We start from the raw sequence: 55973 nt of genomic DNA on the forward strand, positions 1-55973 counted from the left end.
ATTCCATGCCCTGGCATTTGCCGGGGGATTTCAAGTACTTCAAGGCCACCACCCTGGGCAAGCCGATCATCATGGGCCGCAAGACCTGGGACTCCCTGGGCCGACCGCTGCCGGGGCGTTTGAATATCGTGGTCAGCCGCCAACCGGGCCTGGAATTGGCGGGTGCCGAGGTTTTCGCCTCGCTGGAAGACGCGATTGTGCGCGCCGGGCAGTGGGCACGCGAGCAGGGCGTGGATGAGCTGATGCTGATCGGCGGCGCGCAGTTGTATGCACAGGCGCTGGAGAAAGGCTTGGTGAGCCGTATGTACCTGACTCGGGTGGAGCTTGAGCCGGAAGGTGATGCGTGGTTCCCCGAGTTCGACAAAGGGGAGTGGCAACTGGCGTCGAGTGAAGCGCAGGCAGAGGCGGACAAGCCTGCGTATCACTTCGAGGTGTGGAACAAGGTGTGATGATTCTGGGGCCGCATTAGCGGCCCCAGCCGTTTCAGGAGTGGCTCAACTCGGCGTGCTCATCGTCAGCCAGCACATCCTTGTCTGTCTCCTTGAGCAGTTGGCTGGTCACCACGCCTGCGGTCATCGAGCCATTGACGTTCAACGCCGTGCGGCCCATGTCGATCAGCGGCTCCACCGAAATCAGCAACGCCACCAGCTCCACCGGCAAGCCCATGGCTGGGAGCACGATCAGCGCGGCAAAGGTGGCCCCGCCACCCACGCCGGCAACCCCTGCAGAACTCAGCGTGACGATGGCCACCAGGGTAGCGATCCACAGCGGGTCGAAGGTATCGATGCCCACCGCCGGTGCCACCATCACCGCCAGCATGGCGGGATAGAGGCCAGCGCAGCCGTTCTGGCCAATGGTGGTGCCGAACGATGCGCTGAAGCTGGCAATCGACTGCGGCACACCCAGGCGGCGGGTTTGCGCTTCGATGTTCAGCGGAATGCTGGCGGCGCTGGAGCGGCTGGTGAAGGCGAAGGTCAGCACCGGCCACACCTTGCGGAAGAAGCGCAGCGGGCTCACACCGGTCGCCGCCAGGATGAGGGCATGCACCACGAACATCAGCCCCAGCCCCAGGTACGACACCACCACGAAGCTGCCCAGCTTGAGGATGTCTTCCATGTTCGAGCTGGCAACCACCTTGGTCATCAACGCCAGCACGCCATACGGGGTCAGTTTCATTACCACCCGCACCAGGCGCATCACCCAGGCTTGCAGGGTGTCGATGGCCGACAGGGCGCGCTCGCCTTTCTCGGCATCGTCCTTGATCAGCTGCAGCGCGGCCAGGCCGACGAACACGGCGAAGATCACCACGCTGATGATCGACGTCGGCTTGGCCCGCGCCAGGTCACCCACCGGGTTGCTGGGGATGAACGACAGCAGCAGCTGCGGGATGTTGAGGTCGGCGACCTTGCCGGCGTAGTCGCTGTGGATAACCTGCATGCGGGCGCTTTCCTGCACACCGGCCACCAGGCCTTCGGCACTCAGGCCGAACAGGTTGGTCAGCACGATGCCGATCAGCGCGGCAATGGCGGTGGTCAGCAGCAGGGTGCCGATGCTCAGCACGCTGATGCGGCCCAGCGACGAGGCATTGTGCAGGCGCGCCACGGCGCTGAGGATCGAGGCGAAGATCAGCGGCATGACGATCATCTGCAACAGGCCGACATAGCCGTTGCCGACCAGGTCAAGCCAGGCGATGGTGGCCTTGAGCACGGGGTGGCCAGCGCCGTAGATCGTGTGCAGGGCCAGGCCGAAGACGACGCCCAGCACCAGGCCCAGCAGTACCTTCTTGGCTAGGCTCCAGTCGGTGCGGCGGGTTTGTGCCAGGCCCAGCAACAGGGCCAGGAACGCCAGCAGGTTTAGGGACAGCGGCAGGTTCATTGAAGCTCCAGCAGAAAAAAGCAGAATTGGCATCGCCTCTGTGAGCGATTGCGAACGGAAATGCTAACAGCCTGAAAACAAACGATTTTATACCCAAATGGAATTTGCATAGTCGTTTATGGAATAACGAAGTGTCGCGTATTGCAATGAACACGGCGTTTACGGCTGTCTGGAGGTCGTTATCGAGGGTTGCCAGGGGTGATTGTTGCACTAGCGTTTCTGGGTCACTTTCAGGAGATTCGTACATGAAATCCGCTGTGAAAGCTGCCGCCATCGGCCTGTCCCTGCTGTTCAGTATCGAAACCTTCGCCACCGAGCTCCAACATTGGCCTGCCGAGGCGGCCAGGCAGCTCGACAGCATGATCGCCGCCAATGCCAATAAAGGTAACTACGCGGTGTTCGACATGGACAACACCAGTTACCGTTATGACCTGGAAGAAGCCTTGCTGCCCTTCATGGAAAACAAAGGCCTGCTGAGCCGCGACAAGCTCGACCCTTCGCTGAAACTGATGCCGTTCAAGGACACTGCCGAGCACAAGGAAAGCCTGTTCAGCTACTACTACCGGTTGTGCGAAGTCGACGATATGGTCTGCTACCCGTGGGTGGCCCAGGTGTTTTCCGGTTTTACCCTGAAGGAGTTGAAGGTGCAGGTGGATGAGCTGATGGCTTCGACCAAGCCCATCCCCAGCACTTATTACGAAGGTGACCAGGTCAAGGCCATCGAAGTACAGCCCCCCAAGGTCTTCAGGGGCCAGGCCGAGCTGTACAACAAACTGATGGAGAACGGCATCGAGGTCTATGTGATTTCTGCTGCCTCCGAGGAACTGGTGCGCATGGTCGCATCAGATCCCAAGTACGGCTACAACGTGAAGCCGCAGAACGTGATTGGCGTGAGTCTGCTGTTAAAGGACCGCAGCAATGGCCAACTGACCACGGCGCGCAAGCAGATCAGTGCCGGCCATTACGATGCCAAGGCCAATGAAGGGCTGGAGCTGACCCCGTATCTGTGGACCCCGGCTACCTGGATGGCGGGCAAGCAGGCGGCCATCCTGACCTACATCGATGAATGGAAGAAGCCGGTGCTGGTGGGCGGCGACACGCCGACCAGCGATGGCTACATGCAGTTCCACGGGGTGGATGTGGGCAAGGGCGGCATCCACCTGTGGATAAACCGCAAGGCCAAGTACATGGACCAGCTCAACGGCATGATTACCAGGAATGCGGCGGCGCAGGCCAAGGAAGGGTTGCCGGTGACGGCGGACAAGAACTGGGTGATCGTGACGCCGGAGCAAATCCAGTAGTTGTTGCGTTGTCTGTTCCGGCCTCTTCGCGGGCGTGCCCGCGAAGAGGCCGGAACAGGCATAAAAAAACCGGCACCCAGGGCGCCGGTTCTTCTTTCACGCTAGAAAAGCCTCAGAGCCCTTCGAGCATCGCCTTGTTGCGCACCGCACCTTTGTCGGCACTGGTCGCCAGCAGGGCGTAGGCCTTCAGCGCGGTGGTCACTTTGCGTGGGCGTACTTCAGCGGGTTTCCAGCCCTTCTTGTCCTGCTCGATGCGGCGCTCGGCCAGCGCTTCGTCGCTGACCAGCAGGTTGATCGAACGGTTAGGGATGTCGATCAATACCTTGTCGCCATCACGGACCAGGCCGATGGCGCCGCCAGCAGCAGCTTCTGGCGAGGCGTGGCCGATCGACAGGCCCGAGGTGCCGCCCGAGAAGCGGCCGTCGGTGAGCAGGGCGCAGGCCTTGCCCAGGCCTTTGGACTTCAGGTACGAGGTCGGGTACAGCATTTCCTGCATGCCCGGGCCGCCTTTCGGGCCTTCGTAGCGGATGATCACGATGTCGCCGGCCTTCACCTCGTCGGCGAGGATGCCGCGCACGGCGCTGTCCTGGCTCTCGAAGATCTTGGCGTTGCCCTCGAACACGTGGATCGACTCGTCGACACCGGCGGTTTTCACCACGCAACCGTCGACCGCGATGTTGCCGTACAGCACGGCCAGCCCGCCTTCTTGCGAGTAGGCGTGCTCGAAGCTGCGGATGCAGCCGTTTTCACGGTCGTCATCAAGGGTTTCCCAACGGGTCGACTGGCTGAATGCGGTCTGGGTCGGGATACCGGCAGGGCCGGCCTTGAAGAAGGTGTGCACGGCTTCGTCATCGGTCTGGGTGATGTCCCATTTGGCGATGGCTTCTTCCATGCTGCGGCTGTGCACGGTCGGCAGGTCGGTGTGCAGCAGGCCGCCACGGGCCAGCGAACCGAGGATGCTGAAGATGCCGCCGGCGCGGTGCACGTCTTCCATGTGGTACTTCTGGATGTTCGGCGCCACTTTGCACAACTGCGGCACTTTACGCGACAGGCGGTCGATGTCACGCAGGTCGAACGCGACTTCGCCTTCCTGGGCTGCGGCCAGCAGGTGCAGGATGGTGTTGGTCGAGCCGCCCATCGCGATGTCGAGCATCATGGCGTTTTCAAACGCCTTGAAGTTGGCGATGCTGCGGGGCAGCACCGACTCATCGTTCTCGCCGTAGTAGCGCTTGCACAGCTCGACGATGGTGCGGCCGGCAGTGAGGAACAGCTGCTCGCGGTCGGCGTGGGTGGCCAGGGTGGAGCCATTGCCCGGCAGGGCCAGGCCCAGGGCTTCGGTCAGGCAGTTCATCGAGTTGGCGGTGAACATGCCGGAGCACGAACCGCACGTCGGGCAGGCACTGCGCTCGTATTCGGCGACTTTTTCATCGGAGGCCGAGGCATCGGCGGCGATGACCATGGCGTCGACCAGGTCCAGGCCGTGGCTGGCCAGCTTGGTCTTGCCGGCTTCCATCGGGCCGCCGGAAACGAAGATCACCGGGATGTTCAGGCGCAGGGCGGCCATCAGCATGCCGGGGGTGATCTTGTCGCAGTTGGAGATGCACACGATGGCGTCGGCGCAGTGGGCGTTGACCATGTATTCCACGGCGTCGGCAATGATCTCGCGGCTTGGCAGCGAGTACAGCATGCCGTCGTGGCCCATGGCGATGCCGTCATCGACCGCGATGGTGTTGAATTCCTTGGCCACGCCACCGGCGCGCTCGATCTCGCGGGCGACCAACTGGCCCAGGTCCTTCAGGTGCACGTGGCCCGGGACGAACTGGGTGAACGAGTTGGCGATGGCGATGATCGGTTTCTTGAAGTCTTCGTCTTTCATCCCGGTGGCACGCCACAAGGCACGGGCGCCGGCCATGTTGCGGCCTTGGGTGGAAGTCTTGGAACGATAATCAGGCATGAAGCACTCCTGGCGGCTTAATCAGGTCACAAAAAGGGGAGTGAGCTTCTCTTTTCCTATGCGCCTTAGGCCGGTTGCCACTGGCACGGATGGGGCCGAAGACAGCACGGGATCGCCGCGTGCTCGACCAGAGCTCATAAACCCGCCGGGGATGACTGGCGATGAATAGCCCGATTCTACACCGCTGGCGCGGCGAGGGAATGGCGATGTGTCTGGGCGGTGGCATCGGGCGCGCGATGGGCGTTTTTGCAGGACCGTTCTGAAACCCGCCCCGTGGCGCTGACAAGCAGTGCACTCCAAGCCTTAAGCTGCCTTGAAAGGCCAGCTGCTATCGGCTTGCCACGAACCCATAGCTGCAGCTGAATGCGGTGTTAAGCGCTTTTTATAACGATTGAGCGCGTGTGAGATGAGCAGGTGGCTGCTGGGGTGCGTACCAGTGCCACTAGTTTAAAACTTGACATGTAATCAAGGTTGGGTTTTGAAAGCGTGTGCTCTACCGTTTCTGTGGGCTCACTTATTTTTTTGTGAGCAATTTCATTTTTACGCGAAGCACTGTTCAGGGCCAGTAAAAACACTTCATCGCCCGCTATCAGCTCGGCGCTCAATGCTGTGGTAAAAGCATATTTCCCTGGGCTGCTCTCAACAGCACTCATCTGGGCGGGGGAGTAGGCGTCCTCCGCGTACATGTGGGTCGGGTTCGGAGCCAATACCTGAGCTTCGCTCCAGAAGCTGACAGAGGGGGAAGTGCGTGCCTCGCCGTGACGGACGACTTGATAAATAATGTGCACTTCGCCGCCGTTGGTGGGGAACGTCAATTCTTTTCCAATGGCTATTTCGAGTGGTTGCCCCACGTCGCCGAATTGTTCTTCAAGTATTCCACTGGCGAGAGGGTGGGACCCTACAAAGAACAGCCGAATGGTATCGGATGGTGTGGCGCCAGGGTACACGGGTATCGTAACGCTGAACCCATTTTTTACAGCGTCCCAAGGCAGCACGCCTTCTACGATGTCTTTTGCAACAGGATGATAGAGCTCTGCACCGAAATCATACGTGGTGGTCGGTGATGTATTGCCAGTTCTAACGATTATGTAATTTAACGTGACGCGGCGCCCATGCTGCTCATTCAGCCGTTCGCCGGATATGAAATGTTCGATTGTTTCCCCGGGCGCTTCACAATCTAATAATATAAAGCTGCTTATCTGGCCCACGTTTATGACGATGTGGTCGCCTTTCTGGAATACGCTCGACCCTGGAATCAGGATGGTTATGCCTTGGTTTAGTGTTTCAAACGGTAAGAAGTTATCGCTGTTGGCTTCTTTAATGGTTGGGGCTTCCAGCCCTTGGTGGTGATGGTTATTCCTCATTGCCGTTTTCTCCAATTTTCCCGGGTGGCTGGGCTTATTGGAATCCGGTGAGGGGGCGAAGACAACTGGCAGAAATGCCAGGCGTAGGCCCTTAATCGACACTGCTGTACGAAATATGGGAAGGGCCTCGGCTGTGCAGGCCGAGGCCGTAATCGGCGTTTCGGGAAACTAAACGGAATTCCCGGAACCCTTACTTAACTGTTGGGCAGCAACCGGCAGGTGATGCTCTTGATGTAGCGGGTTTCTGCAATGGCCGGGTGTACCGGATGGTCCGGGCCTTGGCCACCGCGCTCGAGCAGCTGCATGTTGCGGTCCAGGTGGCGGGCGCTGGTGAGCAGGATGTTGTTCAGGTCGTCCTCGGGCAAGTGCATCGAGCACGAAGCGCTGACCAGAATGCCATCTTTGTTCAGCATGCGCATGGCCTGTTCGTTCAGGCGGCGGTAGGCCGCTTCGCCGTTTTTCAGGTCCTTCTTGCGTTTGATGAAGGCGGGTGGGTCGGCAATGATCACGTCAAAGCGCTCTTCGGCAGCCTTGAGCTCGCGCAGGGCTTCGAACACGTCGCCTTCGATGCAGGTCAGCTTCTCGCTGATGCCGTTCAGTGCAGCGTTACGCTCCACGCCATCCAGGGCAAAACCCGAGGCATCGACACAGAATACTTCGCTGGCGCCGAAGGCACCGGCCTGCACGCCCCAGCCACCGATGTAGCTGAACAGGTCGAGTACACGCTTGCCCTTCACGTACGGCGCCAGGCGCGCGCGGTTCATGCGGTGGTCGTAGAACCAGCCGGTCTTCTGGCCTTCACGCACCGGGGCTTCGAACTTGACGCCGTTCTCTTCCAGCGGCACCCAGTCCGGCACCTCGCCGTAGACGGTCTCGACATAGCGCTGCAAGCCTTCGGCATCACGCGCAGCGGAGTCGTTCTTGAACAGGATGCCGCTGGGCTTGAGCACCTGCACCAAGGCAGCGATCACGTCGTCCTTGTGCGCTTCCATGGTGGCCGAGGCCAATTGCACCACGAGGATATCGAAGAAGCGGTCGACCACCAGGCCCGGCAGCAGGTCGGAATCGCCGTAGACCAGGCGGTAGCATGGTTGATCGAACAGGCGCTCGCGCAGCGACAGGGCGACGTTCAGGCGGTGTACCAGCAGCGACTTGTCCAGCGGCAGCTTGATGTCGCGCGACAGCAGGCGGGCGCAGATCAGGTTGTTCGGGCTGAGTGCGACGATGCCCAGCGGTTTGCCGTTGGCTGCCTCGAGAACGGCCTGCTGACCGGCCTGAAAGCCTTGCAGCGGGGTCGCGGTGACGTCGACTTCGTTGCTGTAGACCCACAGGTGGCCGGCGCGCAGGCGGCGGTCGGCGTTGGCTTTGAGGCGAAGGCTGGGCAGGGACATGACGTCGCTCCGGGAAAAAAGAGCGGGAGTATAGCGTGTCTGCGGTGCTTTCGCCTTTAGAGGTGCAGCGCCTGGGAGATCGAGCGCCGCGCGCGTGGCGCTCAATCTCGCAGCCGCTGCACCTGTCACGGCGAGCGCAGAGAGGGTTAAAATCCCCGGTCCTAAACGAGTGTGCACGTATGTCCCAAGAACTCAGCGCCGAACAGATCCAGCAAGCCTTGCAAGGCATCACCATTCCGCCGCAACCGCAGATCATGGTCGACCTGCAGTTCGAGCAATACATGCCTGACCCGGATCTGGAAACCATTGCCAAGCTGATTTCCCAGGACCCGGGGCTCTCGGGCGCCTTGCTCAAGCTGGTCAACTCCCCGCACTTCGGCCTTTCCAACAAGATCGGCTCGATCCAGCGCGCAGTGAACCTGCTGGGCAGCCGTTCGATCATCAACCTGATCAACGCCCAGTCGATCAAGGGCGAGATGAGCGACGAGACCATCGTCACCCTCAACCGCTTCTGGGATACCGCCCAGGACGTGGCGATGACCTGCCTGACGCTGGCCAAGCGCACCGGTGTCCAGGCCGCGGACGAGGCTTACACCCTGGGCCTGTTCCATGACTGTGGCGTGCCGCTGATGCTCAAGCGCTTCCCCGACTACATGGATGTGCTGGTGCAGGCCTATGCTCAGGCCAGCGCGCAAACGCGGGTCGTCGACACCGAAAACCGCGTGTTCAACACCAACCATTCGGTAGTCGGTTATTTCACCGCCAAGTCGTGGCGCCTGCCTGAGCACCTCACGGCAGCCATCGCCAACCATCACAATGCACTGGCCGTGTTCCGTGATGAGAGCTCGCGCAATACCCAGAGCCAGTTGAAAAACCTGCTGGCGGTACTGAAGATGGCCGAGCACATCTGCGCGTCCTACCGGGTGCTGGGCAACCAGGCGGTGGACCACGAATGGAACGCGGTCGGCCCGCTGGTGCTCGATTACATTGGCTTGTCGGAATACGATTTCGAAAACCTCAAACAGAACATTCGCGAGCTGAGCGGGCACTGACACATGCCGGAATTGCCAGAAGTAGAAACCACCCGGCGCGGTATCGCGCCCCACCTGGAAGGCCAGCGTGTCAGCCGCGTGGTGGTGCGTGACCGGCGCTTGCGCTGGCCAATCCCGGAAGACCTGGACGTGCGCCTGTCGGGGCAGCGCATTGTCAGTGTCGAGCGGCGCGCCAAATACCTGTTGATCAATGCCGAGGTGGGTACGCTGATCAGCCACCTGGGCATGTCGGGCAACTTGCGGCTGGTCGAACTGGGTTTGCCGGCGGCCCGGCATGAACATGTCGACATCGAGCTGGAGTCGGGGCTGATGCTGCGCTACACCGACCCGCGCCGCTTCGGGGCCATGCTGTGGAGCCTGGACCCGCTGAACCACGAGCTATTGCTGCGCCTCGGGCCAGAGCCGCTGACTGATCTGTTTGACGGTGAGCGCCTGTTCCAGCTGTCGCGCGGGCGGTCGATGGCGGTCAAGCCGTTCATCATGGACAACGCGGTGGTGGTGGGGGTGGGCAACATCTACGCCACTGAAGCGCTGTTTGCTGCAGGTATCGACCCGCGTCGGGAGGCGGGCGGGATTTCACGGGCGCGCTACCTGAAGCTGGCGATCGAGATCAAGCGGGTGCTGGCGGCGGCGATCGAGCGCGGCGGTACCACCCTGCGCGACTTCATCGGGGGCGATGGGCAGCCGGGTTACTTCCAGCAGGAACTGTTTGCGTACGGCCGTGGCGGGCAGCCGTGCAAGGTGTGCGGCACGGAGTTGCGCGAGGTGAAGCTTGGGCAGCGGGCGAGCGTGTATTGCCCGCGCTGCCAGCGCTAAGGTGTATCGCTGTCCCCTGTGGGAGCGGCCTTGTGTCGCGATGGGGCGCGAAGCGGCCCCATTGGTTTAGCTTCGCAGCAAAAATTGCCGGGGCCGCTGTGCGGCCCATCGCGACGCAAGGCCGCTCCCACAAGGACCGCACAGAGGCGAGCAGGCAGTGATCAGTCCTTGCCGGTAATCCGACGGTACTTGGCCATCAGCTGTTCTTCGGTTTCCGGGTGCGCTTCATCCAGCGGAATGCAGTCGACCGGGCAGACTTGCTGGCACTGCGGCTCGTCGTAATGGCCCACACACTGGGTGCACAGGTTAGGGTCGATCACGTAGATCTCTTCGCCTTGGGAGATGGCCTCGTTCGGGCACTCGGGTTCGCAGACGTCGCAATTGATGCAATCGTCGGTGATTATCAGGGACATGGGGACTCCGGCCGGGGCTCAGTGCCCGGGCATGTTCAACGCAATGGGCACAATTGTGCCGCATTCGCGCCCGCAGTGCACGCGGGCGCGATAATCAGGCGATTGGGCTTACTTCTTGAAGCGTTCAGTCAGCGCTTCGGCCACCACCGGGTGGACGAACTTGCTGATATCACCACCCAGTGCGGCGATTTCCCGGACCAGGGTCGAGGAAATGAACGAATACCGCTCCGAAGGCGTCAGGAACAGGCTCTCGACATCGGGGGCCAGTTGCCGGTTCATGTTCGCCAACTGGAACTCGTACTCGAAGTCGGACACCGCACGCAGGCCACGGAGGAAGACGTTGGCGCCCTGTTCCTTGGCGAAATGCGCCAACAGGGAGGAGAAGCCGATGACTTCGACATTGGGCAGGTGCTTGGTGACCTCACGCGCTAGCGCCACCCGCTGCTCCAGTGGGAACAGGGGGTTTTTCTTCGGGCTGGCCGCCACCGCGATGATCACGTGGTCGAAGAGCCGCGAGGCGCGCTCGACCAGGTCGCCATGGCCTTTGGTAATGGGGTCGAAAGTACCCGGGTACAACACTCGGTTCATCGCGTCATCCTGGCTGGAGTGCGTTGGGGAGTCGGATGGTAGCGCAGGGACTGCGCCCGGCCAAGTCATGCGGCCAGCTGATGGCACTATAGACAGGGGCCGCAATCGTTGTCATGCACTGTGTGCCAGGCGGGCAATCAGGGCCTCGGTGAGCCTGGCACTGATGGCATACGGTGCACAGGCAGGCGCTCAGCGGATGAAAAGCTTGTAGACCAGGCGCTGCAAAGTTTTGCCGTAAGGCGGGTAGATCAGCCGTGCGGCGTTGAAGCGGTGCTTGGCGAGTATCGCCTTGGCCTTGCTGAAGGTCAGGAAACCGTCGTGGCCATGGTAGTGGCCCATGCCGGAAGGGCCGATGCCGCCGAAAGGCAGATCGTCCTGGGCTACATGCAGCAAGGTGTCGTTCAGGCAAACCCCGCCAGAGTGCGTGTGGCGCAGCACATGTTCTTGGGCGGCCCGGTCATGACCGAAGTAGTAAAGCGCCAGAGGGCGCGGGCGTTGGTTGATGTAGGCCAGCGCCTGGTCGAGGCTGTCGTAGGGCACCAGTGGCAGCAGCGGGCCGAAGATTTCGTCCTGCATTACCTGCATGCTGTCGTTGACGTCCAGCAGCAGGTGGGGTGGCAAGCGCCGGCCCTGGCGGGTTTCAGCGGGGTACAGGTCCACTACCTGCGCACCTTTGTCGCGGGCATCGTCCAGCAGGTGCTGCAAGCGCTGAAGCTGGCGGGGGTTGATGATGGCGGTGTAGTCGGGGTTGTCGGCGATGCGTGGGTACATTCGCCGCACGGCCCGCTGATAGGCGTCGCTGAAGGCTGATAGCCGTTCGCGTGGCACCAGCACATAGTCGGGGGCGACGCAGGTCTGGCCGGCGTTGAGGGTCTTGCCGAAGGCGATGCGCTCGGCGGCGCTGTCCAGCGGCACATCGGCCGACACGATGGCCGGTGACTTGCCGCCCAGCTCCAGGGTGACCGGGGTCAGGTTCTGCGCGGCAGCCAGCATGACCTGTCGGCCTACGCTGGTGGCGCCGGTGAACAGCAGATGGTCGAAGGGCAAGCGGGCGAAGGCCTGGCCCACCTCTATCTCGCCCAGCACAACGCTGACCAGGTCGGCAGGAAACACTTGCTCCAGCAATTGTTTCAAGGCTTGGGCACTGGCGGGTGTGGCTTCACTGAGTTTGAGCATGACTCTGTTACCGGCGGCCAGGGCGCAGGTCAGCGGGCCGATGGCGAGGAACAGCGGGTAGTTCCACGGCACGATGACACCGACCACCCCCAGCGGCTGATAACGTACTTGAGCGCTGGCCGGCTGGAAGGCCAGGCCGACCCGTCGCCGGCTGGCGCGCATCCAGCGATGCAGGTGCCTTTCGGCGTGACGCAGGCCCTGTATCGAGGGCAGCAGCTCGGCCAGCAGGGTTTCGTCGGCGCTACGCCCGCCAAAGTCCTCGCTAATGGCCTCGATCAATCCGGCCTGGCCGGCCAGCAGGGCTTCGCGCAGGCTTCTCAGCCATTGCAGGCGCTGGGCAGCCGGCGGCAGGGGGTTGCCGGCAAATGCCTGGCGCTGGGCAGCGAACATCGCTGCGAGGTCGAGGTCGGATTGCACTGAGGACAAGGCACTGGGCGCGTTCATGGCGGCTTCGGATCCGGGCAGTGAGTGCCTAGAGCCTATACTCTAATCTGCACGATGGTGCGAATTTTTCCGTGGCGTCGAACGGTGCTTCCACCAGCAATACGCCGTAAGATGATCCTTTGATGAAGGCCCGCAGACTGGGAGCTGAGCATGGCCCCGCGCATGAAGACCCGAGAGCGCATCGTGCAGAACAGCCTGGAGTTGTTCAACGAGCAGGGCGAACGCAGCGTCAGTACCAATCACATTGCCGCGCACATGGAAATCTCGCCCGGCAATCTGTATTACCACTTCCCCAACAAGCAGGCGATCATTGCCCTGTTGTTCAGCCAGTATGAAGAACTGGTCGACAGCTTCCTGCGCCCGCCCCAAGGCCGCAAGGCCACCGTGGAGGACAAGCGCTTCTACCTCAAGGCCTTGTTGGCGGCGATGTGGAACTACCGCTTCCTGCACCGCGACCTGGAGCACCTGCTGGACAGTGACGCGGAACTTGCCGCCCGTTACCGGCGTTTTTCCGAGCGCTGCCTGCGCCAGGGCCAGGCGATCTACCGTGGCTTTGTCGACGCGGGGATCCTGGCCATGGTACCGGCGCAGATCGAATCGCTGACCATCAATGCCTGGATCGTGCTGACGTCCTGGGTTCGTTTTCTCAGCACCACGCGTGAGCATTCCGCGCATCTGGGTGAAGAAGCCTTCAAGCGGGGCGTCTATCAGGTGCTGGTGCTGGAACTGGGCTTCGTCACCGACAACGCCCGCGCCGCCGTGGACGCCCTGTGCCAGGAATTCCATGTACCGTTCAACCAGGCTCTGGAGCGCTAGCCCAGGGCCCTAGTGCCATCGATCAGGAGATTGTCATGCCCCTTGCGCAATTGATCACCCCGCAGCAGTTGGCCGAGCAATTGGGCTGGCCCAAGTTGGTGGTCCTCGACTGTCGCTTTGCCCTCGAGGATGTGGACTATGGCCAACGCAGCTATGCCCAGGGGCATATTGCCGGGGCGCATTTTGCCGACCTGGACCGCGACCTCAGCGGGCCGGTGAGCAAGGGGCGCACCGGGCGTCATCCACTGCCAGATGCGCAGCGGCTGGTCGCGCGCCTGCGTGAGTGGGGCCTGGACAACGACAGCGAGGTGGTGCTGTACGACGATGGCCCGGGTGCCTTTGCCGCCCGGGCCTGGTGGCTGCTGGTCTGGCTGGGCAAGCGCAACGGTGTGGCTATCCTCGACGGTGGCCTGAAAGCCTGGCATGCGGCGCACCTGCCGTTGAGCCTGGACTCACCGCCCAAACGCGAAGGCACCTTCAGTGGTGAGCCGGATGCCAAGCTGCTGATCGATGCCGACCACTTGGGCAAGCGTCTCGGGAGCACAGACCTGACCTTGATCGACGCGCGAGCCGTGCCGCGTTTTCGCGGTGAGGTGGAGCCGATCGACCCGGTGGCGGGGCATATTCCCGGGGCCCAGTGCGCGGCGTTTACCGACAACCTGGGGGCTGATGGGCGCTTCTTGCCTGTGGATCAACTCAAGCAGCGCTTTGCCGAAAAGCTGGCCGGGCGGGCACCGGAGCAGTTGGTGTCTTACTGCGGGTCTGGGGTGACGGCTTGCCATAACCTGTTTGCGATGGCGCTGGCGGGGTACCCGCTGGGCAAGCTGTACGCCGGGTCGTGGAGCGAGTGGATCAACAACCCGCAGCGTGCCGTAGCTACCGGCGAGTAAGCAGGCCCGGCGATCAGGCCGGTATTGCCAATGAAAACTGCGGTGCTTACTGGCCTTCGACCAGCCACTGCGGAATCCGCCGCTCCAGGTAATACCCTGGGTGACGCAGGCTGCCATCGACGAAGCCCACATGGCCACCGCGGCTGTGCAGTTCGAAGCGTGTTTGGGGTGCCAGTTCACGGGCAGTAGGCAGGCTATGGGCGGACACGAACGGGTCATCGCTGGAATGGATGATCAGCGTCGGCGTGCGGTTGTGGCTGAGAAAGAAGTGGCTCGATGAGCGACGATAATAATCGTGCACATCTCGAAACCCGTTGAGTGGGGCAGTGACTTTGCCGTCGAAGTCCCAGAATGTGCGCAGGTTGCTCAATTGCCCCAGCCGCTCCAGCGCCGCCAGCCGTTCATGCTGGCCCTGGTCGTGGAAGTGCCGCTGCTTGAGCTGAACGTACGCCAGCATCTCGCGCATGAAATGCGCCTGATACACCTTGGAGAACCCCTGGCCGATACGGTCGGCACAGTGGTCCAGGCGAAATGGCACCGACACTGCAACTGCCGCCTCCAGCTGGCTGGCAACGCCGCTTTCGCCCAGGTATTTCAACAGCACATTACCACCCAATGAGTAACCCACGGCATACAGCGGGGCCAACGGGCGCTGGGCGCGCAGGTGACTGACAATTTCCGCCAGGTCTTCGCTGGCACCGGAGTGGTAGCTGCGTGGCAACAGGTTGGGCTCGCCTGAGCAACCACGCCAGTTCACCGCCACGCTGGCCCAGTTGCGACGTTGCAACGCTTGCTGCAAGCCTTTTACATAAGGTGATTGAGACGATCCGGTCAGGCCATGCAGCACGAGTACCAGTGGCGCTTGTGGCTGATGCGGGCCGTGCCAGTCGAGGTCGATGAAGTCGCCGTCGGCCAGCCACAAGCGCTCGCGGTTGCGCTGCAGGTCTGGCAGTTTGCGCCACAGCGGCCCCCACAGCGTTTGCAGGTGGGGGTTGGACAGGCCGATGGCCGGACGGAAGGTGGCGCTTTGGCTGGGCATGCTGGGCAACTCGTGATGTGCCTGCCTAGAGTGCCATGAAAAAGCGCCACTGTACCTGCGCTATTGGTCGGTGGCTGGCAGCGGCTGTTGCTCGGCGCGTGGGCCGACACTGACACGTACTGCGTTGCTCAGATCCAGCCGACGCTGCATGACGGCGCGGACGTCTTCTGGTGTCAGCCTGGCGAGGCGCTCGATGCGGGTGGCGAGATAATCGGCGGGCTGGCGTTGATAGGTGATCTGCGTGAGCAAGGCTGCCAGGTGCTTGTTCTGTGCCACATCGCGCAGCAGTTGCCCTGCCAGCTGTTTACGCGCCACTTGCAGCTCGGCCTGGGTTGGCCCTTGGTCGATGAACTCGCGCAGCAATGTCACCACCAGTTCTTGAGAGCCTTCGACATACGCGGGCGTGATGTCCCATTCGGCGCTGAACAGGCCACCCGCGCTCAATGCATTTACCCGGGTATGGATGCCATACGTCAACCCGCGGCGGTGCCGCAGTTCATTCATCAAGCGGGATGCGATTCCCGACCCTAGCACCTCGTTGGCCAGCACCATGGCCTGATATTCCGGATGATTGGCGGGTACGCCCATGGGTAACGCAATCAGGACGGCACTGCTCGCGCCAGGCTGTTCGACGTTGAGCGTGGTGCCGGCTGCCGGGGCAGCCGTCGGCAGCTCGATTGCGGACCAGCCTTGGGGTAGGGCCTGACTGATCCGTTGTGCAATGGCCTGGGCCTGTGCAACAGAAACGTCACCCACTATCACGATGTCCAGGTTGCTTGCGCAGTAGGCACGTTGGTGGAAGCGCTTCAGATCCTCAGGCGTAGTCTGGTCTATCCCTTGCTGGGTGCTCCCCAGCGGGTTGCCATATTGATGCCCACTGAACAAATGACGAAAGGCTTCGCTGCGCGCCCTAAGGCGGGGGTATTGCTCACGAGATGCATTGTGCCGCAGCAGTTGGCATTTTATCTTGGCTAACGCGTCGGCGGTGAAGGCAGGGCGTGCGACGAGGTCAGTGAAAAGCGCCAGCGCCGGGTCGAACAGCGCATGGGTGCTCAGGCTTCGCAGGCTCAGGGTCGCGTGCTCCAGGCGTATCTGCTTCTCCAAAACAGCCCCCAGGCGCTCCAGTTGCTCTGCTTGCTGGGTGGCGGTGTGCAGCTGGCTGCCTTCGTCGAGCATGTACAACACCAGGGATGCCAGGCCGGGGAGTGCGGTGTCCTGAGTCGTGCCGGCCTTGAATCGCAGCACGATATCGACAATTGGCAGCCCTCGGGCTTCGACGAATTTCACACCTGTGCCGTTATCTGTGGTCCACGCTTGCACCTGCGTATCAATGGGTTCCAAGCGGTCAAGATCAACCCCCTGGGCCGAAACCAGGCCACCATGAACTGGACTGATCGCAGCAGGACGCTGTGGGTTTGAGCTCAAGTCATTCATCAGCGCTTGCCTTCTGGTACGTAAAGGTAATGGTGGTCCGGGATTCGGTCAGGAAGTCATAGGCAGCCAGGCCTACCTGCTCGGCTGTCACGGCTTCGATGGCTTGCCGTTCATCCTCCAGTGCAACAGGGTCCAGGCCACAGGCGGCCTGCTTGCCGATGGCATCTGCCTGGTGACTGATATCGTCCCTGTCGAATAATTGCCCGGCCAGAAGCCGTGCCTTGGCGCGCTGGAGGTCTTCTTTGCCGGGCGCTGACTGGCGGAACGCTTCGATCTCCATCAGCAGCCGTTCTGCCGCCGCCTCGGGTGCCACTTGCGGGCTGCAGAACGCGTAAATGATGAGCAGGCTGTCCCCACGCTGCCAGGGCTCGTACTTCGCCCCAACACCTTGCAGTAGCGGTTCATCGTGCACCAGCAGGCGCTGGAGGATGCTGGCTTGGCCTTGGGCAAGAATCTGGGGTAGCAGGCGCAGTGCATATGCTTGTGACTCAGACTGGGCGGTGCATTGACTGGGTAGGTTGAAACTGATGATCACACCCGTGCGCAGGCCTTGCTGGCGTAGGGTTTGGACGCGCCGAGCCAGCGAGGAGGGCTCTGCAGGTATTTGCCGGGCTGGCAGGCGATGCGCGGGGATCGCTGCAAAATGTCGCGTTACCAGCGTTTGCAGTTGCGCCAGGGTAATGGCGCCGGCCACTGCAAGCGTCGCGTTGTTGGGGTGATACCAGGTCTGGTACCAGGTGCGTGCCGCCGCAGGCGTCATGTGGCCAAGGTCGGTCTTGTGGCCGATCACAGGCGTACCATAGCCGCTGTTGCCATAGGCCAGCAGCAGATGATGCTCCAGAGCCAATGCCCACGGGTTGTTATCGACATCCTCGCGTCGTTCGGCCATGACAACCGCCAGTTCGCGGGCAAAGGGTGCATCGCTGAGGGTGGCACTGGCCATGATATCGGCCATGGCTTCCAGGGCGATCTCCAGGCGGCTGGCTGGCAACGTCAGCGGGAAGGCCGTGGCATCCGTGAGGGTGAATGCATTTGCCTCACCACCCAACTGGGTCATGAGGGCGGAGTATTGGCCGCCAGCCAGTTTGCTGCTGCCTTCGAACAACAAATGTTCAAGGGCATGCGAAAGGCCGGTATGGCCTTCGGGCTCGTAGCTGGAACCCACGTGATACCAAAGCTGCACGCTGACCAGAGGTGCGCGGTGGTCTTCACGCAGACAGACGCGCAGGCCATTGGCGAGGGTAAAAGCACTTACCCGGCTAGCCGGTGTGGGCGGGGAGGGGTGTTCGGTCATGGTTGAAGTGCTCCTTCAAGAAACAAAGGAGCAGCTTCAGCCACGCAGGCGGCGGGAATGCGGTAACTAAGTAAGCCAAACCCGGTTTACCGGGTCATCCTCGCTGCCAGAGCGCGTAATGCACCTGGCCGGTTTTCTTCTCGCGGTGCAGGCGCCAGTTGCCGGGCATCGGCAGTGTTGACGGCGCCGCTTCGCTTTCGGTGTAGATCAGCGCCTGTTCGCCCAGCCACTGGTTCTGCTCCAGCAGGTTGCAGGTGTTGGCCAGCAGGTCCTTGTGGAACGGCGGGTCGAGGAACACCACGTCGAACTGCTGCTTGGCCGGGCCTTGCAGGTAGCGCAGGGCATCGGTTTGCAGAATTTGCCCGCGCGGGCAACGAAGGATCTCGAGGTTGTTCTTCAGGTTGCCGATCGCCGCGGGGTTGCTGTCCAGTGCCACGGCATCCTTGGCGCCGCGAGACAGGGCTTCGAGCACCAGAGCACCGCTGCCGGTGAAGGCATCCAGTATGCGGGCACCCTCGATGTGCGGCGCCAGCCAGTTGAACAAGGTTTCGCGCACGCGGTCTGGCGTTGGCCGCAGGCCTTCACCTTCCGGTACCGCCAGGCGGCGGCTACGCCACTCGCCGGCGATGATGCGCAGGTGGCCCTGGCCCTTGCTTTGGCCCGATTGCGGGCGGGCGGGAGGGGTGGATCTTGGCATTAGTGCTCCGGTACCCCGAGCGCTTGCTCGGAGGGCTTTTCAGTAGGTGCTGGCAGGGGTTTCTGTGGCACTTTCGGGCCCACGGTGACGATCACCAGTTTATCGGCTGACAGGTGTTTGTTCATGGCTGCCTTGACCTGCTCGACGGTGAGGGCCTGGGACTGCTGCATGAAGTCTTCCAGCCAGGTCAGCGGCAGATTGTAGAAACCGATTGCACCCAATTGGCCGACGATGCTGGCGTTGCTGGCATTGGACAGCGGGAAGCTGCCGGCCAGTTCGCGCTTGGCATCGTCAAGCTCTTGCTGGGTGGGGCCTGTCGAGAGGTAGTCGGCAAGTATGCCCTGCACCAGCTTGAGCGTGCCTTCACTGAGCTCGGCACGGGTCTGCAGGTTGATCATGAACGGGCCACGCACCTGCATGGGGCTGAACACCGAGTACACGCCGTAGGTCAGGCCACGCTTTTCACGCACTTCGCTCATCAGCCGGGTACCGAAGGCACCACCGCCGAGGATCTGGTTGCCCAGCGACAAGGCTGGCCAATCCGGGTCTTGGCGGTCGATACCCAGTTCTGCCAGCATCAGGTGGGTCTGTTTGGACGGGAAGTCGATGTGGGTCAGGCCAGCCTTGGCTTCGCTGGGCTGGGCCGGCGCGGCAAGCGCCGGGCCCTTGGGCAGGCCTGCCGAAACCTGGGCAGCGATGGCTTCGGCCTCGGCCCGGCTGAGGTCGCCGACCAGTGCGATCACCGCGTTGCCACCGGTATAAGCCTTGGCGTGGAAGGCACGCAATTGTTCCAGGGTAATGCCGTTGATGGTTTCTGCGGTGCCATCGCTTGGGTGGGCGTAGGGGTGGTCACCATAAAGGTTGCCGAACAGGGCCTTGCCCGCGATCTTGCCGGGGTTCTGCTTTTCGTATTCAAAGCCGGCCAGCATCTGGTTCTTGATGCGCTTGAGGGCGTCCTCGGGGAAGGTCGGCTTGCCTGCCACTTCGGTGAACAGTTTGAGCGCAGGCTCACGTTTGTCCTTGGCGCTGAGGCTGCGCAGCGACGCCACAGCCATGTCGCGGTAGGAGCCGTTGCCAAAGTCTGCGCCCAGGCCTTCAAAACCTTTGGCGATGGCGGTTACGTCCTTACCGGCCACACCCTCGTTGAGCATGGCGTTGGTCAGCGCCGCCACGCCGGGTGTTCCACCGTCCTGGCTGCTGCCGGCGGCGAAGGTGACGCGCAGGTCGAACATCGGCAGTTCGCGGGCTTCGACGAACAGCACCCGGGCACCCTCAGCGGTGCTCCAGTGCTGAATGTTCAGCTGGCGCCGGCTGGGGGCCTTGCCATCCAGCTCGGCCAGCGACTGCAACGTGTTGGCCGGCCGGGCGGCGCTGTTGTCAGCCTTGGCGGAGTTGTCGGCCATGGCCGGTGCGGCCAGCACTGCCGCCAGCGCCAGGGCGCGGATGCCGGTGGCCAGCAGGGTTGGGCGTGGTGCGCGACGATCACTCATGAGCGGACTCCTCGGGCAGTACATGGGCAACGCTCAGGCGTTCACGGGTGAAATAGGTGCGCGCGGCGTTCTGGATGTCCTGCGGGGTGACTTGCTTGAGCTCGTCCAGCTCGCTGTCGATCAGTTTCCAGGACAGGCCGACGGTTTCCAGCTGGCCGATGGTGGTGGCCTGGCTGCTGATGGAGTCACGGTCGTAGACCAGGCCCGCAATGACTTGAGCGCGCACGCGTTCGAGCTCTTCGGCGCTGGGCGGGGTGGTCTTGAGTTCTTCAAGCAATTGCCAGATGCCTCTTTCCACATCGTCGAGGGTTTTCTGCTTCTGCACATTCGGCGTGGCCGAGATCAGGAACAGGCTGTCGCCGCGGGTGAAGGCGTTGTAGCTGGACGAGGCGCCGGCGACCAGCTCCTGGCCACGCTCCAGGCGTGCCGGCATGCGCGCGCTGTAACCGCCGTCGAGCAGTGCCGAGATCAGGCGCAGGGCATGCACGGTGCGCGGATCTTTGGCGGTGGGCAGGCCGGGCACGTTGAAGCCATAGATCAGGCTGGGCAGTTGGGTGCGTACGTGCAGGGTCAGCTGGCGCTGGCCAGGTTCGGCCAGCTCCAGGGGCAGTTTGGCTGGCGGTACGGCACGCTTGGGAATGCTGCCGAAGTACTTCTGCGCCAGGCCCTTGACCTCGTCGGCGGTGACATCGCCGACCACCACCAGAGTGGCATTGTTGGGGGCGTACCAGGATTCGTACCAGTGGCGCAGCTCTTCGACCTTCATGCGCTCCAGGTCGGCCATCCAGCCGATGGTCGGCGTGTGGTAGCCGCTGGCCGGATAGGCCATGGCGCGGAACAGCTCGAACGCCTTGGAATTGGGCTGATCGTCGGTGCGCAGGCGGCGCTCTTCCTTGATCACCTCGATTTCGCGGCTGAATTCGTCGGCCGGCAGGCGCAAGCTGGCCAAGCGGTCGGCCTCCAGCTCCAGGGCGACCGGCAAGCGGTCACGGGCCAGTACTTGGTAATAGGCGGTGTAGTCGTCGCTGGTAAAGGCGTTTTCTTCGGCGCCCAGGTCACGCAGGATGCGTGAAGCTTCGCCGGGGCCGACCTTGGCGCTGCCCTTGAACATCATGTGTTCCAGCGCATGAGACAAGCCGGTCTGGCCGGGGGTTTCGTAGCTGGAGCCGACCTTGTACCAGATCTGCGAGACCACCACCGGCGCGCGATGGTCTTCGCGCACGACCACCTTCAGGCCATTGTCGAGGATGAATTCGTGGGTGGGCTGCACATCGGCGGCGAAGGCGGCCAGTGGCAGGCACAGCGTGCCGAGCAACAGGCCAGCGGCGCGGCGGGCTAGAGCATTCATAAGGTGTTTAACCTGTTCGGCGGCCCGCTGGGTTTAGCGTCGACGGGCCAGGAGGTGCTAGGATACTGATCCGGTTGCCTGGCGACCATGCCTGTCGCCGTTCTGGCCCACAGGACACTACGACAAAACGTTGCGCATGAACCAGCCGGCTTCAAGATAGTCTGTTCTGCGTAGAGAGAATTCCCGATGTGCCATTGCTGGCTCATCGCTACCCTGAGATAGCCGTCCTCCATGTTTGGTTCCAACGACGACAAAAAAGCGCCGGCCGAGGCTGGCGAGAAGAAAGGCCTGTTCAGCTGGTTTCGCAAGAAGCCGCAGCAACCTGTCGCCGAACAGCCACAAGTCCCTGAATCCCAGGCTGCAGAGCCTGTAGCGCCGCCGTCTGCCGTCGAGCACCCTGAAGCTGCTCCGGTCGAGCCGGTGGTTGCTGAAGCACCCGCAACTGCAACTGAGGCCCCTCGGGCTGCTGAGCCAGCACCTGCCCCGGTGGCTGCCCCGGTTCCTGAGCCAGTACCTGCCCCGGTTCCTGAGCCAGTACCTGCCCCGGTGGTTGCACCGGTCCCTGAGCCAGCACCTGCCCCGGTGGTTACCCCAGCTCCTGAGCCGGCCCCCGCCCCTGTGGGAGCGGGCGTGCCCGCGAATGCGGAACCTGCGGCCCCGCAGCTCGAAACCCCTGCGCCAGTTGCAGCCCCGGCCCTTCAGGCTGTCGAACCCCCGGTCAGCAACCTGGTCCTGCCCGTTGCCGAGGAGCCCGTCGCGCTCGTCCCTGACCTGGAGCCTAAGGCCCCGCCAGCGATTCCCGAGCGTCCGGTAGCAGAGCCCGTGCAGGCAGAGCCCGAGCCTGTCGCTGCCGCAACCGTTGCCGAACAAGCCAAACCCGGCTTCTTTGCCCGCCTCAAGCAGGGCTTGTCCAAGACCAGCGCCAGCATCGGCGAAGGCATGGCCAGCCTGTTCCTCGGCAAGAAGGTCATCGACGATGACCTGCTCGACGAAATCGAGACGCGCCTGCTGACCGCCGACGTCGGTGTAGAAGCCACCTCGGCCATCGTCCAGAACCTGACCCAGAAGGTCGCACGCAAGCAGCTGGCCGACGCCGACGCGCTGTACAAGTCGCTGCAGGAAGAACTGGCCGCGCTGCTGCGCCCGGTCGAGCAGCCGCTGAAAGTGCAGGCGCAGAACAAACCCTATGTGATCCTGGTGGTCGGCGTGAACGGCGCCGGCAAGACCACCACCATCGGCAAACTGGCGAAAAAACTGCAGCTCGAAGGCAAGAAAGTGATGCTGGCTGCCGGTGATACCTTCCGTGCTGCGGCGGTCGAGCAGTTGCAGGTGTGGGGCGAGCGTAATCAGATTCCGGTGATTGCCCAGCATACCGGCGCCGACTCTGCGTCGGTGATCTTCGACGCAGTGCAGGCCGCCAAGGCCCGTGGCGCCGACGTGCTGATCGCCGACACTGCCGGCCGCCTGCACACCAAAGACAACCTGATGGAGGAGCTGAAAAAGGTCCGCCGGGTCATTGGCAAGCTGGACGCCGACGCACCGCACGAGGTGTTGCTGGTACTCGATGCCGGCACCGGCCAGAACGCCATCAGCCAGGCCAAGTACTTCAACCAGAGCGTCGAACTGACCGGTCTGGCCCTGACCAAGCTGGACGGCACTGCCAAAGGCGGGGTGATCTTCGCCCTGGCCAAGCAGTTCAACATCCCGATTCGCTTCATCGGTGTCGGTGAAGGTATCGATGACCTGCGCACCTTCGAAGCCGAGCCGTTCGTGAAGGCTCTGTTCGCCGAGCGAGACTGACCATGATCCGATTCGAACAGGTTGCCAAGCGCTATCCCAACGGTCATGTGGGTTTGCATGAGCTGAGTTTCCGGGCGCGCCGGGGCGAATTCCTGTTCGTCACCGGCCACTCGGGCGCTGGCAAGAGCACCTTGCTGCGTCTGTTGCTGGCCATGGAGCGCCCGACCAGCGGCAAGCTCATGCTGGCAGGGCAGGACCTGGGCCAGATCAGCAATGCGCAGATCCCGTTCCTGCGTCGGCAGATCGGCGTGGTGTTCCAGAACCACCAATTGTTGTTCGACCGCACTGTGTTCAACAACATCGCCTTGCCCCTGCAGATTCTTGGCCTGTCCAAGGCCGAGATCGCCAAACGTGTGGACTCGGCCCTGGAGCGTGTCTCGCTGGCCGACAAGGGCGAGCTGTTCCCGGCCGACCTGTCTACCGGGCAGCAGCAGCGGGTGGGTATCGCCCGCGCCATCGTTCACCAGCCGGCCCTGCTGCTGGCCGACGAACCCACCGGTAACCTCGACCCGCGCCTGGCAGCAGAGATCATGGGTGTGTTCGAGGACATCAACCGCCTGGGGACCACGGTATTGATCGCCAGCCACGACCTGGCACTGATTGCGCGCATGCGCCACCGCATGCTGACCTTGCAGCGCGGCCGCTTGATCGGCGATGGGGAGGCCGGGCAATGAGCACTACACGTACGCCGAAGGTTTCCGAGCGGGTTGCGCCAAAGCCTGCCGACCCGCAGCCGACGAAGAAAAAGCGCGGCGAAGACGATGACGGCCCGGATTTCCGTACGCTGCTGCATGCCTGGCTGGAAAGCCACCGTGCCAGCATGGCCGACAGCCTGCGCCGCCTGGGCAAGCAGCCGATCGGCAGCTTTTTCACCTGCCTGGTGATGGCGGTGGCGCTGAGCATGCCCATGGGCCTGTCGTTGCTGCTGAAGAACGTCGAGCAGCTTGGCGGTTCGTGGCAGCGCGCTGCGCAAATATCGCTGTACCTCAAGCTCGATGCTGGCAGCCGCGATGGCGAAGCGCTGCGCGACGAGATCAAGGGCATGCCGGGTGTGGCGGACGCGCAATTCGTCAGTCGCGAGCAGGCACTGGAAGAATTCCAGCAGCAGTCCGGTCTGGGCGAGGCCCTGCGCGAACTGCCCGACAACCCGCTACCAGGGGTGGTGGTAGTGACCCCGACCGAGGTCGACAAGCCGGCCCTGGACGCCTTGCGTCAGCGCCTGTCGGAGCTGTCGCGGGTGGAAGTGGCGCAACTGGACCTGGTGTGGGTCGAGCGCCTGGCGGCAATCCTCAAACTGGGTGACCGCTTTGTCTTCGGCCTGGCCGTGATGCTGATTTCTGCGCTTCTGTTAGTAATCGGTAACACAATTCGTCTACACATTGAAAACCGCCGTGTGGAAATTGAAGTGATCAAGTTGGTAGGCGGCACTGACGCCTACGTGCGCCGGCCTTTCCTGTACATGGGCGCCCTGTATGGCCTGGGTGCGGGCCTGCTGGCTTGGGGTATCCTGGCGTTTGGCCTGAACTGGCTCAACGACGCGGTGGTAGGGCTTTCCGGGCTGTACGGCAGTGACTTCGCCCTGGGTGGGGTGCCGGCGTCCGATGGTCTGTCGCTCTTGATCGGAGCGGTGTTGTTGGGGTATATCGGTGCATGGATTGCCGTCGCCCGCCACTTGAACGAGCTGGCGCCGCGATAGTTTTTACGTGCCAGCATTGACATTTTCTTCACTACGGAACTTGTACCGTCGTTCCAGGTCAATGTTGGCAGTGCCCACAAGGCGCGAGTTTAGTAAGTCGGAGGTTCTTGAATGACCACATCGTTGCAACCTGCCTATGCCCTGGTACCCGGTGCAAACCTGGAAGCCTATGTGCACACGGTCAACAGCATTCCGCTGCTGACGGTCGAGCAGGAGCGTGATCTGGGCGAGCGTCTCTATTATGAGCAGGATGTCGAGGCCGCTCGTCAAATGGTGATGGCCCACCTGCGTTTCGTCGTACACATCGCCCGTAGCTATGCAGGCTACGGGCTGGCCCAGGCCGACCTGATCCAGGAAGGCAACGTCGGCCTGATGAAAGCCGTCAAGCGCTTCAACCCGGAGATGGGCGTGCGCCTGGTGTCGTTCGCCGTGCACTGGATCAAGGCAGAAATCCACGAGTTCATCCTGCGCAACTGGCGCATCGTCAAGGTGGCCACCACCAAGGCCCAGCGCAAGCTGTTCTTCAACCTGCGCAGCCAGAAGAAGCGTCTTGCCTGGCTGAACAACGACGAAGTGCATCGCGTGGCAGAAAGCCTTGGTGTCGAGCCGCGTGAAGTGCGCGAGATGGAAAGCCGCCTCAGTGGCCAGGACATGGCCTTCGACCCGGCAGCAGAAGCTGACGACGACAGCGCCTTCCAGTCGCCTGCGCATTACCTGGAAGACCACCGTTACGACCCGGCGGTGCAGTTGGAAGATGCCGATTGGAGCGACAACTCCACCAGCAACCTGCACGAGGCACTGCAAGGTCTGGACGAACGTAGCCGCGATATTCTCTACCAGCGCTGGCTGGCGGAAGAGAAGGCCACGTTGCATGAGCTGGCCGACAAGTACAGCGTATCGGCTGAGCGGATTCGCCAGCTGGAGAAGAATGCGATGAACAAGGTCAAGGCACTGATCGCAGCCTGATCGAGCCTTGGTTGTAGAGAAAGCCGCTGGCCCCGATGGGGCGAGCGGCTTTTTTGTGCTCGGCGTGAATGTTGTGACGCCCGTGAGATCGAGCGCCGCGCGGGCGGCGCTCGATTTGCGCATCACCGCAAAACTCAAGGCTTGCGCGATGTATCCAGCTGCATCAGGTAACCGGGCCCGCCCAACTGGCTCATTTGCCGGCGAATCCAGCCAGCCCGGCTGGCCACGTAGGTACTTGGCCTGCTGGCACTCCACTTGATCGGGCTTGGCAGCACCGCAGCCAGTTGTGCGGCCTGCTGGCGGCTGAGTCGGCTGGCATCGACACCAAAGTGATAGCGCGCCGCCGCCTGCGCACCAAACACGCCCTTGCCCCATTCGGCACTGTTCAGGTAAACCTCGAGAATGCGCTCTTTCGACCAGAACAGCTCAATCAGCGCGGTGAACCAGGCCTCTAGCCCTTTACGGAACCAACTGCGCCCGGACCACAGGAACAGGTTCTTGGCCACTTGCTGGGTCAGGGTGCTGGCCCCGCGCACATTGCCGCCACGCTCGTTGTAGGCCAGCGCCGCCTGGATGGCCGGGATGTCGAACCCCCAGTGAGTGGCGAATTTTTGGTCCTCGCCAGCAATGACCGCGACCTTGAGCTCATCGGAGATGTTCTCCCACGGCTCCCAGTCGCGCTGCAGGTCGATCGGCTCGCCATTAACCCAGGACTGGACCTTTCGCTCGACCATCAGCGCCGTGCCGGGCGGTGGCACCCAGCGGAACACCAGTACCAGCACGACGCTGCCGGCAGCGAACCAGAGCAGGGCGCGGAAGAGGCGACGGATAAAGGTTGGCAGCATGGCGATGGCTTGGCCGTACGGGTGGAAGGGGCCATTATACAGACCCGATACAAGGAGTCGTCCCATGCTTCGCAGCTTCCTGATGCTTGCCGCCTTTTTCGGCTTTACCGGGGTCGCCCTGGGTGCCTTCGCCGCCCATGGCCTGAAAAGCCGGCTGACGGCAGACTACCTGGCGATCTTCCACACTGGCGTGACCTACCAGCTGGTGCATGCCCTGGCGATCTTCGGTGTCGCCGTGCTATCGGCGCACCTGCCCGGGCGCCTGGTTGGCTGGGCTGGCGGCCTGTTTGCGCTAGGGATAGTGCTGTTTTCCGGCAGCCTGTACCTGCTGACCCTCAGCGGGGTGGGCAAGCTGGGCATGATCACCCCGATTGGCGGCCTGTGCTTCCTGGCCGGCTGGCTGTGCCTGGGCCTGGCAGCTTGGCGACTGGGCTGACCGAGTGGTCCACAATCGCGACTAATGGCGTGCACCGGCCTTGGGTTGCAGGCCGGTTCGGCGCTAGAATGCGGGCCCCAAAGAACAATGGTGGCCGTGCGCATGCGCATTCAACTGAACGGTGAACCTTACGAACTGCCTGCTGGCGAAAGCGTTGCAGCCCTGCTGACGCGCCTGGAGCTGGCCGGGCGCCGTGTGGCAGTGGAACTGAACCTGGATATCGTGCCGCGTAGCCAGCACGACAGCACGCTGCTGAACGACGGCGACCAGGTCGAAGTGGTCCACGCCATCGGTGGCGGCTGACAGCAGCCCGGCGGTTTACAAGCAAGCCCAGCAACCTTTTCCCGAGGAACAACGATGAGCAACGTTCGTAGCGACAAGCCCTTCACCCTGGCCGGGCGCACTTTTCAGTCGCGCCTGCTGGTCGGTACCGGCAAGTACCGTGACATGGAAGAAACCCGCCTGGCCACCGAGGCCTCGGGTGCCGAAATCGTCACCGTCGCCGTGCGCCGCACCAACCTTGGTCAGAATGCGGGCGAGCCGAACCTGCTCGACGTACTGTCGCCCGACAAGTACACCATCCTGCCGAACACTGCAGGCTGCTTTGACGCGGTAGAAGCGGTACGTACCTGCCGTCTGGCCCGCGAACTGCTCGACGGGCGCAAATCGCACGAGTCCCGGACGCTGGTAAAGCTGGAAGTGCTGGCCGACCAGAAAACCCTGTTCCCCAATGTGATCGAAACCCTCAAGGCCGCCGAAGTGCTGGTCAAGGAAGGTTTCGACGTGATGGTGTACACCAGCGACGACCCGATCATCGCCCGCCAGCTGGCTGAAGCCGGCTGCATCGCGGTCATGCCGCTGGCTGGCCTGATTGGCACTGGCCTGGGTATCTGCAACCCCTACAACCTGCAGATCATTCTGGAAGAGTCCAAGGTGCCGGTGCTGGTCGATGCCGGCGTGGGTACTGCTTCCGACGCCACCATCGCCATGGAAATGGGTTGCGAGGCGGTGCTGATGAACTCGGCCATCGCCCACGCCCAGCAGCCGGTGCTGATGGCCGAAGCCATGAAGCACGCCATTGTCGCCGGTCGTATGGCCTACCTGGCCGGCCGTATGCCGAAGAAACTCTATGCCAGCGCCTCTTCGCCGCTGGATGGTCTGATCAAGTAAGAGCTCCTGATGACTGAATCGCACGATACGCCGATCACTCCCGACGGCGAAGCCCGCCCACACCGCCGCATCAAGAGCTTCGTGATGCGCGCCGGGCGCATGACCGAAGGCCAGCAACGCGGCCTGGATCAGGGCGGCCCGCTGTACATCCTGCCGCTGGCCGACAGCCCGGTGGACTATGACCAGGTATTCGGCCGGTCGGCGCCGCGCACCCTGGAGATCGGCTTCGGCATGGGCCATTCCTTGCTGGAAATGGCTGCTGCCGCACCTGAGCAGGACTTCATCGGTGTGGAAGTGCACCGCCCGGGTGTTGGCGCGCTGCTCAACGGCGTACTGACCCAGGGGCTTAAGAACCTGCGTGTGTACGACTGCGATGCCATCGAAGTGCTGAACCGCTGTGTGGCGGACAACAGCCTCGACCGCCTGATGCTGTTCTTCCCCGACCCTTGGCACAAGGCGCGCCACCACAAGCGCCGCATCGTACAGCTTGAGTTTGCCGAGCTGGTCCGTCGCAAACTCAAGCCTGGTGGCGTGTTCCACATGGCCACCGACTGGGAACCGTATGCCGAGTACATGCTGGAAGTGATGAGCGCCGCCCCGGGCTACCGCAACCGTGCGGCTGACGGCACCTACGTGCCACGCCCGGAAGAGCGCCCGATCACCAAATTCGAGCGCCGCGGTGAGCGGCTGGGGCATGGGGTGTGGGATTTGAAGTTCGAGAAGGCGGATTGATCGGCTGATCTGGCCCTTCGATGTGCTGGTGCTTGCAGAAATGCAGGCGAAAAAAACCGCCTTGAGAAAGGCGGTTTTTTTGTGAGCGCCAGGACTGAGTATCCTTGGCTCTGAGACTTCACCTCAAACATCCCCACAGAAATTACGCAACCGTCAGATTTTGAGCAAGGCAGTGGCCCTTGCAAGGGCCTTTGTAGGTGGAATCAACCCCTGCGATCAGCCACCACGCCAATCAAGACCAGCACCACCAGCAACACCGGCGCCAGCGCGTAGTTGTTGAACTGGCCCAACCCCTTCACTACCCACGGCGTGGCATAGATTAGCGCTGCACCGCTGCCGACCACCACCATCAGCGCCATGAACGGCACCCGCAGTGCGCCCGCCAGCCCACCCAGGCGTTGCTCGGCCCAGGCTTTGACATCGGTGCCGAACAGCACCAGCAGGCAGCCTACCAAGGCCAGTGAAATCTCCGACAGGTTGCTGCGGCTCCAGCGGGAAACCGTCGCGAGCAGATCAAGTACCAGATCCATGGGTCATCCTTAGGTCAAGAAATACTGCAGCAGGTCATTGAGAAACAACTGGCCCCTTGGCGTGGCTGCCAGTCGATCCGGTTCGACCTGTAAAAGGCCCTTTTGTTCGGCGGCGCGGCGTGCCTCGCGCAGCTGTGCCAGCGGCAATCCCGTGCGCTGGGTGAACAGTTCGGCCTCCACGCCATCGGTAAGCCGCAGGGCGTTCATCAGGAATTCGAACGGCAGCTCGTCGACCGGCAGCAGCTTCTCGCCGGCCTTGAACGGTTTGGCCAGGTTAAGGTAGTCCTTGGGCAGGCGGGTTTTCCAGGTGCGCAGGATGCGCCCGTCGGCGAAGGTCAGTTTGCCGTGGGCACCGGCACCAATACCTATGAAGTCGCCGAAACGCCAGTAGTTGAGGTTGTGTTGCGCAGCACGGCTCGCCTGGGCGTAGGCCGAGACTTCGTACTGGCGGAACCCGTGCTTGGCCATCAATGCCTGGCCGGCTTCCTGGATGTCCCAGAGGATGTCGTCTTCGGGCAGCTCTGGCGGCTGGTTCCAGAACACCGTGTTCGGCTCCACGGTCAGCTGGTACCAAGACAGGTGCGTCGGCCCAAGGTCGATGGCCTGTCGCAGGTCGCCCAGTGCGTCATCCAGTGATTGGTCGGGCAGGCCATGCATCAGGTCCATGTTGAAGTTGTCGAAGCCCGCGGCACGCGCCATGCCGGCGGCACGGACTGCTTCGTCACCATTGTGTATGCGCCCCAGTGCCTCCAGCTTGGCGGCCTGGAAGCTCTGTACGCCGATGGACAGGCGGTTGATGCCGGTTTGCCGGTAGGCCTTGAACTTGTCCTGCTCAAACGTGCCCGGGTTGGCCTCCAGCGTGATTTCGATGTCTGGGGCGAACGGGATGCGTTGTTCCACGCCGCGTAGCAGCCGGCCCAAGGCGTTGGCACTGAACAGGCTGGGCGTACCGCCACCAAAGAAGATCGAGCTGATCGGGCGGCCCTGTACCGCGGCCTGCTCCTGGTCCAGGTCGTCCAGCAGGGCTGTGACGTAGGCGTCTTCGGGCAGTTCAGGCCCGGCAGCGTGGGAGTTGAAGTCGCAATAAGGGCATTTGCGCACGCACCACGGTATGTGGATGTACAGCGCCAGCGGCGGCAGGCTGGTAAAGCCCGCCGCGCCGGGTGAAGACAGCGTTGCGATCATGCCAGGCCCAGACGTTGGCGCAGCAGGGCCATGGCACGGGCGCGGTGGCTGAGCTGGTTTTTATCCACAGGGGCCAGGTCGGCGCTGGAGCAGTTGCGCTCCGGTACCCAGAACAGCGGGTCATAGCCAAAGCCGTGCTCACCGCTGGCCTCGAACAGGATGCTGCCGTGCCACAGGCCTTCGCACAGGATCGGCAGCGGGTCGTCGGCATGGCGCACCAGCGCCAGGACGCAGACGAACTGTGCGCCGCGTTCGGCCTCGGGCACGTCTTTCAGGGCCTCGAGCAGTTTGGCGTTGTTCGCCGCGTCACCCTTGCCGTCGGCATAGCGTGCCGAGTAAATGCCCGGCGCCCCACCGAGGAAGTCCACGGCCAGGCCGGAATCGTCGGCCAAGGCGGGCAGGCCGGAAATACGCGCGGCATTGCGTGCCTTGAGGATGGCGTTCTCGACGAACGACAGGCCGGTTTCTTCGGGCTCGACCTGGCTGAACTCACCAATCGAGCGCAGCTGCACGGACTGGCCGAGCATGGCCTGGAGTTCCTTGAGTTTGCCGGCGTTATGGCTGGCCAATACGAGTTGCTGGAAATTCATCATTCGCCTGGGAAAACTTCCTGATTGAAACTGAGGGAGTTGCTGATGCCGCCGGTTTCGATGTTCAGGTCGAAGGTGACGGTTTCTGGCTGTTCGATCTTGAACTGAGCGATGTAGTACACCGCGCCCTGTTCGGTAACCTGCTTGAATGACAGCGGGCTGCTGCGCCCGGTCAGGTCCTTGACTGTGCCGCTGACCAGCGCCGGGGCGGGCTTGCCGGCCTTGAGCACGGCAATGTTGAGCACGCCCTGGTTCTTGCTGCGCACCAGGCCGGTGGCTGCGGCCACCTCGGGTGTGAGCATGCTTGATGTGAATGCGCTGTAGTGCACCGTCACGTCGCCAAACACTTCCTTGCGCTCGGGCCGGGCGGCATCGGCAGCCAGTACCGGCAATGCCAGGCACAGGCTGAACAGGAACAGGGCTAGGCGACGCATGGTGCGATTCCTCCAGTGGGCGTCAGACGGCGAGCTGATGTTCTTGCAGGGCCGGGCTGCTGACGCGATAGATGCCGATTTCACCTAGAAGATTAGGCCATAGCCGGCCACCCCACCCGTTGCGGTGCAAGTGATCGACGGCCAGGCGGTCTAGTACCTTGGCCCTGCGTTCGTGCACCAGTTCTTCGAAGTCGGCGAAGGTGCAGAAGTGGATGTTCGGCGTGTTGTACCAGGTATACGGCATGAAGTCCGATACTGGCATGCGGCCTTTGGTCGCCAGGTACCAGCGGCAGCGCCAGTGGCCGAAGTTGGGGAAGGTGATGATGCACTGGCGGCCCACGCGCAGCATCTCGTCGAGGATGCGGTCGGGGTACTCCACGGCCTGCAGGGCCTGGGTCATGATCACGACGTCGAAGCTGTTGCTGGCAAAGTTGCCCAGGCCCTTGTCCAGGTCCTGCTCGATAACGTTGACGCCTTTGGCCACGCAGGCGGCGATGTTGTCGGCGTCGATTTCCAGGCCATAGCCGGTGACCTGTTTACGGTCACGCAGCGAGGCCAGCAGTTCGCCGCTGCCGCAGCCCAGGTCAAGTACCCGGCTGCCGGCGGGGATCCAGTCGTGGATGATTTCCAGATCGGCTCTCATGCTGTCCTCAGATGACAATGCGGTTCATGTAGTTCGAGAAGCCCTGCATATAGCGAGGTGTAGGGATCAGGAAGGCATCGTGCCCGTAAGGCGAGTCGATCTCCAGGTAGCAGACGTTCTTGCGTGCAGCCATCAGGGCGTCGACGATCTCGCGCGAACGGGCCGGCGAGAAGCGCCAGTCGGTGGTGAACGACATGATGCAGTAATCCGCTTTGACGTGGGCCAGGGTAGCGGCCAGGTCGCCGCCTTGGGCTGCGGCCGGGTCGAAATAGTCCAGCGCCTTGGTCATCAGCAGGTAGGTGTTGGCGTCGAAACGGCCGGAAAACTCCTCGCCCTGGTAGCGCAGGTAGCTTTCGACCTGGAACTCGACGCTGTGGAAGTCGTAGTTGAGCTTGTCGCTCTTCAGCTCGCGGCCGAATTTTTCGCCCATCGAGTCGTCGGACAGGTAGGTGATATGGCCGACCATGCGTGCCAGCATCAGGCCGCGTTTGGGAATCACGCCCTGGTCCTGGAACGAACCGCCGTGGAATTCGGGGTCGGTGAGGATTGCCTGGCGAGCCACTTCGTTGAAGGCGATGTTCTGCGCCGACAGCTTGGGGGCCGAGGCGATGTCGACGCAATGGCGCACACGCTCCGGGTAGCTGATGGTCCATTGCAGTGCCTGCATGCCGCCCAGGCTGCCGCCGACCACAGCGGCCCATTGCTGGATGCCCAGGCGCTCGCCCAGGCGCACCTGGCTGTGCACCCAGTCCTCTACGGTCAGTACCGGGAAGTCGGCGCCATAAGGCTTGCCGGTGGCCGGGTTGACGCTGCTGGGGCCGGTGCTGCCGTTGCAGCCGCCAAGGTTGTTCAGGCTGACGACGAAGAAGCGGTTGGTGTCGATCGGTTTGCCAGGGCCAATGCAGCTGTCCCACCAGCCTGGTTTGCGGTCGGTGGCGGCATGATAGCCAGCGGCATGGTGGTGGCCGGACAGGGCATGGCAGATGAGCACGGCGTTGCTCGCGCTGGCGTTCAGGGTGCCATAGGTCTCGTAGACCAGCTCGTAACTGGCCAGGGAGCGGCCACAAGCCAGTGCCAGCGGTTCATCGAACCGGGCGGTTTGCGGTACTACCAGACCGACGGAATCTTCGGGAAAGACAGTGGACATCGACCCTGCTCACGCTTGACGGAGGCGTAAGTCTAAAGAGCGCTACCCCCAGCGGCAAGCAAAGGCTTGCCGCTGGAAGCAACCAGGGTCAGATCATGCGCCACAGTTCTTGTGGCATGCCTGCGTAGGCGGCCAGCGGGGGCATGACGAACGACTGGATTACCTGGATCGCCAGGAAGGCGAAGATCGGCGAGATGTCCATGCCGCCCAGGTTGGGCACGATGCGGCGGAACGGTGCCAGCACCGGTTCGCTGATCTGGTAGGCCAGTTCCGCTGCCGGGTTGTGACTGTTGGGGGCAACCCAAGACACGATCACCATGACAATCATCGCCACCCAGAAAATTTTCAGGAACAGCGAGGTGATGCCAATGATCGCCCACATCAGCAGGTGCAGGACGTCACCGAAGGTGCCGTAGGTGACCATCAGCACAAAGCCCATCAGCAGCGCCTGGATGACGATCGCCAGCAACAGCGACGAGGTGTCCAGCCCGCCGATGCTGGGGATGATCCGGCGGATCGGCTTGAGCAGCGGCTGCGTGGCACGCACAGCGAACTGGCACAGCGGGTTATAGAAGTTGGCTTTGACCAGTTGCAGGACAAAACGCAGCAGGACGATCACCAGGTAGAGGCTGACCAGGGTTTGCACCACGAAGATCGCGGCGCCAGACAGTGCATTCATCTAAAGCTCCTTATTTGCCCAGTTGTTCGGCCAGCTCGGCGGAGCGCGTGGCCGCAGCCTGCAGTGCCTGCTCGACGATGGCTTCGAAGCCGCTGGCCTGGAACGACTTGATGGCCGCTTCGGTAGTGCCGGCGGGCGAGGTGACGCGGCGGCGCAGCTCGGCGGCATCGACATCGCTTGCAACCGCCATGCGGGCAGCACCAAGGGCAGTCTGCAAGGTCAGCTGGGAGGCGGTTTCACGTGGCAGGCCGAGTTTTTCGCCCGCTGCCGTCATGGCCTCAATCAGCAGGAAGAAATACGCAGGGCCGCTGCCGGATACAGCGGTCACAGCGTCCAGTTGTTGTTCCTGCTCCAGCCACAGGGCAGTGCCGACGGCCGACAGCAGCTGTTCGGCCTGCTGGCGCTGCGCGTCGGACACTTCAGCGGTGGCGTACAGGCCGCTTACGCCCTGGCGCAGCAGCGCTGGGGTATTGGGCATGCAGCGCACCACCGGGCGAGCGCCCACCCAGCTTTGCAGGCTGGCACAGGTGATGCCGGCGGCGATGGAAACGATCAGCTGGCCATCCTGCAGGTGGGGTTGCAGGGCCTGGCACACGGTTTTCATGACCTGCGGCTTGACCGCCAGCACGATGACGTCAGCGCCGTCGATGGCCTGGGCGTTGTGCTCGAAGGTTTCGATGCCGTGCTCGGCCTGGATACGGGTGCGGGTCTCGACGCCCGGGTCGCTGGCGCGGATCTGCGAGGCGTCCAGGCCCTGGGCACGCAAACCACCGATCAGGCTGGCGGCCATGTTGCCGGCGCCGATAAAGGCAATACGTGTCTTGCTCATGTCAGGTCCTTGTGGGGAAGAGTGAGTAAAGCATGGAGTCAGTGTTGGCCGTAGTCGCGGGCGCCGAACAGGGCGGTACCAATGCGTACCCAGGTCGCACCCTGTGCAATAGCCGCTTCAAGGTCGTGGCTCATGCCCATGGAGAGCGTGTCCAGGCCAAGGCCCAGGCTTTCCTGCAGCTGGCGCAAGCGGGTGAACGCTGCCTCTTGGGCGGCGCGGTCGTCGGTGGGCTCGGGGATTGCCATCAGCCCACGCAAGCGCAGGTTGGGCAGCCCGGCCACTGCCTGGGCCAGGGCCGGAAGGTCAGCGGGGGCGCAGCCAGACTTGCTGTCTTCGCCGCTCACGTTCACTTGCAGGCAGAGGTTCAGTGGCGCCAGGCCGGCAGGGCGCTGCTCGGACAGGCGTTGGGCAATTTTCAGGCGGTCCACGGAATGCACCCAGTCGAAATGCTCGGCGATGGCTTTGGTCTTGTTCGACTGAATGGGGCCGATGAAGTGCCAGATCAAGGGCAGGTCGCTTAGCGCCTGCTGCTTTGTCAGCGCTTCTTGTAGGTAATTTTCCCCGACATCGCGCACGCCAGCGGCGTGGATTTCGCGAATGGCGCTGGCGGGCTTGGTCTTGCTCACGGCCAGCAACTGGACGCTGGCCGGATCGCGCCCGGCAGCCTGGGCAGCGCTGGCAATACGGGCGGAAATAGCGGAAAGGTTGTCTGCTAGGGTGGACATGGACGGATGCCGACGGCTGTAGGGTCTGCGGCATTCTACCTACTTGAAGGCCTTTGGGGAGTCTCATGGATGTGACCGACCTGTTGGCCCGTGCTGTGGATGCAGGGGCTTCGGACCTGCACCTGGCGGCGGGTCAGATCCCGATGCTGCGCCTTGAGGGCGACTTGCAGCGCCTGGACATGCCGGCGTTGGTGCCGGCAGACCTGGCCGACGGCATGGCGGCCTTGCTGGCTGAACGCCAACGGCGGCAATGGGCAGAGGGCGATGAGCTGGACCTGGCGCTGCAGCTGCCCGCCCTGGGCCGTTTTCGGCTGAACCTGTTTCGCCAGTTGAACGGCCCTGCGGTTACCTTCCGGTTGATCCCGGGGCGGATCGCCACGGTCGGTGAACTCGACCTAGGGGATGTGTATCAAGCTGTTGCGCAGTGCACTGATGGCCTGGTCCTGGTAGGTGGGCCTACGGGCAGTGGCAAGTCCAGCACCCTGGCGACCTTGCTCGACCAACTGAACCGCGACCGGGCGCTGCATATCATCACCCTCGAAGACCCCGTCGAAGTTATCCACAGCAGCCAGCGCAGCCTGATCAATCAGCGTGAGATTGGCCGCCATAGCGGCGGGTTCGCCCAGGGGCTGCGCAGTGCGCTGCGCCAGGACCCTGATGTGATCATGATCGGTGAGCTACGGGACCTGGAATCCGTTCGCCTGGCCTTGCGCGCCGCCGAGACCGGGCACCTGGTGCTGGCGACCGTGCATACGCGCTCGGCGGCCAGCAGCATTGACCGATTGGTGGAGGTATTTGCTGCCGAGGAAAAACCGTTGGTGCGGGCAATGCTGGCCGAATCGTTACGCCTCGTGGTGGTGCAGACGCTGGTCCGGCGTGTGGACGGTGGGCGGGTGGCGGCGCGGGAAGTGCTGGTGGCGACGCCGGCGGTGCGCAACCTGGTTCGGGAGGGGCGAATGGCGCAGTTATGTTCGGTGATGCAGGGCGGGGCGTCGCAGGGGATGCGGACGATGGAAGGGGCGATGCGGGGGCTTAAGGAGAGCGGACTGATCAGAGGGTGATAGTGCATGCTCAGGCCTCTTCGCGGGCGTGCCCGCGAAGAGGCCGGGCGCTGTTAGCGCTTGGCCAGGTTCAGCTGCTGCTGTTCCTTCGGCAGCACCCGCTTGGCCACTACGTAGTGCTTCTGCCAGTACGGCTTGCTCAGGTTGTCGATGCTTACCCGCTTGCCACGCCGGGGTGCGTGGATGAAGCGGTCGTTGCCCAGGTAGATGGCAACATGGTTTACGCGGCGGCTCTTGATGTTGAAGAAGATCAGGTCACCAGGCTTCAGGTCACCCTTGGCTACCTTGACGCCGTGGCCCTGGGCCATGGCATTGGAGGTGCGCGGCAGGTCGACGTCAGCGACATCGTTGAAGGCGTATTTAACCAGCCCGCTGCAGTCAAAGCCTTTTTTCGGGCTGCTGCCACCCCAAACATAAGGGGTGCCGAGCACATTCACCGCACGGCTAAGCACATCGCTGCTCTGCTTCGGCGACATGGCAGCGACAGGCAAGCCGCGGTTGCTGGCGGCATTGCCTGGTCGCGTGCGCAGGGAGGTCTGTTTGACCGGCGCGTGTTTCACCGAGGCATTGGAGGTATAGCCGGTGAAACCATTAGGAAGACGTTGCTCACGATTGGTGGCGTGGGCGGCCAGGGGCAATAATAGGCAGAGGGTCAGCCATGTCTTGATCAAAGGCGGCATAGATGAAGCTCTTATGAATAGTTATGTGTTGGGCGCGCAACTTTATAACAGCTTTTTGATCAATCTTTGATCCGTTGGTCGATTGCCCAGGTGCCGTACGTCGGCCTGCAACGAGAAAGTCACATTTTTTTTTAGAAAATTTTCGGATAACCCACGAGGGCTATGCATGAACAGTTATCAACAGGGGGCGCCCTTTCACGACACCCATAGCAAGACCATCGGTTACCTGCTGTGGATTTTCGGCTTCACCGGGTCGCATCGGTTCTATTACGGCAAGCCGATTACCGGAACCCTCTGGTTCTTTACATTCGGCCTGCTGGGCATCGGTTGGCTGATCGACCTGTTTCTGATCCCGTCCATGGACCGTGAAGCCGATCTGCGGTTCCAGTCTGGTCGCATCGATTACAACATCGCCTGGGTTCTGCTGACCTTCCTTGGGGTGTTCGGCCTGCACCGGCTGTACCAGGGCAAATGGATCACCGCGATCATTTACTTCTTTACTGGCGGCTTGTTCCTGGTGGGGGTGCTGTACGACTTCTGGACATTGAACAGCCAGGTGTCCGAGCGCAACGCCTTGCGTTGAAATGCTTTGCGGGTAATGAAAAAGGCCTTGTCGCACCGAAGCGGCAAGGCCTTTTTTGTTGCTGGGTTACTGCCGGGTCTGCCGTTGTTGCAGCAGCAGGTTGGTGAACCCGGCCCCGGCCAGTTGCTTCTGCGCGCCGGTCAGTTGCTCGCGGTTGCTGAAGGGCCCGACCAGTACGCGGTACCAGGTCTCGTCCTTGACCGTACCCGACTCCACCTTCACCGACTGGCCCAGCAGGATGATCTGCGCGCGGACCTTGTCGGCATCGGCCTGCTTGCGGAACGAGCCGGCCTGCAGGAAATACTGGGTGGTCGCTGCCGGCTTGATCACCGGCGGGGGCGGTGGCGGGGTCTGGCCCAGCAATGCCGCCTGCGCGCGCGCGGTGTCGATCTTCGCAGCTTCTGCCGGCGTTACCGGGGTCACCGGCTGGGCGGGTACCGGTGGTGTCTTCTCGGGCACGGCCTCCGGTGGCACGATCACCTCGGACTCTGGCAGCAGCGTGTAGAAGTCATACTTCGGCTTCACGGGCTGCTGTGGGGTGGCCTGCGCAGGCTTGCTGGCTTCGGCCGCTTTCTCCACCTTCTGTTGCTCGGGCTTGGCGCGCTTGATGTCTTCGCCGCCTGGCTCGAGCTTCATCAGGAACACGATAAACGCGCCGACGGTGAGGCCGACGGCCATCCATACCCAACCAGGGATCGGCTGTTTGGCCGGCGCCGTCTGGCGGCTGGCGCCGCGTTTGGGGGCGGGTTTTTTCTTGGCAGCCAACTTACATGCGCTCCAGGGTTTCCAGGCCGAGCAGTTCCAGACCTTGTTTGAGGGTGCGGCCGGTCAGGGCGGCCAGACGCAGGCGGCTCTGCTGTTGTTCCGGGGTTTCGGCGGCCAGGATCGGGCAGTTCTCGTAGAAGCTGGAGAACAGGCCGGCCAGGTCGTACAGGTAGCTGCACAGCACATGCGGCGTGCCTTTTTCGGCGACGCTGTTGAGGGTTTCGCCAAACTGGGCCAGGCGCGCAGCCAGGTCCTGCTCGTGGGGGGCCTGCAGCACGATCTTGCCGTCGACTTCGTCAAAGCCCTTGCCCAGCTTGCGGAACACGCCGGCTACGCGGGTGTAGGCGTACAGCAGGTATGGAGCGGTGTTGCCTTCGAAGTTGAGCATCAGCTCGAAGTTGAAGCTGTAGTCGCTGGTGCGGTGCTTGGACAGGTCGGCGTACTTCACTGCGCCAATGCCCACCACTTCGCCGATGTGGCGCAGATCTTCGTCGGCCAGGCTCGGGTTCTTTTCCTTGACCAGCGCGTAGGCACGCTCCTTGGCCTCGGTGAGCAGGTCGATCAGCTTGACGGTGCCGCCGTCGCGGGTCTTGAACGGGCGGCCGTCGGCGCCGTTCATGGTGCCGAAGCCCATGTGCTCCATCTGCATCGGGTGGCCGACAAAGCCTGCGCGGCGGGCGACTTCGAACACCTGGTTAAAATGCAGGGCCTGGCGCTGGTCGACAAAGTACAGGGCGCGGTCAGCGTGGAGTACGTTGCTGCGGTAGCGCACGGCGGCCAGGTCGGTGGTGGCGTACAGGTAGCCGCCGTCGGCTTTCTGCACGATCACCGGCAGTGGTTCGCCTTCGCTGTTCTTGAATTCCTCGAGGAACACGCATTGGGCGCCTTGGTCCTCGACCAACAGGCCCTTGGCCTTGAGCTCGGCTACCACGTTGGCCAGGTCGTCGTTGTACGCGCTTTCGCCCATCACGTCGGCCATGGTCAGCTTGACGTTGAGCAGCTCGTAGGTCTTCTGGCAGTGCGACAGCGAAATGTCCTTGAAGCGTGTCCACAGGGCCAGGCACTCGGGGTCGCCGGCCTGCAGCTTGACCACCAGGCCACGGGCGCGATTGGCGAACTCTTCCGATTCGTCGAAGCGTTTCTTCGCCGCCCGGTAGAAGTTTTCCAGGTCTGACAGCTCGTCACTGGTGATCGGGTTTTCCTGCAGGTAGGCCATCAGCATGCCGAACTGGGTACCCCAGTCGCCGACGTGGTTCTGGCGAATGACGTTGTCACCCAAAAATTCCAGCACGCGTGCGACGCTGTCACCGATGATGGTCGAGCGTAGGTGGCCGACGTGCATCTCTTTGGCCAGGTTTGGCGCCGACATGTCGATGACGACCTTTTCGCTCGGGCCGGCCTTGCGCACGCCCAGGTGGTCATCGGCCAGGGCAGCATCCAGGCGGTTGGCCAAGGCGTCGGTGTTCTGGAAGAAGTTGAGGAAGCCGGGGCCAGCGATTTCCACCTTGCTGATGTCGGCGCTGGCCGGCAGGGCGGCGATCAGTTTTTCGGCCAGGTCGCGTGGCTTCATGCCTGCCTGCTTGGCCAGCATCATGGCGATGTTGCTGGCGAAGTCGCCGTGGGTCTTGTCCCGGGCGTTTTCCACCTGGATCGCCGGCGACAGCCCTTCAGGCAGCACACCGTCGGTGACGAGTTGGGTGAGGGCTTGCTGGATCAGCTGGCGAATGGTGTCTTTCATGGGGATCTCTTTTCGACCGCAAGCGCGGTGAGCGCCTGGATGCGCAGGTGGAAAAACTGGGCATTATCCGTTGCCGGGAGCGGGTTGCCAACCTTTGGGGCTGCAAAGCAGCGCCAGACGTCAATACAGGTCGACCGGGTCGACGTCCAGCGACCAACGTACCTGGCGCCCGCTGGGCATCTGCTCCAACACTAGCAACCAGGCGCTGATGAGTCGATGCAAAGGCGCCCGGGTATTGGCCTGTATCAACAGTTGCGCGCGGAAGCGCCCGGCGCGGCGCTCCATGGGCGCCGGCACCGGGCCCAGCAGTTCGATGCCCGGCAGGTGTTGCTCGGCGACCAGGCGCTCGGCGGCGGCGCAGGCTTCGTCGAGAAAGCCTTCGGCCTGCCCCGGCTTGTGCGCTTCGGCGCGTAGCAGGGCCAGGTGGGAGTAGGGCGGCAGCCCGGCGGCGCGGCGTTCGTCCAGGGCCTGTTCGGCAAAGGCGAAGTAGCCCTGCTCGGTAAGCTGCACCAACAGCGGGTGGTCGGCCAGGTGGGTCTGGATGATGACCTTGCCTGGCTCTTCGGCCCGCCCGGCCCTGCCGGCCACCTGCACGATCAGCTGCGCCATGCGCTCACTGGCGCGAAAATCACCCGAGAACAGCCCGCCATCGGCATCGAGGATGGCCACCAGGGTCACCCGGGGGAAATGGTGACCCTTGGCAAGCATCTGCGTACCGACAAGGATGCTCGGCTGGCCCCGCTGAATAGTCGTGAACAGGTTGTGCATGGCGTCTTTGCGCGCTGTGCTGTCGCGGTCCACCCGCAGGATCGGGTAGTCCGGAAACAGCACTTTCAGGCGCTCTTCGGCCCGCTCGGTGCCTGCGCCGACCGGGCGCAGGTCCACGTGGTTGCACTGCGGGCACTGGTGCGGCAGGCGTTCGTCATAGCCGCAGTGGTGGCAGCGCAGCACGCCAGAACGCTGGTGCACGGTCATGCGTGCATCACAGCGCGGGCACTCGGACAGCCAGCCACAATCGTGGCACAGCAAGGTAGGGGCGAAGCCGCGGCGGTTGAGGAACACCAGCACTTGCTGGCCTGCTTCCAGGGTCTGGCGGATGGCTTGTTGCAACGGGCCGCTGATGCCGCTGTCCAGTGGCAGGCTCTTTACATCCAGGCGCAACATGCGCGGCGGGCGGGCTCCGCCAGCGCGCTGGTTCATGCGCAGCAGGCGGTAACGGCCGGTAAGGGCGTTGTGCAGGGTTTCCAGCGACGGCGTGGCAGAGCCGAGCAGGATCGGGATGTTTTCCTGGTGGGCGCGCACCAGTGCCAGGTCGCGGGCGTGGTAGCGCAGCCCTTCCTGCTGTTTATAGGAGCCGTCGTGCTCCTCGTCGATGATGATCAGGCCGGGGTTTTTCATCGGTGTGAACAATGCCGAGCGGGTGCCGATGATGATGTCGGCTTCGCCGTCCCGGGCAGCCAGCCAGGCGTCCAGGCGCTCGCGGTCGTTCACTGCCGAATGCAGCAGGGCGATGCGGGCGTTGAAGCGTTGCTCGAAGCGCGCCAGGGTCTGTGGGCCGAGGTTGATCTCCGGAATCAGCACCAGCGCCTGTTTGCCGGCTTCCAGGGTTTCACGAATCAGCTGCAGGTAGACCTCGGTCTTGCCGCTACCAGTAACGCCCGCCAGCAGGAACGCGCCAAAGCCCCCAAAGCCTTCGCGCACAGCATCAAAGGCGTCGCGTTGCTCCTCGTTGAGCGGCAATTCCGGCTGCGCCAGCCAGTGTTCGTGGCGTAGCCCCGGCAGGTGCCGGCGTACTTCAATTTGTACCAGTTCCTTGGCCAACAGCAGGTCGAGGCTGTCCTTGTTCAGGTTGAGCTTGGCCAGCAGGCTGTGGGCCACGCCGTGTGGGTGCTGGGCCAGGGTCTTGAGCGCGTCGCGCTGGCGCGGCGCGCGGGCGATGCGCGGGTCTTCCAGGCGGGCGCCGGGGGCGACGTGCCAGAAGCGCTCCTGGCGCATCTCGGCGGGCTCGCCCTGGCGCAATAATGTCGGCAGGGCCCAGCTCAGGGTGTCGCCCAGGCTGTGCTGGTAGTACTGGGCGGTCCACAGGCACAGCTTGAACAGCGATGGCGGGATCGGTGATACCGGATCGAGCAGGGCGCTGGCCGGCTTGAGCTTGTCGGCGGGCACCTCGCTTTGCGCGCATACCTCCACCAGCACGCCGATCATTTCGCGGCGGCCGAATGGCACACGAATGCGCATGCCCGGGGTCAAGGCCTGGCGCGCCATGCTCGCGGGTGCCTTGTAGTCGAACAGGCGACGCAGCGGGGAGGGCAGGGCAAGGCGCAGGATGACGTCGGGCACGCGGAAGGTCTCGGAGGGCGTATCAAAGACTGGCGAGCCTAGCAGACGACGGCCGGTGCAAGCGACACCTTGCACTGACGCAGCGCTCTGGTATTATTTGCCGCCTAATTACGTGCGGTATTCAACAATTGGTGTTGGATGGCGGCACGCAGCTCGAGGAAGCGACCATGAAAGAAGGTATCCACCCGAACTATGAAGTAGTTGCAGTCACCTGCAGCTGCGGCAACAAGTTCGAAAGCCGTTCGACCCTGGGCAACACCCTGTCGATCGACGTTTGCAACCTGTGCCACCCGTTCTACACCGGTAAGCAGAAAGTCCTGGACACCGGTGGTCGCGTACAGAAGTTCGCCGATCGCTTCGGCATGTTCGGTGCCAAGAAGTAATCATGCGCATGGCGAACCCCTCGGGTTTCGCATTGCTGCACAAAAAAGCGTCCCTTGTGGGCGCTTTTTTTATGGGCGTCATCTGGCATTTCCCGGCGCTGGCGTTCTGCCCGCTGCCGCAGCAGGCGCAGCAAGTGGTTGTGCGCCAGGTAGTGGATGGCGATACCTTGCGCCTGGTTGATGGCCGCAGCGTGCGGCTGATCGGCATCAATGCTCCGGAAATTGGCCGCAAAGGGCGCACCAGCGAGCCCTATGCCGAGGCTGCCAGGCGGCGCCTCCAAGCATTGGTCAACGCCAGTGACGGGCGCATCGGGCTGGTACCGGGCGTTGAGGAAAAAGACAAGTATGGCCGCACACTGGCGCATATCTACGGCATCAGTGGGGACAATATTGAAGCACGGTTGCTCAGCGAGGGTTTGGGCTACCGGGTGGCAGTTGCCCCCAATGTAAGCCTCAGCGGCTGCCAGCAGGTTGCCGAGCAAGCAGCGCGCAAGGCCGGCAATGGTGTGTGGCGGCGCTCGCCTGTGGTGGCTGCAGCCGATGTCAGGCAGTCGGGTTTCGCGGTGGTCAGTGGCCGCATCAAGGGTGTCGAGCGCAACCGTGGCGGGGTCTGGTTGACCCTGGACGAGGCTGTTGTGCTACAGGTTCCCACTCGTCTGCAACGCAACTTCCCCGCCAGCTTCTTCGATAATCTCAAGGGACGCCAGGTCGAAGCGCGTGGCTGGGTGCTGGATCGTTCCCGCAAGGGCGGCCTCAAGCCTGGGCAGCGACGCTGGGTATTGCCATTGACCGATCCGAGCATGTTGGAGCGTTTTTCAGGCTAAAAGATGTAGACATTTCGCTATTGGATTGTACACACTGTGAGCCGTATGCCCCCGTGGGTTATAGCGTAAAGTCGTAGGCTAAAGGCCTTGACACAAGTGACCGACCAGTCTTGTGACTCCCCGGCTCTTTGCGTATCCTCGGCGGTCCGTCAGAACAGTAAATAGCGGAATGCCCACCATGTCAGACCTGAAAACCGCCGCTCTCGAATATCACGCTCACCCTCGTCCGGGGAAACTGAGCGTCGAACTCTCCAAGCCCACTGCCACCGCCCGTGATCTCGCCCTGGCCTACAGCCCAGGTGTTGCTGAGCCCGTGCGTGAAATTGGCCGTGATCCAGAGCTGGCTTACAAATACACCGGTAAAGGTAACCTGGTTGCGGTGATTTCCGATGGCACCGCCATCCTCGGTCTGGGTGACCTCGGCCCACTGGCTTCCAAGCCGGTCATGGAAGGCAAGGGTGTTCTGTTCAAGCGTTTCGCGGGTATTGACGTGTTCGACATCGAAGTCGAATCGGAAAGCCCACAAGCGTTCATCGACACTGTCCGCCGCATCTCGATCACCTTCGGTGGCATCAACCTTGAAGACATCAAGGCGCCAGAGTGCTTCGAAATCGAGCGCACCCTGATTGAACAGTGCGACATCCCGGTGTTCCACGATGACCAGCACGGTACCGCCATCGTTACCGCGGCCGGCATGATCAACGCCCTGGAAATCGCCGGCAAAAAGCTCGAAGACGCCAAGATCGTCTGCCTGGGTGCCGGTGCTGCCGCCATCTCCTGCATGAAGCTGCTGGTGAGCATGGGTGGCAAGGTCGAAAACATCTTCATGATCGACCGCAGCGGTGTCATCCACGCTGGCCGTGACGACCTGAACCAGTACAAGGCACAGTTCGCTCACGCTACCGACAAGCGCACCCTGGCTGACGCACTCGACGGTGCGGACGTGTTCGTAGGCCTGTCCGGCCCGAACCTGCTCAGCCCGGAAGGCCTGAAGTCGATGGCTGCCAACCCGATCGTGTTCGCCTGCTCGAACCCGGACCCGGAAATTTCGCCAGAGCTGGCGCACGCCACTCGCAGCGACGTGATCATGGCTACCGGTCGTTCCGACTACCCGAACCAGGTCAACAACGTACTGGGCTTCCCGTTCATCTTCCGTGGTGCTCTGGACGTTCGTGCCAAGCGTATCAACGAAGAAATGAAGATCGCCGCGGCCATCGCCCTGAAAGACCTGGCCAAGCTGCCAGTGCCGAAGGAAGTGTGCGAAGCCTACGGTGTCGAAGGCCTGGAGTTCGGTCGTGAGTACATCATTCCGAAGCCGCTGGACGCACGCCTGATCACTGTCGTTTCCGACGCTGTGGCCAAGGCCGCTATCGAATCCGGTGTGGCTACCCTGCCGTATCCGAAGCACTACCCGCTCACCAGCGTGGATGACGTGTTCAAGGGCTGATTACCCCACCCCTGTCGCGACACAAAAAGCCCCGGCTCACATGAGCCGGGGCTTTTTGTTGGGGCGTTGGAATGCGTCAGGGCTGCCAGGTGTTCGTCAGGGTACTTGTGGCGCCTATGAGACCGAGCGCCGCCCGCGCGACGCAAGGCCGCTCCCACATTTGTTGCAACGTGGCCATGTCTGTGAGGCCATGGTTGTCAGCCTTGCTGGCATGACTGGATTTGGAGGTGGGCATTGATGCCGCCCTGCCTGTCTCAAGGCATGCACCCAGGCGGGCAACCATGGCTTGGCAGGTTCGGCACGTTGCAACAGATGTGGGAGCGGCCTTGCGTCGCGATGCGCCGCGCGGGCGGCGCTCGATTCACGCGCCCACGCAAAACCTGAGTCAGGCGCCCTGCCTTAAAACAGATCCATCGGCGCCGCTTCATCGGCCGGCAGCGGGCTGCCCGGTGCTGCGCCATTGCCCAGTTCGTCCACCGAGGGTGGCGAATCTTCGGCCTTGAACAGCTCGAAGAAGGCATTCGGCGTGCTCGGGGAGGCAGCACGGCCGCTGACCGGGTCGACGCGCAAGCTGAGGATGCCTTCAGGTTCTGCTGGCGCATGCGCCGGCTTGTCCTTGAGTGCCGCGCCCATGAAGCTCATCCAGATCGGCAGCGCCGCCGTGCCACCGTACTCGCGGCGGCCGAGGGTTTCCGGCTGATCGAAACCGACCCATACCGTGGTCACATAATCGGCGTTGTAGCCGGAGAACCAGGCATCTTTGGACTCGTTGGTAGTGCCCGTCTTGCCTGCCAGATCGGTGCGGCCCAGGGCCAGCGCCCGGCGCCCGGTACCGCGTTTGATCACGTCTTGCAGCATGCTGGTGAGGATATAGGTGGTGCGCCCGTCGATGATCTGTTCGGCCACAGCCGGCGCTTGCGGTGCAGCGGCCACCTGGTTGAAGGCAGAAGGTGCCTCACCTGGCATGGCCGCGGTGCTGATCGGCTGCTCGGGAGCCGCCAGGCCAGCCTGATCCTGGGCCCCTTGGGGGACGCGGGCCGGGTTGGCGGTGAACAGTGTTTCGCCGCTGCGGCTTTCGATGCGCTCGATCAGGTATGGGCTGATCTTGTAGCCGCCGTTGGCGAAGGTGCTCCAGCCTGTGGCGATTTCCATAGGGGTCAGGGTGGCGGTGCCCAAGGCCAGCGACAGGTTGCGCGGCAGGTCCTGCTTGTTGAAACCGAACTTGGCGATGTAGTCGATGGTGCGGTCTACACCCATGGCCTGCAGCAGGCGAATCGACACCAGGTTGCGCGACTTGTACAGGGCTTCGCGCATGCGGATCGGGCCGAGGAAGGTGTTGGTGTCGTTCTTCGGTCGCCATACTTTGTCCACGGATTCGTCGACGAACACGATCGGCGCATCGTTGACCAGAGTGGATGCGGTGTAGCCGCTGTCCAGTGCGGCGCTGTAGATGAACGGCTTGAAGCTCGAACCCGGCTGACGCTTGGCCTGCATGGCGCGGTTGTAGTTGCTCTGCTCGAACGAGAAGCCGCCAACCAGCGCACGAATGGCACCGTTGTAAGGGTCGAGGGTGACCAGCGCACTTTGCGCGCCAGGCACCTGGCTGAACTTGAGCTTGCCGTCTTCCAGGCGCTGCAGGCGTACCAGGTCACCGACCTGTGCCACGTCGGCCGGCGATTGTGGTGCGCGGCCCTGGGCGTTGCTGTTGATGAACGGGCGCGCCCACTTCATGGTGTCCCAGGCCACTTCGGCTTGCTGGCCGTCCCGGGTCAGTACCTGGAGGCCGGTTTTATCGACATGGGTAACGATGGCCGGTTCCAGGCCACCCAAGGTGCGCTGCTTGCCCAGTTCCTGTAGCCAGGCTGCCTGGGTACGCCCCGGAAAGCGTGCTTCGGGGCCGCGGTAGCCGTGGCGCTCATCGTAGTCGGACAGGCCTTTGAGGATGGCCTTGTTGGCCATTTCCTGCATGTCGCTGGGCACCGTGGTGGTAACGCGGAAACCTTCGGTGTAGGCCTCGCTGCCGTAGCGCCCGACCATTTCGGCGCGGGCCATTTCGGCGATGTAAGGCGCATTCACCTCAGGCGTCGGCACGTGGTAGCTGGCATTGAGCGGCTCAGCCAGGGCCGCCTGGTAGCTGGCCTGGTCGATCTTGCCCAGCTTGTACATGCGGCCGAGGATCCAGTCGCGGCGCTCCTTGGCGCGCACCGGGTTGGCCAGCGGGTTGAAGCGTGACGGTGCCTTGGGCAGGCCGGCGATCATCGCCATCTGCGCCAGGCTCACGTCGCGGATCGATTTGCCGTAGTACACCTGCGCGGCGGCGTCGATGCCGTAGGCGCGGTTGCCCAGGTAGATCTTGTTCACGTAAAGCTCAAGGATTTCGTCCTTGGTCAGCTCACGTTCGATCTGCAGTGCCAACAGGATTTCGTTGGTCTTGCGCGAGAAGCTGCGTTCGCTGGTGAGGAAGAAGTTTTTCGCCACCTGCATGGTGATGGTGCTGCCGCCGGTCTGGATATGCCCGGTTTTCACCAGCTGGGTCGCCGCGCGCATCAGGCTGCTGGGGTCGACACCATAGTGATTGAGGAAATTGTCGTCCTCGGCTGACAGAAGCGCCTGAATGAACTGTGGCGGAATTTCTGCGAAGCGGATCGGCGAACGACGCATTTCGCCGAACTCGGCAATCAGCTTGCCGTCGCTGCTGTACACCCTGAGGGGGATCTGCAACTGGATGCTTCTGAGGGACTCGACCGAGGGCAGGCTGGGGCTAAGATACAGAAACGCACCGCTCACACCGAGTACGAGCGCGCAAATGACGGCGACGGAAGACCACCAGAAGAACTTCAGCAGGCGTATCAAGGCTTTTCGGTGTCCAGGTTGGGAGTGAGTTGCACGCAGGTCCGGCGGACCAGAAAACGCTGGGCATTATAAGCATTTTTTCGCCCCTCCGGGTTACCGGCCAGGCTGTCCGTCGCCTCGATGGGCAGGCCGGGCCTGGTGTTGACGCGGGGTTGCGACAGACCGCTGCACCACGCAGCAAGGAAGCCGCGATGCTAGGACGCTTCGGCAAGGATGCCAGTTCAATCGTGGGGGTGGAAATCGCCCCTGACGCTGTTCGTGTTGTGCAACTGCAGCGGCGCAGTCGGCGCTACAGGGTACTTGCATCGGCACAAGAACCATTTGAATCCGCAGCTGGCAAGGATTGGGTCGCAGAGCCCGATGCCGTGGTGGCTGCCTTGCGCCGTGCCTACCTGCGTAGCGGCCTCAGGCAGCACCGGATAGCGTTGGCGTTACCGGCCAGCCAGGTGATCTGCAAGCGGTGCCATGTGCCGATGGAGCAGGTCGGGGCTGAACTGGAGACGCAATTGCTGGCCGATGCCGAGCGGCTGTTTCCATTTCCATTGGAGGACCTGGCCTTGGACTTTCAGGTCTTGGGGGCATCCGGAACGCAACCGGGGTGCGCCGAACTGATGGTGGCCGCGTGTCGGCAAAGTGCCTTGGCGTCACTGGATGCCATCGTCGAGGCGGCCGGGTTGCAACTGGAGGCCATCGAGGTCGACAACATTGCCTTGTGCCGCATGTTGCCCGTGGGCTGCCTTGAAGGTTCGGCGCTGCTGCGGGTCGAAGCGCACAGCGCAGTGCTTTATGACTGGCAGCCTGGCCGGCCTTACCAGCGTCGTGAACTAAACATGCAGGGGCTGAAGGGCATGGCGCAGTTGCCGGAGCACCTGCACGCGCTGCTTGCCGATGCGCAGTTGCCGGCGGGCCTGTGGATTACCAGTGGCTCATCGGTGGAGCCTGGCGTGTTGCAAAACCTTGGCCGCCAGCTGAATACGCCGTGCAGGCACTTGCCTGGCCTGAAAGGGTTGGAGCACGTTGACGGCACGATGGTCCTGGCGTGCGCCCTGGCACTTGGAGGGTTGCACCCATGATACGGCTTAACCTGCTGCCTTGGCGGGAACGGCAGCGCGAGGCGGCGCTCAGCCGCTTTCGCACCCAGCTGGTTGCCGGCGCACTGCTAGCGCTGTGTGCCGTGACCCTGGTCGACCAGTTGGCCCGACAGCGCGGTCAGCAGCAGGCGCTGGTCAATGCCCAGCACCAGGCCGCCCTTGAGGTGCTGGCCGAGCAACTGCAGCCGCTGGCAGATGTGCGTGCGCAGCATGATGCACTCAATGCCCGTGCAGCTGCACTCGAAAGCTTGCGCGCCCAGCAGGGGGTGCTGGGTAATGTGTTCGCTGAGATCGAAGGGGCGCTGCCGGTCGGGGTCCAGCTACTCGACCTCAGCTTTGAAAACGGCCATCTGCAGGTGACTGGGCTGGCTGCCTCTGGCGCCTTGGTTGCGCAGTTCATGCGCGATCTGGAGCGATCGGGTGTGCTGCTCGATCTGACGCTCAAGCGTGTCAGGAGCATGCCGGCTGGCGATGAGTTTCTGCTGGCTACGCGTGTTGCGGCGTTCTGGTCGTGAAAGCAGCGCAGGTCTTTGCCTGGTGGGCGGTTGCCGAACGTTCCAGAAGCATCAGGCTCATCGCCCCAGTGCTGGTGGCCGGGATGGTGTTCGGCCTGGGTTGCGCGCTTCGCCTGCCGGCAGGGTTGCAGCAGCAGGCACAGGAAGCGGCCCGGCAGGCCACATTGAACGAGCAGCAAGCAGCCAGTGCGGCAAAGCTGGAGGAGCTGCAGCGATTGCGGGCGTCTCTGGCTTTTGCCGAACGGCGGTTGCTGGAGGCTCACTGGCACCTGGCCGCCGGGGAAGGCATGAGTGAGCTGGTTGACCGCCTGGCGGCTTCGGGGCATGCACATGGCTTGCTGGTTGAGCGGTTCGACGTGCAGGAAGTCGAGCAACAGGCAGGCTATTGGAAAGTGCCGTTGCAGGTGCAGGTGGTGGGCCGGTACATGGATTTGCGCCAGTGGCTGGGTGACTGGCTGGGCCAGGCACGCCTGCTGCGCAGCGGTGACATGAAACTGGCCGCCGTCGCGGGGCAGCCCGGGCTTTTGCGTCTGCAACTGCAGGTAGATGCGTTTCAGGCCTCAGCGCCCGTACCGACACCTGAGGTGCTTGCGCTTATGCCGGCCAAGGCCGCCACGCCAGTGCCTGGGGTCGATCCCTTCGCCCCTGGGGCGATACGAGTGGCCGGTTCCGGTCTGGGCAGCGTGCCACTGGCACAGCTGGAAATGGTCGGCAGCCTGTCGCGAGGGGCGGCCCATGAGGCGCTGCTGATGGCGGCTGGCAGGCTCTACCGCGTGCGGGCGGGTGAGCGCTTGGGGCGTAACCACGGAGTGGTGGCGCGGGTCGATCAAGGTCAGGTCGAAGTGCGAGAACGGTTATTCATGGCGGGGGTGTGGCATGAGCGTACGGCGTTCATCACCCTGGCAAAGCGCCCGGGCAAGGAGGCCCCGAACCAGAATGAAGAACGTGATGAAATGGGTGTTGGCGGCCCTGCTGCCGATCCCGCTGGTGTGGGCGACGCCGTATCAGGGTGAGCCACTGTCTTTGAATTTCCAGGATGTAGAGGTTCGCTCGGTGCTGCAGGTGCTGGCCGATTACGCGGGCATCAATCTGGTTGCCAGCGATGACGTGCAGGGCAACGTGACCTTGCGTTTGCAGGACGTGCCCTGGGATCAGGCGCTTGACCTGGTGCTGCGCAGCAAGGGCCTGGCACAGCGGCACGAAGGCAATGTGTTGCTGGTGGCCCCTGCGGCAGCGTTTGCCCCGCAGCCGTTCGATGCCCATCCGGTGCCGGATGCGCAGATGCAGCCGTTACGCCGTGAACTGATACCGATCCATCATGCCAAGGCGGCGGAGCTGGTTGAGTTGTTGCTGACCAGCCTGGCGGATGACAGCACCTTCACCGTTCGTGGCAGCCTGGGTGTCGATGAGCGCACCAATACCCTGGTGGCGCATCAGCCGGCCGATCGCCTGGCCGAATTGCGGCAACTGGTTACGCAGCTGGACGTGCCGGTGCGCCAGGTGGCGATCGAGGCGCGTATCGTCGAGGCCAACGTCGACTACGAGAAAAGCCTGGGGGTGCGCTGGGGCGGGCCGCTGTACGGGGAAAGCCTGCGCCCGGGCAAGGAACTGTTCGTCGACCTCGGCGTGGAGCGGGCGGGCAGCAGCGTCGGCCTGGGCCTGCTGCGCGGTGACGTGTTGCTCGACCTGGAACTCAGCGCCATGGAAAAAAGCGGCAACGGCGAGATCATCTCGCAGCCCAAGGTGGTCACGGCCGACAAGGAAACGGCCAGGATCCTCAAGGGCACCGAGGTGCCCTACCAGGAAACCAGCCAGAGTGGCGCCACCTCGGTCGCCTTCCGCGAAGCCTCGCTTTCGCTGGAGGTGACCCCGCAGATTACACCTGACAACAAGGTAATCATGGCTGTCAGGGTGACCAAGGACGAGCCTGATTACGTCAATGCCGTGAACAACGTACCGCCGATCCGCAAGAACGAGGTCAATGCCAAGGTTCGTGTGGCTGACGGCGAAACGATCGTGATCGGTGGCGTGTACTCGACTTCGCAAAACAATGTGGTCGACAAGGTGCCATTTTTTGGCGATCTGCCGTATGTTGGGCGGCTGTTTCGACGCGATGTATTACAAGAGAAAAAATCCGAGCTGCTGGTCTTCCTGACTCCGCGTATCATGAGTGACCAGGCGATTGCTGTGAGTCGTTGATTCTGTGCGAAATTTGATACTTGTGGGACCCATGGGCGCTGGTAAAAGCACCATTGGACGCCTATTGGCCAAAGAGCTGCGCCTGCTGTTCAAGGATTCCGACAAGGAAATCGAACTGCGATGCGGCGCCAACATCCCGTGGATTTTCGACAAGGAAGGCGAGCCAGGTTTCCGTGAGCGCGAGCAGGCGATGATCGCCGAACTGTGCGCACTCGACGGCGTGGTTCTGGCGACCGGCGGTGGCGCGGTGATGCGCGAAGCCAACCGCCAGGCATTGCGCCGGGGTGGTCGGGTTATCTACCTGCATGCTTCGGTGGAGCAGCAGGTTGGCCGTACCGCGCGTGATCGCAATCGCCCGCTCCTGCGCACCGCCAACCCCGAGGCCACCCTGCGCGCCCTGCTGGAAGCCCGCGACCCGCTCTACCGCGAGATCGCCGACGTGGTGGTGGAAACCGACGAGCGGCCGCCCCGCATGGTGGTGATCGATATTCTCGAGCGCTTGCAGCAGTTGCCGCCCCGTTAGCCCGGGTCTATTCTCGGCCACCAGCGCCGAGGCGAGGTTCAACGTTAGCGCGTGGTTGCCCGAACGGCGCCGCGCCCAAGTACATTGTGGGGATACATGCAGACACTTAAGGTCGACCTGGGCGAGCGCAGCTACCCGATCTACATTGGCGAAGGCCTGCTGGGCCAGCCCGAGCTGCTGGCGCCGCACATTGCCGGCCGGCAAGTCGCCATCGTTTCCAACGAGACCGTCGCACCCCTGTATCTCGAACGCCTGAGCAACACCCTCGGCGCCTACTCGGTGCTGTCGGTGATATTGCCCGATGGCGAAGCCCACAAGAACTGGGAAACCCTGCAACTGATCTTCGATGGCCTGCTGACAGCTCGCCATGATCGTCGCACAACCGTGGTTGCCCTGGGCGGCGGCGTGATCGGTGACATGGCCGGCTTCGCTGCCGCCTGCTACCAGCGCGGTGTCGACTTCATCCAGGTGCCGACCACCCTGCTTTCCCAGGTTGACTCTTCGGTGGGCGGCAAGACCGGTATCAACCACCCGTTGGGCAAGAACATGGTCGGTGCCTTCTATCAGCCCAATGCGGTGCTGATCGATACAACCAGCCTTAAAACCCTGCCAGCGCGCGAACTGTCGGCCGGCCTGGCGGAAGTGATCAAGTACGGTCTGATCTGCGACAAGCCGTTTCTCGCCTGGCTCGAAGATAATATGCAAGCCCTGCGCGCCCTCGACTCGGCAGCCCTGACCGAGGCCATCCGCCGCTCGTGCGCGGCCAAGGCCGCAGTGGTGGGTGCCGATGAGCGTGAGTCCGGCGTGCGGGCCACGCTGAACCTGGGGCATACCTTCGGGCATGCCATCGAGACCCATATGGGCTACGGCGTCTGGCTGCACGGCGAAGCCGTGGCGGCGGGCACGGTGATGGCCCTGGAAATGTCCATGCGCCTTGGCTGGATCGACCAGGCCGAGCGTGATCGCGGGATCCGCCTGTTGCAGGACGCAGGTTTGCCGGTGGTGCCACCACAGGAAATGACCCCGGCGCATTTCATGGAGCACATGGCGGTCGACAAGAAAGTGATCGACGGACGCTTGCGTCTGGTGCTGTTGCGCCAGATGGGCGAGGCCGTTGTGACCGACGACTATCCGAAAGAGATTCTTCAGGCCACGCTGTCGGCGGATTACCGCGCGATCGTGGCCCAGCTTTGAGGTTGTGACAGCGCAATGACCAGTTTGCATGCCGATGAGGCCTTTCTCGACCATTACCAGTTGAGCCACGATCCGTTCGCGCCCCGTGTGCCCGGCTTCAAGTTCTTCCCGGCGCAGCGCAAGCCCGTGCTTGGCCAGCTGCACCACCTGGCGCGCTACAGCCAGCTGATGCTGGTGGTCAGCGGCCCGCTGGGCAGCGGCAAGTCGCTGCTGCGCCAGGCCCTGGTGGCCAGCACCAACAAGCAGGCTGTGCAGAGTGTGGTGGTGTCTGCCCGCAGTGCCAGCGATGCTTCCAGCATGCTTGCCCAGGTCGCTCAAGACCTGGGTGTGGCCCAGCCCGAAGTGCAGGCGATCCTGTCCAAGGTGGTGCAACTGGCACTGACCGGGCAGGAAGTGTATTTGCTGGTGGACGATGCGGAACAACTCGACGAGTCGGCACTCCAAGCGTTGCTGGAGTTGGCGGCGGGGGTACCGGAAGGGCGCCCGCACGTGTTCCTGTTCGGTGAGCCTTCACTGATTGCCGGGCTGGACGAGCTCAATGTCGAGGAAGAACGCTTCCACATCATCGAGCTTGCCCCCTACAGTGAAGAAGAAACCCGCGAGTACCTGGAGCAGCGCCTGGAAGGGGCTGGCCGGGGCATCGAGGTGTTCAGCCGTGAACAGATCGTCGATATCCATGAACACTCCGACGGCTGGCCTGGCAACATCAACCAGGTCGCCCGTGACACTTTGATCGAAGCCATGATCGCCAGCCGTTCGACGGTCAAGCGACCATCCATGGGGTTCAAGATGCCTAAAAAACATGTGCTCGCGCTGTCCGCTGTGGTCGTGGTCGCTGTCGCGGCCGCTGTGTTGATGCCCAAGAAAGGCGACAAGCCACCCGCTGAGGCGCCGGCCGCCCAGGCCCAGTTGCCGCTTGGCGACGGCAAGCAGGGTGCCAATATCGAGTTTTCCGGGTCTTCCCAGCCGATGCCGCTGCCGCTGGTTGGCCAGTCCCAGCCTGTAATGCGCGAGCCGCTGGCCCAGGCCGCGGGCATGGGGGAGGGTGAAGAAGGCAGCCCGGCGGGTGACACTGCCCTGCAGCCTGGCAACCCGCCGCCAACCGTGACCACCATTGCGCCGCCGCAAGGCGTGCCGGCTGGCCCGGCACCTGTGCCTGCACAGCCTGTGGCTACTGCGCCGGTCCAGCCGGTTGCACCTGCGCCCAAGCCTGTCGCAACCCAGCCTGCGAAGCCGGTTGCACCTGCCAAGCCTACGCCTGCGCCTACCCAGGTCGCCGTGGCCAAGCCGGCCGCCAAGCCTGCCGAGAAACCTGCCGCCACTGGCAGCGGCAACAGCGGCTGGTACGCCGGGCAGAAGCCGGGCAATTACGTGGTGCAGATCCTGGGCACCAGCTCCGAGGCCTCGGCCCAGGCGTTCGTCAAGAGCCAGGGTGGCGACTATCGCTACTTCAAGAAAAACCTGCAGGGCAAGCCGCTGTACGTAGTCACCTACGGCAGCTTCGCCAACCGTGATGCAGCGGTTGCGGCAATCAAGAACTTGCCAGAGAAGGTCCAGGCTGGTAAACCTTGGCCACGTACCGTCGGCAGCGTCCAACAAGAGCTGGCCACGGCCCGCTGATACCTTCCGGGCGGCATCACCCCGCCGCCCAGTTGCTGAGCGATTACTGACTTTCGAATAGCCTGCTGCGTTTCAACGCGGCAGGCTTTTCTGTCCCAGACTGCCGGCCACAAGCCCCTAGTTGCAGTCATGGCTGAAACGCTTCAGACTCACGCCAAGCCGCTATCACGGCGCATGGCGCAAAAACATTCAAAATTGCGACATAAATTTTCAATGGTGAGACATGAAAATTTGTGGGCGTCGCTGTCGCTGTGCAACAATGGTTTTCCATGGCCACCGCAAAAAAGCTGGCGTTTGATCGGCGTGGATGGTAAGTGGTTGTTAAAAAAGAGATTTACCTCCGTTGAGAGGTGAACCTGGTGAGAATG

The 55973-nt window shown here is 62.8% G+C and carries 55 protein-coding genes (1 of these 55 running past the window's edge); 27 read left to right on the forward strand and 28 right to left on the reverse strand.

Going from position 1 to position 55973, the window contains the following annotated elements; translation table 11 throughout:
* Window positions 1-449 carry the 3' portion of a dihydrofolate reductase gene (locus J3A71_RS01335; protein WP_016489671.1) on the forward strand. The gene continues 67 nt to the left of window position 1, outside the view, so the window shows 449 of its 516 coding nt (coding positions 68-516); the start codon falls outside the window, past its left edge; its stop codon occupies window positions 447-449.
* A gap of 34 nt (window positions 450-483) precedes the next feature.
* On the opposite strand, the gene J3A71_RS01340 is transcribed toward J3A71_RS01335, so the two are convergent.
* A complete protein-coding gene (locus J3A71_RS01340) occupies window positions 484-1875 on the reverse strand; it encodes an L-cystine transporter (protein ID WP_023048385.1) in 1392 nt (463 codons plus the stop codon).
* A 245-nt stretch (window positions 1876-2120) separates the two neighbouring features.
* On the opposite strand from J3A71_RS01340, the gene J3A71_RS01345 reads away from it, so the two are divergent.
* Window positions 2121-3176 carry a phosphorylcholine phosphatase gene (locus tag J3A71_RS01345; RefSeq protein WP_016489669.1) on the forward strand — a complete coding sequence of 352 codons (1056 nt, stop codon included), beginning with the start codon at window positions 2121-2123 and terminating at the stop codon, window positions 3174-3176.
* Between the two features lie 112 nt (window positions 3177-3288).
* Here the strand turns inward: J3A71_RS01345 and ilvD are convergent, their stop codons facing one another.
* The 3 genes from ilvD to J3A71_RS01360 form a co-directional block, all read right to left on the reverse strand.
* A complete protein-coding gene (gene ilvD / locus J3A71_RS01350; RefSeq protein ID WP_016489668.1) occupies window positions 3289-5130 on the reverse strand; it encodes a dihydroxy-acid dehydratase in 1842 nt (613 codons plus the stop codon).
* A gap of 371 nt (window positions 5131-5501) precedes the next feature.
* Window positions 5502-6494, reverse strand: coding sequence for a hypothetical protein (locus J3A71_RS01355; RefSeq protein ID WP_096426882.1), 993 nt, complete (start codon window positions 6492-6494; stop codon window positions 5502-5504).
* 194 nt (window positions 6495-6688) lie between these two features.
* Window positions 6689-7885, reverse strand: coding sequence for a class I SAM-dependent rRNA methyltransferase (locus J3A71_RS01360; protein WP_016489666.1), 1197 nt, complete (start codon window positions 7883-7885; stop codon window positions 6689-6691).
* Between the two features lie 233 nt (window positions 7886-8118).
* On the opposite strand from J3A71_RS01360, the gene J3A71_RS01365 reads away from it, so the two are divergent.
* Together J3A71_RS01365 and mutM are read left to right on the forward strand one after the other, a co-directional pair.
* Window positions 8119-8937, forward strand: coding sequence for an HDOD domain-containing protein (locus J3A71_RS01365; RefSeq protein ID WP_172455958.1), 819 nt, complete (start codon window positions 8119-8121; stop codon window positions 8935-8937).
* 3 nt (window positions 8938-8940) lie between these two features.
* A complete protein-coding gene (gene mutM / locus J3A71_RS01370) occupies window positions 8941-9753 on the forward strand; it encodes a bifunctional DNA-formamidopyrimidine glycosylase/DNA-(apurinic or apyrimidinic site) lyase (protein ID WP_016489664.1) in 813 nt (270 codons plus the stop codon).
* Between the two features lie 161 nt (window positions 9754-9914).
* Here the strand turns inward: mutM and J3A71_RS01375 are convergent, their stop codons facing one another.
* The 3 genes from J3A71_RS01375 to J3A71_RS01385 all read right to left on the reverse strand — a co-directional run bounded on the left by J3A71_RS01375 (window position 9915) and on the right by J3A71_RS01385 (window position 12374).
* Complete coding sequence (locus tag J3A71_RS01375; RefSeq protein ID WP_016489663.1) at window positions 9915-10166, reverse strand: YfhL family 4Fe-4S dicluster ferredoxin; 252 nt, start codon at window positions 10164-10166, stop codon at window positions 9915-9917.
* A 108-nt stretch (window positions 10167-10274) separates the two neighbouring features.
* Window positions 10275-10754, reverse strand: coding sequence for a pantetheine-phosphate adenylyltransferase (gene coaD / locus J3A71_RS01380; RefSeq protein WP_016489662.1), 480 nt, complete (start codon window positions 10752-10754; stop codon window positions 10275-10277).
* 189 nt (window positions 10755-10943) lie between these two features.
* Complete coding sequence (locus J3A71_RS01385) at window positions 10944-12374, reverse strand: coniferyl aldehyde dehydrogenase (protein WP_096426881.1); 1431 nt, start codon at window positions 12372-12374, stop codon at window positions 10944-10946.
* Between the two features lie 150 nt (window positions 12375-12524).
* On the opposite strand from J3A71_RS01385, the gene J3A71_RS01390 reads away from it, so the two are divergent.
* Both J3A71_RS01390 and J3A71_RS01395 read left to right on the forward strand, forming a co-directional pair.
* Window positions 12525-13190 carry a TetR/AcrR family transcriptional regulator gene (locus J3A71_RS01390; protein ID WP_016489660.1) on the forward strand — a complete coding sequence of 222 codons (666 nt, stop codon included), beginning with the start codon at window positions 12525-12527 and terminating at the stop codon, window positions 13188-13190.
* A 35-nt stretch (window positions 13191-13225) separates the two neighbouring features.
* Entirely contained in the window at window positions 13226-14080 is an 855-nt protein-coding gene (locus tag J3A71_RS01395; protein ID WP_096426880.1) for a sulfurtransferase, read from the forward strand.
* 46 nt (window positions 14081-14126) lie between these two features.
* On the opposite strand, the gene J3A71_RS01400 is transcribed toward J3A71_RS01395, so the two are convergent.
* The 6 genes from J3A71_RS01400 to J3A71_RS01425 all read right to left on the reverse strand — a co-directional run bounded on the left by J3A71_RS01400 (window position 14127) and on the right by J3A71_RS01425 (window position 21382).
* Window positions 14127-15119: a hydrolase gene (locus J3A71_RS01400; RefSeq protein ID WP_023048382.1), complete on the reverse strand. Its 993-nt coding sequence runs from the start codon at window positions 15117-15119 to the stop codon at window positions 14127-14129.
* A gap of 60 nt (window positions 15120-15179) precedes the next feature.
* Window positions 15180-16553, reverse strand: coding sequence for a pitrilysin family protein (locus tag J3A71_RS01405; protein WP_096426879.1), 1374 nt, complete (start codon window positions 16551-16553; stop codon window positions 15180-15182).
* Complete coding sequence (locus J3A71_RS01410) at window positions 16546-17847, reverse strand: pitrilysin family protein (protein WP_016489656.1); 1302 nt, start codon at window positions 17845-17847, stop codon at window positions 16546-16548. Before J3A71_RS01410 ends, J3A71_RS01405 begins: the two co-directional genes overlap by 8 nt.
* A 94-nt stretch (window positions 17848-17941) precedes the next feature.
* Window positions 17942-18544 (reverse strand): 16S rRNA (guanine(966)-N(2))-methyltransferase RsmD, encoded by a 603-nt coding sequence (gene rsmD / locus J3A71_RS01415; RefSeq protein WP_016489655.1) that lies wholly within the window; start codon window positions 18542-18544, stop codon window positions 17942-17944.
* Entirely contained in the window at window positions 18544-20034 is a 1491-nt protein-coding gene (locus J3A71_RS01420; RefSeq protein ID WP_096426878.1) for a pitrilysin family protein, read from the reverse strand. The genes rsmD and J3A71_RS01420 overlap by 1 nt, the downstream gene beginning before the upstream one ends.
* Complete coding sequence (locus J3A71_RS01425; RefSeq protein ID WP_016489653.1) at window positions 20027-21382, reverse strand: pitrilysin family protein; 1356 nt, start codon at window positions 21380-21382, stop codon at window positions 20027-20029. Before J3A71_RS01425 ends, J3A71_RS01420 begins: the two co-directional genes overlap by 8 nt.
* A 231-nt stretch (window positions 21383-21613) precedes the next feature.
* Between J3A71_RS01425 and ftsY the strand changes: the two genes are divergently transcribed.
* From ftsY to rpoH, 4 genes are all read left to right on the forward strand, one after another.
* Window positions 21614-23182 carry a signal recognition particle-docking protein FtsY gene (gene ftsY / locus J3A71_RS01430; protein WP_102667588.1) on the forward strand — a complete coding sequence of 523 codons (1569 nt, stop codon included), beginning with the start codon at window positions 21614-21616 and terminating at the stop codon, window positions 23180-23182.
* A 2-nt stretch (window positions 23183-23184) separates the two neighbouring features.
* The gene (gene ftsE / locus J3A71_RS01435; protein ID WP_009684915.1) at window positions 23185-23856 is read left to right on the forward strand and encodes a cell division ATP-binding protein FtsE; all 672 of its coding nucleotides are present in this window, start codon (window positions 23185-23187) and stop codon (window positions 23854-23856) included.
* A complete protein-coding gene (gene ftsX / locus J3A71_RS01440; protein WP_095116167.1) occupies window positions 23853-24878 on the forward strand; it encodes a permease-like cell division protein FtsX in 1026 nt (341 codons plus the stop codon). The genes ftsE and ftsX overlap by 4 nt, the downstream gene beginning before the upstream one ends.
* A gap of 111 nt (window positions 24879-24989) precedes the next feature.
* Complete coding sequence (gene rpoH / locus J3A71_RS01445; RefSeq protein WP_003249083.1) at window positions 24990-25844, forward strand: RNA polymerase sigma factor RpoH; 855 nt, start codon at window positions 24990-24992, stop codon at window positions 25842-25844.
* Between the two features lie 134 nt (window positions 25845-25978).
* Here the strand turns inward: rpoH and mtgA are convergent, their stop codons facing one another.
* Window positions 25979-26689 carry a monofunctional biosynthetic peptidoglycan transglycosylase gene (gene mtgA / locus J3A71_RS01450; protein ID WP_060516946.1) on the reverse strand — a complete coding sequence of 237 codons (711 nt, stop codon included), beginning with the start codon at window positions 26687-26689 and terminating at the stop codon, window positions 25979-25981.
* A 64-nt stretch (window positions 26690-26753) separates the two neighbouring features.
* Between mtgA and J3A71_RS01455 the strand changes: the two genes are divergently transcribed.
* The 4 genes from J3A71_RS01455 (at window position 26754) to trmB (ending at window position 29027) form a co-directional block, all read left to right on the forward strand.
* Entirely contained in the window at window positions 26754-27125 is a 372-nt protein-coding gene (locus J3A71_RS01455; RefSeq protein WP_016489649.1) for a DUF423 domain-containing protein, read from the forward strand.
* A 102-nt stretch (window positions 27126-27227) separates the two neighbouring features.
* A complete protein-coding gene (gene thiS / locus J3A71_RS01460) occupies window positions 27228-27428 on the forward strand; it encodes a sulfur carrier protein ThiS (RefSeq protein WP_012274654.1) in 201 nt (66 codons plus the stop codon).
* Window positions 27429-27482: 54 nt separating this feature from the next.
* The gene (locus J3A71_RS01465; RefSeq protein WP_016489647.1) at window positions 27483-28295 is read left to right on the forward strand and encodes a thiazole synthase; all 813 of its coding nucleotides are present in this window, start codon (window positions 27483-27485) and stop codon (window positions 28293-28295) included.
* 9 nt (window positions 28296-28304) lie between these two features.
* Window positions 28305-29027 (forward strand): tRNA (guanosine(46)-N7)-methyltransferase TrmB, encoded by a 723-nt coding sequence (gene trmB, locus J3A71_RS01470; protein WP_060516925.1) that lies wholly within the window; start codon window positions 28305-28307, stop codon window positions 29025-29027.
* A 203-nt stretch (window positions 29028-29230) separates the two neighbouring features.
* Here the strand turns inward: trmB and J3A71_RS01475 are convergent, their stop codons facing one another.
* From J3A71_RS01475 to J3A71_RS01515, 9 genes are all read right to left on the reverse strand, one after another.
* Window positions 29231-29557, reverse strand: coding sequence for a DUF3392 family protein (locus tag J3A71_RS01475; protein WP_016489645.1), 327 nt, complete (start codon window positions 29555-29557; stop codon window positions 29231-29233).
* Window positions 29558-29566: 9 nt separating this feature from the next.
* Window positions 29567-30742 carry a radical SAM family heme chaperone HemW gene (gene hemW / locus J3A71_RS01480; protein WP_096426875.1) on the reverse strand — a complete coding sequence of 392 codons (1176 nt, stop codon included), beginning with the start codon at window positions 30740-30742 and terminating at the stop codon, window positions 29567-29569.
* Window positions 30739-31335 (reverse strand): RdgB/HAM1 family non-canonical purine NTP pyrophosphatase, encoded by a 597-nt coding sequence (gene rdgB / locus J3A71_RS01485; protein WP_019097207.1) that lies wholly within the window; start codon window positions 31333-31335, stop codon window positions 30739-30741. The genes hemW and rdgB overlap by 4 nt, the downstream gene beginning before the upstream one ends.
* Window positions 31332-31766, reverse strand: coding sequence for a DUF4426 domain-containing protein (locus tag J3A71_RS01490; RefSeq protein WP_016489642.1), 435 nt, complete (start codon window positions 31764-31766; stop codon window positions 31332-31334). Before J3A71_RS01490 ends, rdgB begins: the two co-directional genes overlap by 4 nt.
* Window positions 31767-31788: 22 nt before the next feature.
* Window positions 31789-32409, reverse strand: coding sequence for a methionine biosynthesis protein MetW (gene metW, locus J3A71_RS01495; protein WP_016489641.1), 621 nt, complete (start codon window positions 32407-32409; stop codon window positions 31789-31791).
* 7 nt (window positions 32410-32416) lie between these two features.
* Window positions 32417-33556 (reverse strand): homoserine O-acetyltransferase, encoded by a 1140-nt coding sequence (locus J3A71_RS01500; protein WP_016489640.1) that lies wholly within the window; start codon window positions 33554-33556, stop codon window positions 32417-32419.
* 88 nt (window positions 33557-33644) lie between these two features.
* Window positions 33645-34235: a YggT family protein gene (locus J3A71_RS01505; protein ID WP_016489639.1), complete on the reverse strand. Its 591-nt coding sequence runs from the start codon at window positions 34233-34235 to the stop codon at window positions 33645-33647.
* A gap of 10 nt (window positions 34236-34245) precedes the next feature.
* Window positions 34246-35064 carry a pyrroline-5-carboxylate reductase gene (proC, locus tag J3A71_RS01510; RefSeq protein WP_016489638.1) on the reverse strand — a complete coding sequence of 273 codons (819 nt, stop codon included), beginning with the start codon at window positions 35062-35064 and terminating at the stop codon, window positions 34246-34248.
* 38 nt (window positions 35065-35102) lie between these two features.
* The gene (locus J3A71_RS01515) at window positions 35103-35789 is read right to left on the reverse strand and encodes a YggS family pyridoxal phosphate-dependent enzyme (protein WP_096426874.1); all 687 of its coding nucleotides are present in this window, start codon (window positions 35787-35789) and stop codon (window positions 35103-35105) included.
* 65 nt (window positions 35790-35854) lie between these two features.
* Between J3A71_RS01515 and J3A71_RS01520 the strand changes: the two genes are divergently transcribed.
* Window positions 35855-36850, forward strand: a complete 996-nt coding sequence (locus tag J3A71_RS01520) for a PilT/PilU family type 4a pilus ATPase (protein WP_016489636.1) — start codon at window positions 35855-35857, stop codon at window positions 36848-36850.
* A 53-nt stretch (window positions 36851-36903) separates the two neighbouring features.
* On the opposite strand, the gene J3A71_RS01525 is transcribed toward J3A71_RS01520, so the two are convergent.
* Window positions 36904-37530, reverse strand: coding sequence for a C40 family peptidase (locus J3A71_RS01525; protein WP_016489635.1), 627 nt, complete (start codon window positions 37528-37530; stop codon window positions 36904-36906).
* Between the two features lie 166 nt (window positions 37531-37696).
* Between J3A71_RS01525 and J3A71_RS01530 the strand changes: the two genes are divergently transcribed.
* Window positions 37697-38113 (forward strand): TM2 domain-containing protein, encoded by a 417-nt coding sequence (locus tag J3A71_RS01530; RefSeq protein ID WP_016489634.1) that lies wholly within the window; start codon window positions 37697-37699, stop codon window positions 38111-38113.
* A gap of 66 nt (window positions 38114-38179) precedes the next feature.
* Here the strand turns inward: J3A71_RS01530 and J3A71_RS01535 are convergent, their stop codons facing one another.
* The 3 genes from J3A71_RS01535 to J3A71_RS01545 form a co-directional block, all read right to left on the reverse strand.
* A complete protein-coding gene (locus tag J3A71_RS01535) occupies window positions 38180-38878 on the reverse strand; it encodes an SPOR domain-containing protein (protein WP_016489633.1) in 699 nt (232 codons plus the stop codon).
* A gap of 1 nt (window position 38879) precedes the next feature.
* Complete coding sequence (gene argS, locus J3A71_RS01540) at window positions 38880-40616, reverse strand: arginine--tRNA ligase (protein WP_016489632.1); 1737 nt, start codon at window positions 40614-40616, stop codon at window positions 38880-38882.
* Between the two features lie 120 nt (window positions 40617-40736).
* Window positions 40737-42956 (reverse strand): primosomal protein N', encoded by a 2220-nt coding sequence (locus J3A71_RS01545; RefSeq protein ID WP_070086782.1) that lies wholly within the window; start codon window positions 42954-42956, stop codon window positions 40737-40739.
* Window positions 42957-43123: 167 nt separating this feature from the next.
* Between J3A71_RS01545 and rpmE the strand changes: the two genes are divergently transcribed.
* From rpmE to J3A71_RS01560, 3 genes are all read left to right on the forward strand, one after another.
* The gene (gene rpmE, locus J3A71_RS01550; RefSeq protein WP_016489630.1) at window positions 43124-43339 is read left to right on the forward strand and encodes a 50S ribosomal protein L31; all 216 of its coding nucleotides are present in this window, start codon (window positions 43124-43126) and stop codon (window positions 43337-43339) included.
* Between the two features lie 2 nt (window positions 43340-43341).
* The gene (locus J3A71_RS01555; protein ID WP_095116161.1) at window positions 43342-44163 is read left to right on the forward strand and encodes a thermonuclease family protein; all 822 of its coding nucleotides are present in this window, start codon (window positions 43342-43344) and stop codon (window positions 44161-44163) included.
* Between the two features lie 178 nt (window positions 44164-44341).
* Window positions 44342-45610 (forward strand): malic enzyme-like NAD(P)-binding protein, encoded by a 1269-nt coding sequence (locus J3A71_RS01560; protein WP_024717569.1) that lies wholly within the window; start codon window positions 44342-44344, stop codon window positions 45608-45610.
* Window positions 45611-46009: 399 nt separating this feature from the next.
* Here J3A71_RS01560 and J3A71_RS01565 read toward each other — a convergent pair whose 3' ends face one another.
* Entirely contained in the window at window positions 46010-48463 is a 2454-nt protein-coding gene (locus J3A71_RS01565) for a penicillin-binding protein 1A (protein ID WP_016489627.1), read from the reverse strand.
* 191 nt (window positions 48464-48654) lie between these two features.
* Between J3A71_RS01565 and pilM the strand changes: the two genes are divergently transcribed.
* From pilM to J3A71_RS01605, 8 genes are all read left to right on the forward strand, one after another.
* Window positions 48655-49536 carry a pilus assembly protein PilM gene (gene pilM, locus J3A71_RS01570; protein WP_023048611.1) on the forward strand — a complete coding sequence of 294 codons (882 nt, stop codon included), beginning with the start codon at window positions 48655-48657 and terminating at the stop codon, window positions 49534-49536.
* Window positions 49533-50069: a PilN domain-containing protein gene (locus J3A71_RS01575; protein WP_096426873.1), complete on the forward strand. Its 537-nt coding sequence runs from the start codon at window positions 49533-49535 to the stop codon at window positions 50067-50069. The genes pilM and J3A71_RS01575 overlap by 4 nt, the downstream gene beginning before the upstream one ends.
* Complete coding sequence (locus tag J3A71_RS01580; RefSeq protein ID WP_095116155.1) at window positions 50066-51082, forward strand: pilus assembly protein PilP; 1017 nt, start codon at window positions 50066-50068, stop codon at window positions 51080-51082. The genes J3A71_RS01575 and J3A71_RS01580 overlap by 4 nt, the downstream gene beginning before the upstream one ends.
* Complete coding sequence (locus tag J3A71_RS01585) at window positions 51006-52268, forward strand: secretin N-terminal domain-containing protein (RefSeq protein WP_016489623.1); 1263 nt, start codon at window positions 51006-51008, stop codon at window positions 52266-52268. The genes J3A71_RS01580 and J3A71_RS01585 overlap by 77 nt, the downstream gene beginning before the upstream one ends.
* A 4-nt stretch (window positions 52269-52272) precedes the next feature.
* Window positions 52273-52791, forward strand: a complete 519-nt coding sequence (aroK, locus tag J3A71_RS01590; protein ID WP_024717571.1) for a shikimate kinase AroK — start codon at window positions 52273-52275, stop codon at window positions 52789-52791.
* Between the two features lie 96 nt (window positions 52792-52887).
* Window positions 52888-53985: a 3-dehydroquinate synthase gene (gene aroB / locus J3A71_RS01595; protein WP_024717572.1), complete on the forward strand. Its 1098-nt coding sequence runs from the start codon at window positions 52888-52890 to the stop codon at window positions 53983-53985.
* 15 nt (window positions 53986-54000) lie between these two features.
* Window positions 54001-55605, forward strand: a complete 1605-nt coding sequence (locus tag J3A71_RS01600; RefSeq protein ID WP_060516914.1) for an AAA family ATPase — start codon at window positions 54001-54003, stop codon at window positions 55603-55605.
* A gap of 129 nt (window positions 55606-55734) precedes the next feature.
* On the forward strand, window positions 55735-55959 hold the full coding sequence (locus J3A71_RS01605) for a hypothetical protein (RefSeq protein ID WP_132844974.1): 225 nt from the start codon (window positions 55735-55737) through the stop codon (window positions 55957-55959).
* The last annotated feature ends 14 nt before the right edge of the window (window positions 55960-55973 follow it).

The organism is Pseudomonas sp. PvP089 (assembly GCF_017875165.1).
GTDB classification, from domain to species: domain Bacteria; phylum Pseudomonadota; class Gammaproteobacteria; order Pseudomonadales; family Pseudomonadaceae; genus Aquipseudomonas; species Aquipseudomonas fortuita.

Bases quoted from the DNA above. Each gene is read 5' to 3' on its own strand.
- J3A71_RS01340 (WP_023048385.1), bottom strand. From the start codon at position 1,875: ATGAACCTGCCGCTGTCCCTAAACCTGCTGGCGTTCCTGGCCCTGTTG.
- J3A71_RS01345 (WP_016489669.1), top strand. From the start codon at position 2,121: ATGAAATCCGCTGTGAAAGCTGCCGCCATCGGCCTGTCCCTGCTGTTC.
- ilvD (WP_016489668.1), bottom strand. From the start codon at position 5,130: ATGCCTGATTATCGTTCCAAGACTTCCACCCAAGGCCGCAACATGGCC.
- J3A71_RS01355 (WP_096426882.1), bottom strand. From the start codon at position 6,494: ATGAGGAATAACCATCACCACCAAGGGCTGGAAGCCCCAACCATTAAA.
- J3A71_RS01360 (WP_016489666.1), bottom strand. From the start codon at position 7,885: ATGTCCCTGCCCAGCCTTCGCCTCAAAGCCAACGCCGACCGCCGCCTG.
- mutM (WP_016489664.1), top strand. From the start codon at position 8,941: ATGCCGGAATTGCCAGAAGTAGAAACCACCCGGCGCGGTATCGCGCCC.
- J3A71_RS01375 (WP_016489663.1), bottom strand. From the start codon at position 10,166: ATGTCCCTGATAATCACCGACGATTGCATCAATTGCGACGTCTGCGAA.
- coaD (WP_016489662.1), bottom strand. From the start codon at position 10,754: ATGAACCGAGTGTTGTACCCGGGTACTTTCGACCCCATTACCAAAGGC.
- J3A71_RS01385 (WP_096426881.1), bottom strand. From the start codon at position 12,374: ATGAACGCGCCCAGTGCCTTGTCCTCAGTGCAATCCGACCTCGACCTC.
- J3A71_RS01390 (WP_016489660.1), top strand. From the start codon at position 12,525: ATGGCCCCGCGCATGAAGACCCGAGAGCGCATCGTGCAGAACAGCCTG.
- J3A71_RS01395 (WP_096426880.1), top strand. From the start codon at position 13,226: ATGCCCCTTGCGCAATTGATCACCCCGCAGCAGTTGGCCGAGCAATTG.
- J3A71_RS01400 (WP_023048382.1), bottom strand. From the start codon at position 15,119: ATGCCCAGCCAAAGCGCCACCTTCCGTCCGGCCATCGGCCTGTCCAAC.
- J3A71_RS01405 (WP_096426879.1), bottom strand. From the start codon at position 16,553: ATGAATGACTTGAGCTCAAACCCACAGCGTCCTGCTGCGATCAGTCCA.
- J3A71_RS01410 (WP_016489656.1), bottom strand. From the start codon at position 17,847: ATGACCGAACACCCCTCCCCGCCCACACCGGCTAGCCGGGTAAGTGCT.
- rsmD (WP_016489655.1), bottom strand. From the start codon at position 18,544: ATGCCAAGATCCACCCCTCCCGCCCGCCCGCAATCGGGCCAAAGCAAG.
- J3A71_RS01420 (WP_096426878.1), bottom strand. From the start codon at position 20,034: ATGAGTGATCGTCGCGCACCACGCCCAACCCTGCTGGCCACCGGCATC.
- J3A71_RS01425 (WP_016489653.1), bottom strand. From the start codon at position 21,382: ATGAATGCTCTAGCCCGCCGCGCCGCTGGCCTGTTGCTCGGCACGCTG.
- ftsY (WP_102667588.1), top strand. From the start codon at position 21,614: ATGTTTGGTTCCAACGACGACAAAAAAGCGCCGGCCGAGGCTGGCGAG.
- ftsE (WP_009684915.1), top strand. From the start codon at position 23,185: ATGATCCGATTCGAACAGGTTGCCAAGCGCTATCCCAACGGTCATGTG.
- ftsX (WP_095116167.1), top strand. From the start codon at position 23,853: ATGAGCACTACACGTACGCCGAAGGTTTCCGAGCGGGTTGCGCCAAAG.
- rpoH (WP_003249083.1), top strand. From the start codon at position 24,990: ATGACCACATCGTTGCAACCTGCCTATGCCCTGGTACCCGGTGCAAAC.
- mtgA (WP_060516946.1), bottom strand. From the start codon at position 26,689: ATGCTGCCAACCTTTATCCGTCGCCTCTTCCGCGCCCTGCTCTGGTTC.
- J3A71_RS01455 (WP_016489649.1), top strand. From the start codon at position 26,754: ATGCTTCGCAGCTTCCTGATGCTTGCCGCCTTTTTCGGCTTTACCGGG.
- thiS (WP_012274654.1), top strand. From the start codon at position 27,228: ATGCGCATTCAACTGAACGGTGAACCTTACGAACTGCCTGCTGGCGAA.
- J3A71_RS01465 (WP_016489647.1), top strand. From the start codon at position 27,483: ATGAGCAACGTTCGTAGCGACAAGCCCTTCACCCTGGCCGGGCGCACT.
- trmB (WP_060516925.1), top strand. From the start codon at position 28,305: ATGACTGAATCGCACGATACGCCGATCACTCCCGACGGCGAAGCCCGC.
- J3A71_RS01475 (WP_016489645.1), bottom strand. From the start codon at position 29,557: ATGGATCTGGTACTTGATCTGCTCGCGACGGTTTCCCGCTGGAGCCGC.
- hemW (WP_096426875.1), bottom strand. From the start codon at position 30,742: ATGATCGCAACGCTGTCTTCACCCGGCGCGGCGGGCTTTACCAGCCTG.
- rdgB (WP_019097207.1), bottom strand. From the start codon at position 31,335: ATGATGAATTTCCAGCAACTCGTATTGGCCAGCCATAACGCCGGCAAA.
- J3A71_RS01490 (WP_016489642.1), bottom strand. From the start codon at position 31,766: ATGCGTCGCCTAGCCCTGTTCCTGTTCAGCCTGTGCCTGGCATTGCCG.
- metW (WP_016489641.1), bottom strand. From the start codon at position 32,409: ATGAGAGCCGATCTGGAAATCATCCACGACTGGATCCCCGCCGGCAGC.
- J3A71_RS01500 (WP_016489640.1), bottom strand. From the start codon at position 33,556: ATGTCCACTGTCTTTCCCGAAGATTCCGTCGGTCTGGTAGTACCGCAA.
- J3A71_RS01505 (WP_016489639.1), bottom strand. From the start codon at position 34,235: ATGAATGCACTGTCTGGCGCCGCGATCTTCGTGGTGCAAACCCTGGTC.
- proC (WP_016489638.1), bottom strand. From the start codon at position 35,064: ATGAGCAAGACACGTATTGCCTTTATCGGCGCCGGCAACATGGCCGCC.
- J3A71_RS01515 (WP_096426874.1), bottom strand. From the start codon at position 35,789: ATGTCCACCCTAGCAGACAACCTTTCCGCTATTTCCGCCCGTATTGCC.
- J3A71_RS01520 (WP_016489636.1), top strand. From the start codon at position 35,855: ATGGATGTGACCGACCTGTTGGCCCGTGCTGTGGATGCAGGGGCTTCG.
- J3A71_RS01525 (WP_016489635.1), bottom strand. From the start codon at position 37,530: ATGCCGCCTTTGATCAAGACATGGCTGACCCTCTGCCTATTATTGCCC.
- J3A71_RS01530 (WP_016489634.1), top strand. From the start codon at position 37,697: ATGAACAGTTATCAACAGGGGGCGCCCTTTCACGACACCCATAGCAAG.
- argS (WP_016489632.1), bottom strand. From the start codon at position 40,616: ATGAAAGACACCATTCGCCAGCTGATCCAGCAAGCCCTCACCCAACTC.
- rpmE (WP_016489630.1), top strand. From the start codon at position 43,124: ATGAAAGAAGGTATCCACCCGAACTATGAAGTAGTTGCAGTCACCTGC.
- J3A71_RS01555 (WP_095116161.1), top strand. From the start codon at position 43,342: ATGCGCATGGCGAACCCCTCGGGTTTCGCATTGCTGCACAAAAAAGCG.
- J3A71_RS01560 (WP_024717569.1), top strand. From the start codon at position 44,342: ATGTCAGACCTGAAAACCGCCGCTCTCGAATATCACGCTCACCCTCGT.
- pilM (WP_023048611.1), top strand. From the start codon at position 48,655: ATGCTAGGACGCTTCGGCAAGGATGCCAGTTCAATCGTGGGGGTGGAA.
- J3A71_RS01575 (WP_096426873.1), top strand. From the start codon at position 49,533: ATGATACGGCTTAACCTGCTGCCTTGGCGGGAACGGCAGCGCGAGGCG.
- J3A71_RS01585 (WP_016489623.1), top strand. From the start codon at position 51,006: ATGAAGAACGTGATGAAATGGGTGTTGGCGGCCCTGCTGCCGATCCCG.
- aroB (WP_024717572.1), top strand. From the start codon at position 52,888: ATGCAGACACTTAAGGTCGACCTGGGCGAGCGCAGCTACCCGATCTAC.
- J3A71_RS01600 (WP_060516914.1), top strand. From the start codon at position 54,001: ATGACCAGTTTGCATGCCGATGAGGCCTTTCTCGACCATTACCAGTTG.
- J3A71_RS01605 (WP_132844974.1), top strand. From the start codon at position 55,735: ATGGCTGAAACGCTTCAGACTCACGCCAAGCCGCTATCACGGCGCATG.